The sequence below is a fragment of the Hydrogenophaga aquatica genome (assembly GCF_054780915.1).
This window is the reverse complement of the sequence record NZ_BAAGVK010000008.1, coordinates 54554-109593: the sequence shown is the minus strand read 5'-3', so window position 1 is coordinate 109593 and position 55040 is coordinate 54554. Positions and strand designations below refer to the sequence as shown.

Below are 55040 nucleotides of genomic sequence, written 5' to 3'. Positions count from 1 at the left end.
CCAGGGCGGGAAAGTCGTGCAGCCAGTTCATGGCAATCACAGTGCGGCCTTGATCTTTTCAGCCGCCGCAGGCGTGACCCACCGGCTCCAGATGCTTTCGTTGTGCTTCAGAAAATGGCGCGCGCCATCGTCTCCACTGGCCTGGTTGTCGCTCATCCAGGCGAGCAGTGTGTTGACGGTGTCGTTGTTCCAGCTGCGCTGGGTGAGGTAGTCGTATGCGGGGCCGCCTTCGTTCTTGAAGCGGTCGGTCACTACAGTGAGCACCTCGGCGCGTGCCCAGTCGGTCTTGACGGGGTTGTCGCATTCGGTCTTGGAGTTGCAGCTTTCAAAGGCGTCCTTGTCGTGCGGCACGCCAGCGTCCAGTTTCACCATCTCGTACTTGCCCAGGATCGACGTGGGAGCCCAGTAGTAGCCCAGCCAGCCTTGCTTGCGTTCGTAGGCCTTGGCGATGGAGCCGTCCAGCCCTGCGGCGGAGCCTGTGTCCACAAGCTCGAAGCCCTTCTGTGCCGCATTCCACGCTTTGAAGGCGTTGCCGGTGGTGATCTGGCAATTCCAGCCGGAAGGACAGTTGTGGACCGCGCCTTTGCCCTTGGCTTCCGGCGCGGGGAAAAGCTCCGGGTGATTCAGCGCGTCGTCAATGGTCTTGATGTCGGGGTGCGCATCTGCGATGTATTTGGGAATCCACCAGCCTTCGACGCCGCCATCTTCCAGCGCCCGGGCGGCGTAGTGCAGGCGGCCCTCCCGCACGGCGGCATCAAGGGGTTGGCGGATGGCATTGATCCACGCCTCGGGGGCGACATCCGGCTGGCTCTTTTCGATCATCGACGTCAGGGTGGGCATGGTGTCGCCTGGGACGACCTCGACCTCACAGCCATAACCCTGGGTGAGGATGATGTTGTCGATGCTGGCCAGGACTTCGGCAGATTGCCAGTTCATGCTGGCCACCGTGACCTTTCCGCATTCCTGGGCGGTTTCGGCCGTGGCGCTGGCCGGTGCATCGTCTTTCTTGCCGCAGGCGGCAAGTGCCAACGCTGCTGCAACGGCTGTGGTCAGGGTGAGGCGGGTGGTTGCGGTTTTCATGATCGTCCTCCAGAAGGCGTTGTGGTGAACCGCTGGCGCGGGGCACCAGGGGTGGCGAGTGACGCACCCAAAAGCCTGAGGCAAGAACGACGAAGGCCGCTCATCCAACAGGTCGTTGGGTGGAGCTGAGCCTTCAGAATATAACTTTTTATCTAATCCTCACCGAAATAGTGAGATTTTTATATATTGATACAGGTTCGACTGACGAGAAGCGGGCTCACTTGAAGAAGTGCCAGCCCCACCACAAGCGGGTGGCGGTGGTCAGGCCGCAGGCGGCGGCAAAGCCGTAGGCCAGCCACGGAAAGAGCGTGGGCCACAAGCACATGGCAGCAAAAACGGCGAGCGTTTCGGTGCCCTCCGTCAGGCCGCCTAGGAAATAGAGGGACTTGTTGGGGTAGGCCGCACTGCTGTGCATGCCCCGTTTGGCAGCCAAGGTGGCAAAGGCCAGAAAGCTGGTGCTGGTGCCAATGAATGCGGCAAGCAACACGGCCGCCGCCAGCGCGTTGTCGGCGGGCCGTGCAATGGCGAACGCCAGGGGAACGCTGGCATAGAACAGAAAGTCCAGCGCGATGTCGAGAAAGCCGCCCCGGTCGGTTGGGCTGGTGAGCCTGGCGACCGCGCCATCCAGGCCGTCGCAGACACGTGACAGCAACACCAGCAGCAGGCCGCCGAGGTAGTTCTCGAATGCGATCAGGGCCGCCGCGCACATGCCAAGCACGAACCCGGTGAGCGTGAGGGTGTCGGCGCGTATGCCCAGGCGCACGCAGGCTCTGGCGAGCCGGTGGAGTGTCGGGCTGAGCAATCGGGTGGCGGCGCGGTCCAGCATGGTTCAGTTGACCGAAGGTAGGCGGGTGACACGGGTGGGGTCGGCGATGTCGGCCTCGTCGTGGGTGACCAGCAGGCCGGGTATGCCGCGCTCCCGCAGGGTGGAGAACACCAGCTCGCGCATGCGCTGGCGCAGCGGCGCGTCCAGACGCGAGAATGGTTCGTCCAGCAACAAGGCGCGGGGTCTGGCCAGCAATGCCCGGGCCAGTGCCGCGCGGGCGCGTTCACCGCCAGACAACACATCAGGGAAGGTATGGGCGTGTTGCTCAAGGCCCATGTCCCGCAGGGCCTTGTCCACGGCGGCCTGGCGGTCTGCACGGTTGCCTGCGGGCGTGCCGAAGAGCAGGTTGTCATGCACGTTCATGTGGGGGAACAGCAGCGCATCCTGAAACAGCAGGCCGACGCGGCGCCTTTCGGTGCGCAGGTGGTCAATGCGCTGCCCGTCAAGCCACACCTGGCACACGGCGTGCAGGTTGGCGGGCAAGGTTCCCGCCACGGCCGCCAGAAGGCTGGATTTGCCGCAGCCACTGGGGCCCATGAGGGTATGGACTGCGCCATCCGGTATTTCAAGGGTCAGCTCACCGGTCAGTTCCCGCCTGGCGCCGGCTTTGCCGAGCACCTGCAGGGAGCGCATTTCAAGTCGAAGGGTCATTTGGCAGACTTGTGTTGCAGGGCGGGCAGACGCGCCGCCAGGAAGAAGACCAGCATGGGCAGCAGCCATTGCAGGCTGGCATGTGCGGCGGCAAGGCTGCGGTGGCCGCCCGTGACCAGGGCCACGGCTTCGGTGGTGACGGTGGGCGTGCGACCACCCCCGACGTAAAGCGTTGGCAGGTATTGGGCAACGCTCACGGCAAAGCCGACGGCGAAGGCACTGGCCAGTGCCGCCAGGAGCATGGGCCATTTCACCTGCACAAGGAAGCGCCAGTGCGGCTGGCCCAGGCTGGCGCACAGCTGCGCGTAACGGGCGTCAAAGCCGTGGTAAGCCGGTGTCAGGGCCACCAGCGTGTACGGAAGCACCATCAGGGTGTGCGCCAGCCAGACGCCGTGCAGGCTCAAGTCCCAGCCCAGATCCAGGCTGAGCCGGTGCAGACCGACGGCCCACAAGACGGCGGGCAGCGCCAGGCCCAGCAGCATGCCCTGGCGCACGCCTGCGCGCAGCCAGGCCCACCGGGCAGGCAGGGCGGGCGCCAGTTCCAGCCACGCCATGGCCCAGACCAGCGCCGTGGCGCTGCTCGCCACACCCAGCGCCACCGTGGTCAGGACCGTGCCGCTGCTCTGTGCCACCGACGCCCAGGCCCCCAGATTTGCTTGCCGGGGCAGGGCTTCCGGGAACGGCCAGTAGCCTGTGAAGCTGCCTGCCACCAGCACGGCGCCGATGCAGGCGTACAGTGCCAGCAGCGTTCCCCAGGACGCAAAAGCGTGGGTAGGGGCGCGCGCTTCCTGGGTTTGGCGTGCGGCAGGGCCGCGCGTCAGCCACCGCCGCCAGGCCTCTTGCAGCGCAGGCCATTTCAGCAGCAGCAACCAAGTCAGTGCCAGGCTGGCAACAATGGCCGCCAGCAGCCATGCCGCTGCCGCGCCTTGCGCTTGCGTGGCGGGGGACGGGTCCTGCAGCCATTGCCACGTCAGCGTTGCCAGCGTGGGCGGGTGGGTGGGGCCAATGACCAGGGCCACGTCCACCACCGTGAGGCCGTAGGCCAGCACTGCAAGCAGCGGGCCGCGCCAGCCACGCCAGACCAGTGGCGCGACGACACGCCACCAGGCGCTGCCAGCGCTGTGCCCCAGGCTGCAGGCGATCTGCCAGTGCTGTTGCCATTGTGCTGCCTGACCGGCCCGGTGCAGCTGGGTTGCACCGACCCAGAGCAGGAACGGCACCTCCTTGGCGACGAGCACGGCCACCAGCCCCAAGCCCCAAGGGTCGTTTGTGGTGCTCCAGGCGGGCGGTTCCGTCAAGCCCGTGGCCCAAGGGGAAAACAGCCTGAGCAACCACCCGCTGGGCGAGACCAGCAGAACCATGCCGATGGCGAAAGCGGCATGAGGGACGGCGAGCAGCGCGGGAAGTCTGGCGCTCCAACGCTGCCAGCCCGTGCCCGGGAACACTTGCCGCAGTAAAAAGAGTGCAAGCAGGCTGGCCAGCGCGGTGCTGGCCACTCCGATCCACAGGGTAAGAAGGAGAGCCTCAGGCAACTGGGGGTCTTGCCGTAGAGCATGCCAGCCGTCTGCGCCGGCCGCTGCGGCCAGTGCGCCCGCCAGCGACCAGCCCAGGGGCAGCAACACGCAGGCTGCGCAGATGCCAGCCCAGGTGGCGGGAAGTTTCAGCGCCCGTAGCGCCGCAGCCATTCCCGCTCCAGCGGTTCAACCCAGCTGCCATGGGGTTCGCGCCAGGCCGGTACAGCCTGCTCCACTTGCCCCGGCGAGGGGCGGGCAGCGAAGCGGGCCTTGTCGGCGGCGGGCAGCCGTTGCACATCAAGCACTGTGGGGTCGCCCCACACACCGATGTCGGCCTTGCGCGCCTGGGCCTCCGGTGAGAGCAGGAAGTTGATGAACACCTGCGCGCCCGCCGTGGCGGAACTGTTGAAGGGGATGGCGATGAAATGGGTGTTGCCAACCGACCCTGCCTGGGGTTGCCAGCTCACCACACTGGAGGGCAGGCGGCCAGCCGCAATTTCGTTGGCTGCTTCGTTGGGGTTGAAGGTCAGCGCGAGCAGCAGTTCGCCGTCTGCCATCATCTGGCGGATGGCCGATGCATTCTGCGGGAACTGCCGCCCAGCTCTCCACAGGTGCGGGTGCAGTGCGTCCAGGTAGGCCCAGAGCGCCGCAGTGGCCCGCTCGAACGCCTCGGGGGTGTAGGGGCGGTAGGTGGCGTCGTGGCCGGGCAGGGATTCAAGCCACGCCTGCTTGAGAAACGTGGTGCCGTGGAAATCGGGCGGGCGCGGGTAGGCGACACGGCCCGGGTGGGCACGGCTGAAGGCCAGCAGCTCGGCCATGCTGCGCGGAAGTTGCCCAACGCGCTTGCTGTCGGCAAACCAGGTGAACTGCGCCATGCCCCAAGGCGCCTCCATGCCGTCCACGGGTTCCGAAAAATCGATGCGCGTTGTGGGTTTGCCTTGTGTGTCCACCCAGCGGTAGTTGGGCAGGGTTTCGGCGAAGGGGCCATGGAGCAGCCCTTCGCGCTTCATCGCGAGGAAGTTCTCTCCGTTGATCCACACCGCGTCCACCGAACCGCCGTTGGCACGCCCAGCCTGTTTTTCACCGCGAACACGGCGCACCACATCAGCCGCGTCGGCCACCTTGACGTGCTGAACCGTCACTCCATGGCGGCGCTGCACTTCCTGTGCCGCCCATTGGATGTAGGCGTTGATGCGTTCGCTGCCTGCCCAGGCGTTGAAGTAGACCGTCTGGCCTCGGGCCTGCGCCTCTGTGGTTGGCCAGTCGCTGGCCTGGGGGGCGGACTGTGCCAGCACCACCCAAGGGGTGGCTGCCAGTCCGCCAGCTGCCAGCAGCAAGCTGCGGCGCCGTAACGGGGTGGTGGTGCGATGGAAGGGCGCGCTCATGCTGTCGATGATAGCGACGCGATGCCCCATCAATGGGCGGCAGGGTTGGCTCGCCCGGCAGCCACGCCCTGCAGGAATGCGATGAGTGTGTTGTCTGCCGCCAGGCCCTGCAAGAGCACCACGGCCTGTTGCAGGTCGCGTTCTGCGCCTATGCTCAGTTGCGCGTCGGACGCCTCACGCAGCCAGTGCCTGGCTTTGCCTCGGGGCAGCAGGCCCTGCAGCGCTTCGATGCTGTAACGGGTGCGTTTGGCCAGGAGCCGGGCGTCGTGTCCAAGCGCATCGCTGGCGCCGTGCTGGCGGGCCGCATCCAGCGCATGTTTGAGCCGCCGTTGCAGCTTGTCCATGCGCTCGCGTGCCCAGTCTGGCCGGGCTTTTGCGCTTGTTCGTCTGTCTGGCGTCTTTTCGCCCTTCAAGGCGTGCAGCCAGCGGGTCAGGGCCAGCAGGGCCAGACCCGTGGCGGGCGTTGCCAGTGCCCGGCGCGCCGCTTCGCGTTCCCCGGCACAGGCCTGGTCAAGCTGGGCCAAGCAGGTCTGGACAAGCTCTTGCCTTGCGGAATCGCCGTCCGCAAAGCTGGGCGCCCAGCTGGGCAAGGTTTCCGTGCGAGCCACATCCCGGTCTCGCAGGCGCCCCAGCGTGGTCAGAAGCGAGGCCAGACCGGAGCGGTCCGGCGTTGGCGGCAGCCAGGGGCGGAACAGCCGCGAGGCGCTGCGCCAGCGGCGCCAGGCGACCCGGGCCTGGTGCACCAGTTCCGGGGCATCGCTGTGAAGCAGGCCAGACAGGTTGCGAGTGAACTGTTCCAGCATTTCGCCCATCGTCAGGCGCGCGGCATCGACTGGCTGGATGCCGCCACTCAGCTGGCCAGGGCGCGCACGTGCGGGGGCGTGCTGGCTGCCAGCGGCCAGCGCGTACCCCCGTTCCGCCTTGCTGATGTCGCAGGGCAGGACCGCTACGTTGCGCGCCAGCGATTCGGCCAGATCGAACAGGGCATCCGGCTGGCCGGCCAGGAGTTCCAGTTCAAGTTCCAGCAGGGGCTCAGTGCGCCCGCCTGCCACGATTTCGCCCACGTCAAGCGCTACCTCCATGGCGGTGCCATCGCGGCGGCGTACGAGCCAGGTGGTGCGGTGGCAGCGGGTCTCGAAGCACGGGCTCAGCGCTGCAAGCAGTGAATGCTCGTCGCCCATGGCGGCCAGTGGCGTGGCAGCCAGCGCCTGAAAGTCCAGTGCCTTGCCTGTTACGGCCGTCTCCCATTCGCCGCGTTGGCTCAGCCCGCCCTGGGACACCCCGGCCGTCTTGAAGGTCTGCAACCACTGCCCACGCTGGGCTGCCCCAGGCTTTTGGGCGACGTGGCGCAGGCGCAGTGCGCAGCGTTGCTGGCGCAGGGTTTGCTGGGGGGTGTCGAAATAGACGTTGGTCAGCCACTGTTCCTGTCTTGGGCGCCGGGCCAGGCTGGGGTGGCGGGTCAGTGTCTGGACGATGGTTCTGGCATCTGCACCGGGCAGCAGCAGCTTGAGTTCGATTTCCGAAGGCATGGGAATGGGGTTGTTTGCAATCGGCTGGATTCCGCTTCGTGACGGGTGGCCAGAGTGTCGCATGCCCTGGGGCCGCGTTGCCACCATGGCCCAGCAGCGGGATCGCCTACAAGGAGGGGATTTCCGGCACAATTTGCAGGATCTGAAAACGCAAGCGATTCCACACCATGACGCACACCGCCCGCGACATCTCGCACATCCAGCCCCGCGACAAAGCCGAGATCCTGGCCCAGGCGCTGCCCTACATCCGCAAGTTCCATGGCAAGACCATGGTCATCAAGTACGGTGGCAACGCCATGACCGACCCCGAGCTGCAGGCCGCCTTCGCCGAAGACGTGGTGCTGCTCAAGCTGGTGGGCATCAACCCCGTGGTGGTGCACGGTGGCGGCCCACAGATCGAGGGTTTGCTCAAGCGCCTGGGCAAGAAGGGCGAGTTCGTCCAGGGCATGCGCGTGACCGACGCCGAAACCATGGAGGTGGTGGAGTGGGTGCTGGCCGGTGAGGTGCAGCAGGACATCGTGGGTCTCATCAACCGTGCGGGCGGAAAGGCCGTGGGCCTGACGGGACGCGACGGCGCCATGATCCACGCCCGCAAGCTGCGCATGGTGGACCAGTCAGACCCCAGCAAGGAGCACGACGTGGGCCAGGTCGGCGACATCGTCGGCATCGACCCCAGCGTGGTCAAATCCTTGCAGGACGACCAGTTCATCCCGGTGGTCAGCCCCATCGGGTTCGGCGAACACAACGAGAGCTACAACATCAACGCCGACGTGGTGGCCGCCAAGCTGGCCACCGTGCTGCAGGCCGAGAAGCTTCTGATGCTCACCAACATCCCGGGTGTGCTGGACAAGGACGGCAAGCTGCTGACCGAACTCACCATGAAGCGCATTGACGAGTTGGTGGCCGATGGCACGATCAGTGGCGGGATGATCCCCAAGATCGCCGGTGCGCTGGACGCAGCCAAGAGCGGTGTGAACGCCGTGCACATCATTGATGGCCGTGTGCCGCATGCCATGCTGCTGGAGATTCTGAGTGACCAGGCCTATGGCACGATGATCCGCTCGCACTGAGCGAAGAGCGGCAGAGGGGCCTGGCAGGCGCGGGTGGGCGCCGGACCGACAGGAGGAGGTGGAAGATGAACGATTCCCAGATGGCGGTGGCCGAGAGCCCGGCCGCCCTTCCTGACGAGGCGGCTGCGCCCGCACGGCGAGTGCGTCCCAAGCCCGGAGAGCGCCGTCTGCAGATACTGCAGGCTCTGGCCGAGATGCTGCAGCAGCCGGGTGGCGAGCGCGTCACCACGGCGGCCCTGGCCGCGCGTCTGGCGGTAAGCGAGGCTGCCCTCTACCGGCACTTCGCCAGCAAAGCCCAGATGTTCGAGGGCTTGATCGACTTCATCGAGCAGAGCGTGTTCGGGCTGATCCAGCAGATTGACGAACGCGAACCCACGCCCTGGCGTCAGGTGCGCCTGGTGATAGCCATGGTCTTGCAGTTTGCCGAGCGCAACCCGGGCATGGCCCGTGTCATGGCGGGTGACGCGCTGGTGCAGGAGAACGAGCGCCTGCAGGCGCGCATGAACCTGCTTTTCGACAAGCTGGAGTCCGCCTTCAAGCAGCGCCTGCGCGAGGCTGACCGGGTAGATGCCGTGGCGTTGGGGGCCGTGCTTACCGCGTTTGTCATGGGCCGTTTGCAGCGCTACGCCCGCAGCGGTTTTAAGCGAAGCCCAACGGAACAGCTGGACGCCTGTCTGCTGGCGCTGTTGCCCGACTGATCTGATTTTTTGAAAAAGATGTGCTCAGGTACTTGACGGAGACATGTTCGTCCATAAAATAGCACGACCGTTCGTTTTATTTTCTGGAAAACATGACCAACGTCCGCCGACTCCGCTCTGCCGATACGGCCGGGGCCACCCAGGCCTCAGGCAAACCCATGCACAAGGGGCAGCAGACCAAGGCTGCCATCGTTGACGCGGCCCTTGCCCTGGCGTCTCAAGTGGGCCTTGAAGGCTTGAGTATCGGGGCAATTGCCGAAATCATGCAAATGAGCAAGTCGGGCGTGTTCGCCCACTTCGGTTCCCGCGAGGAATTGCAGATTTCGGTGGTCAACGAATACCACCAGCGATTCGAGCGCGACGTGTTCATGCCCGCGCTCCAGCAGCCACGCGGTCTGCCGCGCCTGCGTACCCTGTTCGACAACTGGATGCGCCAGACCTCCACCGAGATCGATTCGGGCTGCATCTACATCAGTGGCGCGGTCGAATTCGACGACCGGCCGGGCCCGGTGCGCGACGTGCTCGTTTCCACCGTCAACACCTGGCAGGCGGCCATGCACCGCGCGGTGGAGCAGTCCGTCGCGGAAGGCCACCTGCATGCCGACGCCGACGCCGGCCAGATCGCCTTCGAGATTCATGGACTGATCCTGGCGCTGCACTACGAGGCGCGCTTCCTGCGCAATCCGCAGGGCCTGCAGCGCGCGCGCCAGGGCTTCGACAACATCATCGCCCGCAACGCTCCCTGAGCGTTTCGGCTCACCGTTTCCCCGTTTTTCCATTCCATTTCTGCCTTCAGGAGACAGCCATGCCCAGCTACAACCCGCCCCTGCGCGACATGCAATTCGTGCTGCACGAAGTGTTCAACGTTGTTGACGAACTCAAGGTCTGCCCGCCCCACGCCGAGGTGGACGCCGACACCATCAACGCCGTGCTGGAAGAGGGCGGCAAGTTTGCAGCCGAAGTGGCTTTCCCGCTGAACCTGAGCGGCGATGAAGAGGGTTGCGTACTCGACAAGACCACCCACGAGGTGAAGGCCCCCAAGGGTTTCAAGGAAGCCTACAAACAGTACGTGGAAGGTGGCTGGCCCGCGCTGAGCTGCGACCCCGAATATGGCGGCCAGGGTCTGCCCTTTGTGGTCAATGGCTGCTTTTACGAAATGCTCAACAGCGCCAACCAGGCCTGGACCATGTACCCCGGTCTGAGCCACGGTGCCTACGAGTGCCTGCACGCGCACGGTACGCCCGAGCAGAAGTCCGTCTACCTGCCCAAGATGACCAGCGGCGAGTGGACTGGCACCATGTGCCTGACCGAACCCCATTGCGGCACGGACCTGGGCCTGCTGCGCACCAAGGCCGAACCGCAGGCCGATGGCACCTACCGCATCACCGGCCAGAAGATCTTCATCAGCGCCGGTGAGCACGACCTGGCCGAGAACATCGTGCACCTGGTGCTTGCCCGCCTGCCCGACGCGCCGCAGGGCAGCAAGGGCATCAGCCTGTTCCTGGTGCCCAAGTTCCACGTCAACCCAGACGGTTCGCTGGGCGACCGCAACGCCATTTACTGCGGCGGCCTGGAGCACAAGATGGGCATTCACGGCAACGCCACCGCGCAGATGATTCTGGATGGCGCCGTGGGCACCATGGTGGGCCAGCCCAACAAGGGCTTGCAGGCCATGTTCGTGATGATGAACGCCGCCCGCCTGGGCGTGGGCAACCAGTCGGTGGGCCTGACCGAGGTGGCCTTCCAGAACGCGCTGGCCTATGCCAAAGACCGCATCCAGATGCGTTCGCTGTCTGGCCCCAAGGCCAAGGACAAGCCGGCCGACCCCATCATCGTGCACCCCGACGTGCGCAAGATGCTGCTGACGGCCAAGGCCTATGCCGAAGGCGGCCGTGCGCTGCTGACCTTCTGCGCCCTGCAACTGGACAAGGAACTGCACCACCCCGACGAAAAAGTGCGCAAGGACAGCGCCGAGCTGCTCGCGCTGCTCACCCCCATCGCCAAGGCCTTCCTCACTGACAACGGCTTTGACGCCACGGTGATGTGCCAGCAGGTCTTTGGCGGCCACGGCTACATCAAGGAATGGGGCATGGAACAGTACGTGCGCGATGCCCGCATCAACATGATCTACGAAGGCACGAACACCGTGCAGAGCCTGGACCTGCTGGGCCGCAAGGTGCTGGCCAACAACGGCGCCACGCTCAAGAAGTTCGCCAAGCTGGTGGGTGCGCTGGTGATGGAAGAGGGCGTCAACGAGAAGATGGCCGAGTTCATCAACCCGCTGGCCAACCTGGGTGAGCAGATGACCAAGTTCACCACCGAAATCGGCTTCAAGGGCTTCCAGAACCCCGACGAAGTGGGCGCTGCCGCCGTGGACTACCTGCGCGTGGCAGGCCACCTGGTGTTCGGTTACTTCTTCGCACGCATGGCGTCGGTGGCGCTCAAACAGATCGGCGCAGGCAGCACCGACCCGTTCTACACCGCCAAGCTGCAGACTGCGCGTTTCTACTTCGCCAAGCTCTTCCCAGAGACGGCCACCCTCATGCGCACCGCCCGTGCTGGCAGCCGCGCACTGATGGACACCGACGCCGCGCTGGCCTGATCAAGCGACTCACACACAGGAGACACGAGCCATGACAAAGCACTTCCGCCGCCACGCCTTGATCACGACACTGGCCTTGACCGCCCTGGCTTCCCAGGCGCTGGCGCAGAGCACGCCTGTGGGCCGCTGGCACAGCATCGATGACGACACCAAGGAGGTCAAGAGCGAGATCGTCATCACCGACAACGGTGGTGTGTTGACGGGGCGCATCGAGAAGCTGCTGCGCAAGGGCGCTGACCAGACGCGCCGCTGCACCGAATGCACCGACGACCGCAAGGACCAGCCCTTGATCGGCCTGGAGATCATCCGTGGCGCCAAGAAGGTGGATGGCAAGGATGTGTGGGAAGGCGGCCAGATTCTCGACCCCGAGAACGGCAAGTCCTACAACCTGCGCATGACACCGGTCGAAGGCGGCAAAAAGCTCGATGTCCGTGGTTCCGTGCTGTTCATTGGCCGTACCCAGACCTGGGTGCGCGTGCAATAAGCGCGCTGGCCACCCACAACCCAAGGAAAACCCATGTCCCGTTTCACCGTGAAACAAGTCGCCGTGCTGGGCGCTGGCGTGATGGGGGCGCAGATTGCCGCGCACCTCGTCAACTGCAAGGTGCCCGTCATTCTGTTCGACCTGCCCGACAGCAAGTCAAATGACAAGAACGGCATCGTCACCAGGGCTGTCGCCAACCTCAAGAAGCTCAAGCCCAGCCCCCTGGGCGTGGCCGATGATGCCGATCTGATCCAGGCTGCCAACTACGAAGAGCACCTGGAGCTGCTGCGCGGCTGTGATCTGGTCATCGAGGCCATTGCCGAGCGCATGGACTGGAAGCGTGACTTGTACGCCAAGATCGCCCCGTTCGTGGCCGACAACGCGCTGCTGGCCTCCAACACCTCGGGTTTGTCCATCGGTGCGCTGTCCGAGGCCCTGCCCGAAGCGCTGCGCCCGCGTTTCTGCGGCATCCATTTCTTCAACCCGCCGCGCTACATGCCGCTGGTGGAGTTGATCGCCACACCGTCCACCCAGCCGCATGTGCTGGACCAGCTTGAGGCTTTCGTCACCACCGGCCTGGGCAAGAGTGTGGTGCGCGCCAAGGACACGCCCAACTTCGTGGCCAACCGCATCGGCATTGCGGGCATGCTGTCCACCATGAAAGAGGCCGAACGCTTTGGCCTGACCTTCGACGTGGTGGACGACCTGACAGGCAAGCGCCTGGGCCGCGCCAGCAGCGGTACCTTCCGTACGGCCGACGTGGTGGGCCTGGACACCATGGCCCACGTCATCAAGACGCTGCAGGACACGCTGAGCGCCGAGACCGACCCCTTCTATGGCAGCTTTGGCACTCCCGAAGTGCTCAAGACCCTGATCGAACTGGGCAACCTGGGCCAGAAGACCAAGGCCGGCTTCTTCAAGAAGGTGGGGCGCGACATCATGCGCTTCGAGCTGGAGAGCAAGGACTACGTACCCGCAGGCCAGAAGGCCGACGAGGTGTACGGCCGCATGCTCAAGAAGCCCGCCGCCGAGCGCCTGAAGCTGCTGCGCAACGCAGAAGGGCCTCAGGGCCAGTTCCTGTGGGCCATTCTGCGCAACGGTTTCCACTATGCCACCGTGCACCTGTCCAACATTGCCGACACCGCGCGTGACGTGGACCAGGCCATGCGCTGGGGCTTTGGCATGCAGCAGGGCCCCTTCGAACTTTGGCAGGAAGCAGGCTGGCTGGAAGTGGCCAAGATGATCCAGGAGGACATCGATGCGGGCAAGGCGCTGTGCAACGCGCCCCTGCCCGAGTGGGTGTTCAAGGGCCCCGTGGCCGAGCGTGGTGGAGTGCACCAGCCGGAAGGCTCCTGGAACCCCACGACCGGCCAGTTCCAGCCCAAGCGCGACTTGCTGGTGTACCAGCGCCAGATCTTCCGCGAGCAACTGCTGGGTGAAAACGCCCCTGTGTTCGAGACCGCAGGCAAGACCCTGCACGAAGACGCCGACATCCGCCTGTGGACGCTGGACGATGAAGTGCTGATTGCTAGCATCAAGAGCAAGATGCACGCGATCGGCCCCGGCGTGACCGAAGGCCTGAGCCGCGCCGTTGACCTGGCCGAGGCGCAGTACCAGGGGCTGGTGGTGTGGTCTGGCGATGAGCCCTTCAGCGTGGGTGCCGACCTTCAGGCCGTGATGCCCGCGTTCATCGCGGCAGGTGTTGCTGCCATTGAGGACGTGGAAGCCGAGATGCAGCGCGTGATGCTCAAGCTGCGTTACGCCCAGGTTCCCACCGTGGCCGCCGTGCGTGGCATGGCGCTGGGCGGCGGCTGCGAGCTGGCCGTGCATTGCGCCCGCCGTGTGGCCCACATGGAAAGCTATATCGGCCTGGTGGAAGTGGGCGTGGGCCTGGTGCCGGGTGCGGGCGGCCTCACCTACATCGCCCGCCGCGCGGCCGAAAACGCCAAGACGTCCAACGGCAACGACCTGCTGCCCTTCCTGACCGAAGGCTTCAAGGCCGCCGCCATGGCCACCGTGGGCACCAGCGCGCTGGAAAGCCGCAAGCTGGGCTACCTGCTGGACAGTGACATCGTCGTGCCCCACAAAGATGAGTTGCTCTACGTGGCCATTGCAGAAGCCAAGGCCATGGCCAACGGCGGCTACCGTCCGCCGCTCAAGCGCCTGTTCCCTGCGGCAGGCCGGTCGGCCAAGGCCACCATCCTGGGGTCGCTTGTGAACATGCGCGATGGTGGCTACGTCAGCCAGCACGACTTCCACATCGCTGGCCTGATTGCCAACGTGCTGACTGGCGGTGACGTCGAAGCCGGCACCCTGGTGAGCGAGGAATACCTCATGAAGCTGGAGCGTCAGGCCTTCTGCAGCCTGATCGTGCACCCCAAGACGCAAGCGCGCATCCTGGGCATGCTGTCCACCGGCAAGCCCCTGCGCAACTGAAGCGGAGACCCGAGATGAAACAAGTTCAAGACGCCTACATCGTCGCGGCCACCCGCACGCCCATCGGCAAATCGCACCGCGGTTACTTCAAGAACACGCGGCCCGACGATCTCCTTGCACACGTGCTGCGTTCTGCTCTGGCGCAGGTGCCCAACCTGGACCCTGCGACCATTGAAGATGTGATCTGCGGTTGCGCCATTCCCGAGGCGCAGCAGGGTCTGAACGTGGCGCGCGTGGGCGCGGTGCTGGCTGGCCTGCCCAAGAGCGTGGGCGGTATCACCGTCAACCGCTTCTGCGCTTCTGGTCTGAGCGCGGTGCAGATGGCCGCCGACCGCATACGCGTGGGCGAGTCCGACGTGATGATCGCCGCTGGTGTGGAAAGCATGAGCATGGTGCCCATGATGGGCAACTCGCCCAGCCTGTCGCCCACCATCTTCGCCAACACCGACAACGTGGAAGACTACGGCATTGCCTACGGCATGGGCCTGACCGCCGAAAAGGTGGCACAGCAATGGAAGGTGACGCGCGAAGCACAGGACGCCTTCGCCCTGCAGTCGCACCAGCGCGCCCTCAAGGCGCAGGCCGCTGGCGAGTTCGCTGACGAAACCACGCCGGTCGAGATCACCGAGCGCCAGCTGGACCTGGCCAGCGGTGAAGTCCGCTACAGCCAGCGCACCGTGACGCAGGACGAAGGCGCGCGCCCCGACACCTCCCTGGAAGGGCTGGGCAAGCTCAAGCCCGCGTTCGCCATTCCGCGCAGGGCCGACGGCACGCCCACCGGCCTGGGTTCCGTCACCGCGGGCAACAGCTCGCAGACGTCCGACGGCGCCGGTGCGTTGATCCTGGCGAGCGAATCCGCCGTCAAGCGTTTCGGCCTGACGCCGCTGGCCCGCTTCGTCAGCTACGCCAGCCGTGGCGTGCCGCCGCACATCATGGGTATTGGCCCGGTCGAGGCCATTCCCGCGGCCCTCAAGGCTGGCGGCCTGAGCCAGAACGACCTAGACTGGATCGAGCTGAACGAGGCGTTCGCGGCGCAGTCCCTGGCGGTGATGAACTCGTTGGGGCTGGATCCGGCCAAGGTCAACCCCATTGGCGGTGCCATCGCGCTGGGCCACCCGCTAGGTGCCACGGGGGCTATCCGTTCCGCGACAGTGGTGCACGCGCTGCGACGGCACAATAAGCGCTACGGCATGGTGACCATGTGCGTGGGCATGGGGCAGGGCGCCGCAGGCATCTTCGAGCGGGTCTGACCGCCCGCCGCACTCCCTTTACGGGCCCGCTCGACCGGGCCCTTTTCACATCTGGTCGCCAGCCAGACGGATTCATAGAGTTTTTCAGGAGACACACCGCATGTCCGACATCCTCAGCCATGTTGAAAACGGCGTCATGACGCTGACCATCAACCGCCTGGCCCGCAAGAACTCCCTCACGGCAGCCATGTACGGCGCGCTGGCCGATGCCCTGGAGCAGGCGCAGGCCGATACCGCAGTGCGTGTCGTGGTGCTGCAGGGCGACGAGTCCATCTTCAGTGCCGGTAACGACATCGCTGATTTTTTGAACACCCCGCCTGCGGGTGAAGATGCGCCGGTGTTCCGCTTCCTGCGCAACATCGCCGCCTTCCCCAAGCCGCTGGTGGCGGCAGTGTGCGGCCCGGCTGTGGGCATCGGCACCACCATGCTGTTCCATTGCGACCTGGTCTATGCGGGTGACAACGCGGCGTTTTCCATGCCCTTCGTCAATTTGGGGCTGTGCGCCGAGGGGGCGTCCAGCCTGCTGGGGCCGCAGATGTTTGGCTATCACCGGGCTGCCGAGGCGTTGTTGCTGGGTGAGGCGTTCTATGCCGAGGCCGCGCTGGAGGTGGGGCTGGTCAACCGGGTGCTGCCGCCGTCCGAAGCCAACGCCTATGCCCAGAGCGTGGCACGCAAGCTGGCGGCCAAGCCCCTGAGTTCGCTGGTGGAAACCAAGCGCCTGATGAAGAAAGGCCAACAGGCACAGGTGCTGCAGACCATGTCGGAAGAAGGGGCGGTGTTCGGGCGCATGCTGCGCGAGCCAGCTGCGAAGGAGGCATTCGCCGCCTTCCTGGAAAAGCGCGCGCCGAACTTCAACTGAGCACCGCCTCATGAGCAAGTCCATCGTTCACCCGCCCGCGCAACCCATCGTCTTCGAGCCGGAATTCGTTGAAGGTGTGCGCGAGATCTTCGAGCAGAAGATCGTTTTCAACACCGTGCTCGGCCTCAAGATCACGTCGATCACCCCTGAGTTGGTGACCGCGCGCATAGACATGCGCAACGAACTGGTGGGCCACTACGCCTACAACCGCATCCATGGTGGCGTCATCAGCGCCGGGCTCGACGCCATGGGTGGGCTGGCGGTGATGGCTGCCATCGGTGCGCGGCACATGGACGAATCGCCCGAGCAGCGCCTGCACCGCTTCGCCAAGCTGGGTACCATTGACTTGCGCATCGATTACCTGCGCCCTGGCATTGGGGAGTTCTTCGAGTTGCGTGCCGAGGTGCTGCGCCTGGGTTCCCGCGTGGCATCCACGCGGATGGGCTTTCACGGGCCGGACGGCAAGTTGCTGTCCACCGGCTCCGGCGCCTACATCGTCTCCTGAAAAGAAAAACGGCCCCTCGGGGCCGTTCTTTCTGGTCAGTGGCCGTGGGCCACCACCTCGCCCGCCTTCAGGCGGTACACCGTGCCGCAGTAGGGGCAACGGGCTTCCCCGGTCTTGGCCACGTCCAGGTACACCTTGGGGTGGCTGCTCCACAGCTTCATGTCAGCCAGCGGGCTGGGGCAGAAAACACCGCCGTGAGCATTGAGGTCCTTGGCGGCCAGTTCGATGACAGCTTGGCTCATGTTCACACCTTGGTCAGCCAGTGGGCGTACTTGGGGTTGCGGCCGTTGACGATGTCAAAGAACGCGCTCTGGATCTTTTCGGTGATCGGGCCGCGGCTGCCCGCACCGATTTCGATGCGGTCCAGTTCGCGGATCGGGGTCACTTCAGCGGCGGTGCCGGTGAAGAAGGCCTCGTCTGCGATGTACACCTCGTCGCGGGTGATACGCTTTTGCACGATCTCCAGGCCCAGGTCCTTGGCGATGTGGAACACCGTGTTGCGGGTGATGCCGTTGAGCGCGCCGGCCGACAGGTCGGGCGTGTAGATCACGCCGTTCTTGATGACGAAGATGTTCTCGCCCGCGCCTTCGGACACGAAGCCCGAACTGTCGAGCAGCAGGGCCTCGTCATAGCCTTCGTCGGTGGCTTCCATGTTGGCCAGGATGGAGTTGGTGTAGTTGCTCACCGCCTTGGCTTGCGTCATGGTGATGTTGACGTGGTGGCGGGTGTAGCTGCTGGTTTTCACGCGGATGCCGCGCTTCATGCCTTCTTCGCCCAGGTAGGCGCCCCAGGCCCATGCGGCGACCATCAGGTGAATGGTGTTGCCCTTGGGCGACACGCCCAGCTTTTTGTCACCGATCCAGGTCAGCGGACGGATGTAGCCGCTTTCCAGCTTGTTCTCGCGGATCACGGCCTTTTGCGCCTCGTTCACCTGTTCCTGGGTGAAGGGAATGTTCATGCGCAGGATCTTGGCGCTGTTGAACAGGCGCTGGGTGTGTTCCTCCAGGCGGAAGATGGCCGTGCCGTTGACCGTGTTGTAGGCACGCACGCCCTCAAAGGCGCCGCAGCCATAGTGCAGCGTGTGGGTGAGCACGTGGATTTTGGCGTCGCGCCAGTCGACCATCTGGCCGTCCATCCAGATTTTGCCGTCGCGGTCGGCCATGGAGGGGATCACGGACATGTTGAAACCTTGTGAATGTTGGAATTGTCGGTCCTGGTAGGCATGGACCGTGTCTGCCATCGCACATTTTACGGTTTCTGATTTCTTGAAAAAGTATCGAAACACCCCTAAAGTTTTGCTTTAGAAAGTCGATAGCTGGGGAGAACGGGGGGAATCCCTCCCCGTTTTTGAAACTCTGATGGGGGAGTTCACGATGTTGACCATTTCTTCGATTGGGGTCATGCCTTGGCCACAGCAGGCTCCCACGACCAAAGTGCAACCGGTCACGGCCACCAAGACCAGTGATGCGGTGTCGTCTGACAACGCCAAGGCGGTTGCGGCTGCGGGAGCCTCGGGAGACCCCGGGCGGGTTCAGGCCGCCTATGTGCCCAGTGCCATGCCGCCGGTCGAGCCGACAGCCGAGGCCATGCGCCCGGACATGCCGAACAACGCGCAAGCGCCGGAGCGCAGCGGGCTCGGCCAGCCCGCGCCTGCCGTGGCGCAAGAGCCTCCTGCCGCTGCCCGGCAGGGGCGGGCGGCCCGTCAGGCAGCGCAAGCCGAGGCGTCTTCGGATGCAGCGGACAAGGCGGAAGCTCGCAAGAACAGCGATTTGCAACGCTACAAGGGCGAGCTGCCTGAGGCGTACCGGAGCCCCGTGCAGGAAGCGATGGACACACAGATCAAGGAGCTGCTGCCGAACATGTGGGCGGCCAGCCGCGCCGCGGTTGACGTGCTGATTGGAGAGGAAGCGCGCGCCGCCGCCGCGGCGCGTGTGGCCGGTTACGCCGAGAAGACCGTGGAGCAGGCGCCCTCTACCCAGGACAAGGGCTCAGGTCTGACGGACACCTACGTGGCGACCCAGAGCGTGGCCGAGGGCGGCCGCCCGCCCGGTCAGGTGGTGAATACCCAGGCTTGATGCGTCAGATGCGGTGGCGCACGCCACCCGTGCTGTTGATGCGGTCCATCAAAGCCTGGGCGATACGGTTCAACGGCAATACCTCGTCAGCCGCGCCGGCCTGTATGGCCATCTTGGGCATCCCGAACACGATGCAGCTGGCCTCGTCCTGAACGAAGTTGTAGCTGCCGGCATCGCGCATCTCGCGCATGGCCGTGGCACCGTCGCCCCCCATACCCGTGAGCATGACGCCGATGGCGTTGGGGCCAAGCACCCGCGCACAGGACTTGAACAGCACTTCCACCGACGGCTTGTGCCGATTGACTGGCGCGGCGTCGTCAACCACGGCGACGTAGTTGGCACCGCTGCGCTCGATGTGGAACTGTTTGCCCCCGGGCGCGATGTAGGCGTGACCCGGCAGAATGCGCTCCCCGTCACGGGCTTCCGACACCCGGATCTTGCACAGCGAGTCCAGCCGCGCCGCGAAACTGGAGGTAAACCCCGCCGGCATGTGCTGCGTGATCACTATGGCGGGCGAGTCCGAGGGGAGGTGTACCAGAATTTCCTTGATGGCCTCGGTGCCACCGGTTGACGCGCCAATACAGATGACCTTCTCGGTCGAAGACAGGCGGTGCATCACCCGCAGGGGCGGGGCAGCACCTTCTTCCTTGACCGAGCCCGCCGGGGCGGGCGATGCCACATGGCGGCTCACGCGGGCCTTGCTCGCGATCCGTATTTTCTCGACGATTTCATCGCCCAGTTCACGCAAGCCGCTCGACACGCCAATGCGCGGCTTGGCCACGAAATCCACCGCCCCCATCTCCAGTGCGCGCATCGTGATGTCGGCGCCCTGTTCGGTCAGCGTCGACACCATGACGACCGGCATCGGGCGCAGACGCATCAGGCGGGAGAGGAATTCGAGCCCGTCCATCTTGGGCATTTCCACGTCCAGCGTGATGACATCGGGGTTGAGTTCGCGGATCATCTCGCGTGCTGCGAGAGGGTCGTTGGCTGCGCCGATGCAGACCATGTCTGCTTGCTTGTTGATGATTTCGGTGAGAAGACTGCGCACCAGCGCGGAGTCATCAACCACCACCACTTTGATCTTGCTCATGCAGGAGAACAGGGAGAATGAGGTCAGAAGAGGTCGACAGAACCACCAGCCGTGGATTGCACCACCTTGGCCGCGTTGCCTTGGCGCTCCTGGGTTTCGAGGGTGTCGGGGTGTGCATGGGCCAGCCGCTTCACCATGGCCTTGCCGGACACCGGGAAGAAAACCACCTTGCGTGGGTAAATGTCCAGGACGTCCTTGGACACCACCGGTATGCGCTCGGTGGCCAGGTAGTCCAGGACGAACTTCGTGTTGCGTTCCCCGACGTTCATGGTGGTGAAACCCGATATGACAGCGCCGCCGCCGAATACCTTGGCTTGCATGTACTCGCGGGATGAGCCCATTTTGATCAGCTCGTTGATCAGCAGTTCCATGGCGTAGGAACCGTAGCGGCCAGAGGTATCGCCTCCGCCCTCCGGCAGCATGAAGTGGTTCATGCCACCGATGCGCAGGCGGGAGTCCCACACGCAGGCGGCAATGCACGAGCCCAGCACCGTCATGATGACGATGTCTTCCTTCGACACGAAGTACTCCCCGGGCAATACCTTGGCCGCGTTGTAGCGGAAATGCTGGTCGTGGAAGAAGAAGGACGCCTCACCCGGCTTTCTGGGCTGCGACTTCAGGGTCTGCAGGTGTGCGACGCTGTTGTGCATGGGATTCACACTTTTTCGTAGACGGTTTTGCCACGCAGCGCAAACAGGTTGCGCACGTCGCTGAAGTTTTCGGCATGGCCGACAAACAGCGTTCCCTTGGGTTTCATCAAACGGTGGATGCGTGCAAGGACCTGACGTTGTGTCACGTTGTCGAAGTAGATCATCACATTGCGGCAGAACACCACGTCGAACTGTTCCTTCAGGCTCCAGTTTTCCTCGATCAGGTTGAGGGTGAAGAACTGGATGTGTTTCTGCAAGTCCGGCTTGACCCTTGCCAAGCCCTGGTTGCCGCCCTTGCCCTTGAGGAAATACTTTTGCAACTGGCTGGACGACACGTTCTTCATGTTTTCCAGCTTGTAGATACCCTGGGCGCCCTTGTCGAGGACTTTGGTGTCGATGTCACTGGCCCAGATGCGGAAATTGCCGTTGATGCCCAGCGCGTCTGCCAGCGTGATGGCGATGGAGTAGGGTTCTTCGCCAGTGGAGGCCGCGCTGCACCAGATCTTCCATTCGTGGCCAGCAGGGCCCGACCGGATGACGCGGTCAAGCTCGGCGAAGTGGTGGTTTTCGCGAAAGAAGGAAGTCAGGTTCGTCGTCAGCGCATTGACGAATTCCTGCCACTCGTCGCCACCGTTGCTCTCAAGCCAGTCCAGGTAGCTTTTGAAGCTGCTGTGGCCGGTCTCGCGCAGGCGGCGCGAGATGCGGCTGTACACCATGGCGTGCTTGCCATCGTGCAGGCTGATGCCAGCGTGCCTGTAGATCAGATCCTTGATGCGCCCGAAGTCAGCGTTCGTCCAGGCGAACTCGCGGTTCTGTGTATCGACTTCGGCCACAGCCATGGTTGAGCGTTCTCCTCAGAGGTCATTGTTTGGCACGGCGCACCAGGGCAGACGTATCCAGGATCAGCGAAACACTGCCGTCACCAAGAATCGTCGCACCTGACACGTTGGGCACCTTCTTGTAGTTGGCTTCCAGGTTCTTGATCACCACCTGTTGCTGGCCCAGCAGTTCGTCGACCATCAGGGCGACCCGCGAGCCGTCGGATTCGATCACCACCATGATGCTGTTGGCGCTGGTGTCGCCTTCCTTGCGAGGCACCTGGAAGGTCCTGTCGATCTCGATGACCGGCATGTACTCTTCGCGCACCTTCACCAGCTGGGCGTTCTGTGCCACGGTGTTGATGGAGCGGGCTTCGACCTGGAAGGACTCGACGACCGACGACAGCGGCAGGATGTAGACCTCGTCGGCCACGCGCACCGTCATGCCGTCCATGATGGCCAGCGTGAGCGGCAGGCGCACCTTGACGCTCATGCCGAAGCCTTCGGAGGAGTCGAGTTCCACCGAGCCGCCCAGCGAGGCGATGTTCTTCTTGACAACGTCCATGCCGACACCGCGGCCGGACACATCGGTGACAACTTCCGCCGTGGAGAAGCCCGGTGCAAAGATGAGCTGCCAGACGTCCTGGTCGGGCATGTCGTCCCACACGTCTATGCCCTTGGAGCGCGCCTTGTCGATCAGCTTCTGGCGGTTGAGACCCTTGCCGTCGTCACGCACTTCGATCAGGATGGAGCCCCCCTGGTGAGCAGCCGACAGCGTGATGGTGCCGGTTTCGGGCTTGCCCGCCGCCACGCGAACCTCGGGCAATTCGATGCCGTGGTCGCAGCTGTTGCGGATCAGGTGGGTGAGGGGGTCGGTGATCTTCTCGATCAGGCCCTTGTCCAGTTCCGTGGCCTCGCCGTGGGTGATCAGTTCCACCTTCTTGCCAAGCTTGCCGGCCAGGTCGCGCAGCATGCGCGGGAAGCGGCTGAAAACCACCGACATCGGGATCATGCGGATCGACATGACCGATTCCTGCAGATCGCGGGTGTTGCGTTCAAGGTCAGCCAGACCGGAAAGCAGTTGCTGGTTCAGCGTGGCGTCCAGCGTACGGCTGTACTGGGCCAGCATGGCTTGCGTGATCACCAGCTCGCCCACCTGGTTGATCAGCTGGTCGATCTTGCTGACCGACACACGCAAGGTCGTGGTTTCCAGCTGGGTGGTTGTGGCGGCGCGGGCCGCCTTGGCACCTTCACGGGCCTTGGATTCCGGGGTGCTGACAGCGGCGCCACCTGACTGCATGCCCGACTGGGCGTGCACGATCTCGGCGTGTGCCTGGGGAGTGAGCGGGTTGCCGGGGGCGCCAGGAAACAGGCCGTAACCTTGAACCAGGTCTTCGGCGGGAATCTGGGTGCCGGATTCCGACAGGGTGGTGGATGCGATCGGGCTGCCCGGGGCGCCGGCAAACAGGCCAAAGCCTTGTTCGATGATGTCGTGGCTGTGGTCGCTGCCGTGGTTGGCCGCAGGTAGTTCAGGGCTGGCCGCCGGGGCGGGGGCAGCCAGGGCTGCGGCATCCTGCAAGACGATCTGGTCCTTCGACACATGGAAGGCAAAGAGATCGAGCAGGTCGTCGTCCGTGCTGGTGGTGTCGATTTCAAACACCTTGCGGCCGTTGTCGTCCTGTTCCGACAGGATCGTGCCAAGGCCCGCGATGTCGCGGAACAGTTCCTTGATCGCGTCGGCCAGCTCCGGTTTCTCCAGCGGGCCAATGATGGCCTTGAGGCGACGGGGCGAACCGGGGGGCGCAGCGGCAGGCATGCCGCCGGGCGTGGCAGGCGCGGGGGCAGGTGCCGGCGGTGGCGGAGCCGTCACGGGGGCCGCCACTGGTGCTGCAGGGGCGGCCGTGCCACCGCTGGCCAGGACGCGAATACGCTGAACCAGGCCGGAGGTTTCGGGCGGTTCACCGCCCAGGCCCTGGTGGCGTGCCAGCAGGCCCTTCAAGGCGTCGGAGGCCTCAAGCAGCACGTCGACCATCGGCATGGTGGGCGTGAGTTCGTGCCGCCGCAGCTTGTCCAGCAGCGACTCCATCTGGTGTGTCAATTCGGCAACATCTTCGAAGCCGAAAGTGGCGGCACCGCCTTTGATGGAGTGGGCGCAACGGAAGATCGCGTTGAGCTCCTCGTCGTCGACCGTTTCCAGATCCAGATTGAGCAGTTGTTGCTCCATCTGCTCCAGGTTTTCTCCCGCCTCCTCGAAGAAGATTTGATAAAACTGGGTCAGGTCAAAGCCGTCGTTCTTGTCGTCTGCCATGAGGAGTTCTCGGTGAAGGCGGGGCGGATCGGGTGATGGGGGGCGGTGCGCTTATCGGATCACCTTGTTGATTACCTCGATCAGGCGGGTGGGGTCGAAAGGCTTCACCAGCCAGCCCGTGGCACCGGCAGCACGGCCCGCCTGTTTCATCTGATCACTGGATTCGGTGGTGAGGATCAGGATGGGCGTGGTCTTGAAGTTCGGGTGCTCACGCAACTTGCGGGTCAAACCGATGCCATCAAGCCTGGGCATGTTCTGGTCGGTGAGGATGAGGTCGAACTTCTGCTTCTGGGCTTTTTCGAACGCGTCGATGCCATCCACGGCCTCCACCACGTTGAAGCCAGCACCCACCAGGGTGAAGGACACCATCTTGCGCATGGATGCCGAATCGTCAACAGCGAGAATCGAGTGCATTTGAATACCTTGTGTATATCTGAATGAAGCTGGTGGCTGGTACTGACGTCAGAACAGTTCGATCGATCCGGCGTCCATTTCGCTCTGGGTCACCGGGTTGGGTTTGCTCGGCATATAAGTGACGACCACGCCCATTTCCTCTTCTTCAGGCTCCATCGCCTGCTCGGCCATGTTGTAGGCGCAGCCTTTGAGTACCTTGCCGGTGTGCACGAGCAGCTGGGAAGCCATGTCGTGGAACTGCAACTCGGTCACGGCCTGGTGCAGGGCTTGACGGATGGTGTTGAGCTGGGCGTCGTCGGGCAGACCTTCCAGGGCTTGCATGGCGGCATTGAACCGGTCAAGCAGGTTCCCCGTGGCATGGTCCAGGAGACCCTCCAGACGTTTCAGGTCGTTCATTGCCACCAGCAGCGAGTCCTGCAGGTCTGCTACGGCGGACACGCTCATCTGAACCGACGGCTCGTCCGAGCGGTCGGGGATGGGCTCAACCTTCGTCACTTCCTCTCGGGGCCAGCGACGGTGTTCGGCTGATGGCTTGGGTGTCGGTTCCATATGCTGACGCACGCTTCCCTTCTGCGGAACTGGGCTGCCTCCAAATATAAGTGCCAAGTGCAGTCTAGACTAGAGTGACTCCCTGAGTTGGCCCAAAATATTGGGAAGATGTCCTGTTTATGGTTGCTTTTTTGAACACGCAGGTGATATTTTGACAGTATTGAGTATCCTCCATCTGGAGGACAATCTCGCCGATCACGAACTGGTGCGGCATACATTACGTCGCAGTGATCTGGAGTGCGAGTGGATCCACGTGGAAACACTGGAGGATTTCGAACAGGCGCTCTCCGGCCAGGGCGTGGATGCCATTCTGGCCGACTATCACCTGGGCGGTTTCTCCGGCATGGACGCCTGGACCTTGCTGCAGGGCAGCGGCAGGGATTTGCCCTTCATCATTGTTTCGGGTGCCATCGGCGAGGCCACCGTGGCCGACGCCATGGTGCGGGGCGTCAGCGACTATGTCGACAAGAACCGCCTGGGGCGTCTGCCCATGGTGTTGCAGCGCGCCCTCGATTTTGTGCAGACGCGCCGCGCGCAGGCTGACGCGGCCCGCGAGCTGGCCGAGTCGCGCCAGAGGCTGCTGCACCTCACGGAGCACCTGCAGGCGAGCATTGACCGTGAGCGCGCCGATATCGCGCGTGAAATTCACGATGACATCGGGGGGTCGCTGGCGGCAGTGAAGCTGGACCTGGCCTGGATCGGGCGTCATGTGACGGACGCCGAAACCCGCTCGCATGTGGATGCCGCGCTGGCCATGGCGGAGCACGCGCTGGGGGCGAGCCAGCGCATCATGCGGAATCTGAGGCCTTCTGTGCTGGACCAGGGACTGGTGCCGGCGCTGCAGTGGCTGGTGCAGACGTTCGCCGACCGGACGGGCATTTCCGTCCGCTGGCAGGGGAGGATGCCTGAAGGAAGGTGGGCCAAGGATGTGGAGATGGTGGCCTACCGAACCGCGCAGGAGGCGTTGACCAACGTGCTCAAGCATGCCCAGGCCACCGAGGTGAAACTGGAGCTGAGCGATCTTGAGGGGTACCTGACGCTGGAGATTGCCGACAATGGACGCGGTGCCGGGCCTGCGGATCTGGCGAAGCTGCAGTCGTTTGGCCTGATGGGGCTGAGGGAGCGGGCGCAGACCGTGGGCGGATGGCTGGATGTGGTCACGGGCGAGGGGGAGGGCATGACGCTGATCCTTTCCATACCCTTGACCGGTGGCGAGGCGGCGGGGTCCGATTTTGAGGCTGGTGGGGATTTGCAGGGAACGGAGAACAAATCATGATCAAGGTGGTGCTGTGCGACGACCACGCCGTGGTGCGGCGGGGCATCAAGGACACGTTGATGGAGGCCACTGACGTTCAGGTGGTGGCCGAGGCGGACGGGTACGCCACGCTGCGCGAGGCCTTGCGTACCCACAAGCCAGACGTGCTGCTGCTGGACGTGGATCTGCCCGGCCGCAGCGGGCTGGAGATCCTGGCCGTGCTGCAGGAAGAGGCGTCCCCGGTGAAGACGGTGATGGTCTCGATGTACCCGGAAGACCAGTACGCCATCCGTTGCCTGAAGGCCGGGGCGGTGGGCTACCTGAACAAGGGCGGCGATCCGGCAGCCCTGCTGGCGGCGGTGCGCACGGTCGCGCAGGGGCGAAAGTACATCACCCCTGAAATTGCCGAGATGCTGGCGAACCACCTGAGTTCACCGGAGGGTGGCGAGCTGCACGAGAGCCTGTCCGAGCGCGAACTGCAGACATTGCGCAAGATCGCCTCCGGCAAGAAGCTGTCCCAGATCGCGGAGGAGTTGATGATCAGCCCCAAGACGGTCAGCGTTTACCGTGCGCGCGTGCTGGAGAAGCTGGGCCTGAGCAACAACGCCGAGTTGACGGTCTACGCCATCCGCAACGAGCTGGTCTGACCGGGCGGCGTCAACCGCCCAGGAACAGTTCGCTGACGACGCGGACCAGCGCCATCACCGGGCGGTCCATCATGGGCAGGGTGGCGGCGATGCCTATCAGCCCCACCGACAGCGTGAGCGGAAAGCCGATGGCGAACACGTTCATCTGCGGCGCGATGCGGGAGATGATGCCCATCACCACGTTGACGAACAGCAGCATCCCGATCATGGGCAAGGCGATCCACAGGCCGTACTGGAATATGACCGCGCCCAGTTCGTGCAGGCGCAGGGTGCGTACGGCGTCGAGCGCCCCTTCGCCAATGGGGAAGGTGTGGAAGCTCGCCGCCACCGCCTGTATGAGCAGCAGGTGGCCGTTCAGGATGACGAAGAGCAGCATCGAGATGTTGCCGAAGAAGCGCCCCACTGTACTGGCCTGGGAGTTGGTGGTGGGGTCGAAAAAGCCGGCGAAGTTCAGACCCATCTGCAGGCCCACGATCTCACCAGCCATCTCCACGGCTGCGAATACGATGCGCACGGCCAGCCCGATCGAGATGCCGATGATCAATTGCTGCACCACGGTGCCGAGGGCCAGCGGCCCCGTCAGCGAGACCACAGGCTGGTCTGGCAAAGCCGGCTGGATGCACAGCGCGATGACGAAGGCCAGCCCGATCTTCGTGCGGGTGGGCACCGAGCGGGACGAGAAGATGGGAGCACTGGCGAACACAGCCAGCACGCGCAGAAACGGCCACAGCAATGGCGACACCCAGGCCATGAGCTGGGCCTCGCTGAAGGTAACCATGGGACCGTCCATGGAGGGCTTCAGACCGCGTAATCAGGGATAGCCAGGAGGATGCGCCGGATGAATTCGACCAGCGTGGTGAGCATCCACGGCCCGGCAATGGCGAACACCGCGACCGCAGCCAGCAGCTTGGGGACGAAGGAAAGCGTGGCTTCGTTGATCTGCGTCAGGGCCTGGAACAGGCTGATGACGAGACCGACCACCAGCACCGTTCCCAGCACTGGTGCCGCCACGGTCAGCAGCATGAACAGCGCGTTCTGGCCGATGGTCAGCGCATCTTGAGCGTTCATCGTGGTTCCTCGTGGACTAGGTCGAGAAGCTCGACGCGAGCGAGCCGATCAGGAGATTCCAACCGTCTGCCAGCACGAACAGCATCAGCTTGAAGGGCAGTGCCACCAGCACCGGCGACAGCATCATCATGCCCAGCGACATGAGCACGCTGGCCACGACCATGTCGATCACGAGGAAGGGAATGAAGATCATGAAGCCGATCTGGAAGGCAGTCTTCAGTTCGCTGATCACGAAGGCCGGGACGAGTACCCGCATGGGGGCCGTTTCGGCGGTGACTTCGGGTGGCAGCTTGGCCAGGTTGGCAAAGAGCTGGAAGTCGGACTGGCGTGTCTGCTTGAGCATGAACGCACGCATGGGGACTTCGCCACGTTCAAGCGCCTGCTCGAAACTGATGGCGTTTTCGCTGTAAGGTTTGTAGGCGTCCTGGTAGACGCGGTCCAGGGTGGGGCCCATGACGAACATGGTCAGGAACAGCGACAGACCAACGATGACCTGGTTGGGCGGCGCCTGCTGGGTGCCGAGCGCCTGGCGCATCAGCGACAGCACGATGACGATGCGCGTGAACGACGTCATCATCAGCAGTATTGCCGGGAGGAAGGACAGTGCCGTGAAGAACAGCAGTGTCTGGATGGGGACCGAGTAACTGGCTCCTCCGGGCCCTTGCCCGATGATGAGCGGCAACTGGGCGCCGCCACCGGTTGCTGTCTGTGCCCAGGCTGTCGTGCCGAGCAAAGCGCCCAGCACAAGGCCCGCTGACCAGCGGGAGATTCTCATTCGACGCGCTCCGCAGGGAGGGTGTCTATCCTGGCTGCCACGCTCTTGTAGGATGCGGCCGATGCCGCTGCAGCGGCTTCGCGGGGCAGGTTGGCGGTGTGCAGGGTTCGTATGTGCTGGGGGGTGACGCCCAGGGTCAGCTGCACGGGGCCATTCGGGCCGTTGACTTCCACCACCACCACACGTTGCTGCGGGCCCAGCATCAACTGCGAGACCAGGCGCATCTCAGCTCCCAGTCCCGTGCCCGTGGGCGCGACACGGCGCTTGATCCACTGCACGCCCCAGGCGAGCAGCACCAGAAGCACGAGCAGCCCCAGAACCGGGGCGTAAGCCATGTAAGAGTCAGTCATGGGTGAATCTGCCCTGGTCAGTGCTTGCTGAGCCGGCGCAGGCGCTCCGACGGGGTGACGATGTCGGTCAGGCGGATACCGAACTTCTCGTTGACCACCACCACCTCACCCTGTGCAATGAGGTAGCCGTTGACGAGCACGTCCATCGGTTCGCCTGCCAGGGCGTCGAGTTCCACGATGGAGCCCTGGGCCAGTTGCAGGATGTATTTGATCGGCACCTTGGTGCGGCCCAGTTCCACGGACAGCTGCACGGGGATGTCCAGCACCATGCTGATGTCGTTGTTGCCCGAAGGCGGAGGAACGTCGCCATCGAAGTGCGGGGCACCGGCCGCGAAGTCCTGTGCCTTGTCGGTGGACGCCTGTTCCTGCAGCGCCTGGGCCCAATCGTCGGCCAGGGCTTCGTTGTCGGGGGAATCGTTTTCACTTGTCATATTGGGCTCCATGCCAGGACTTGTCCTGGCTGCGCAGGGTTTGCACGACCTTGAGGGCGTACTTGCCATTGTGAGTGCCGTACTCGCATTCGAGGAGGGGCACGCCATCGACCTTTGCCTGGATCACGCGCTCGCGTTCCAGCTCGATGAAGTCGCCCACCTTCAGTGCCAGCAGCTGCTCGATGGTGGCGTCGGACTGGGCCAGCTCCGCGACCAGTTCCACCTCGGCGGCCTGGATTTCGTGGCTCAGCAGCTTGACCCAGCGCCTGTCCACTTCGATCGAGTCGCCCTGCAGCGTGGAGTAGAGCACGTCGCGAATGGGTTCCAGCGTGGAGTAGGGAATGCACAGGTGCAGCGAACCGGTGATGTCGCCGATCTCCAGCGTGAAGCTGGTGCTGACGATGATTTCGCTGGGCGTGGCAATGTTGGCGAATTGCGGCTGCATTTCGGAGCGCTGGTAAGCCAGCTCCAGCGGGTACACGCCCTTCCAAGCCTTCTTGTACTCTTCCGAAACCACTTCCACCATGCGGTTGATGACGCGCTGTTCGGTGGGGGAGAAGTCGCGGCCCTCGATGCGGGTGTGGAATTTGCCGGTGCCGCCGAACAGGCTGTCGATGACGCCGAACAGCAAGGTGGGTTCGCAGACGATCAGGCCGCTGCCACGCAGCGGACGCACTGCCATGATGTTGAAGTTGGTCGGAACGACCAACTCGCGCAGGAACATGCTGTACTTCTGCACCTGCACCGGGCCTACCGAGATCTCGGGGCTGCGCCGTATGAAGTTGAACAGGCCCACGCGCAGGTTGCGCGCGAACCGCTCGTTGATGACTTCCATGGTGGGCATGCGCCCACGGACGATGCGCTCCTGGCTGGCGAGGTCGTAGTTGCGGATACCTCCGCTGGGCAGCTCGTCCTTGGCCAGCTTCTGGCTTTCACCGGTCACACCCTCGAGCAGGGCATCGATCTCGTCCTGGGAGAGAAAGGCGTCGCTCATGGTCGTCTCTTGGCGGTTGGTGTCGTGTTATTGCACGATCAGGCTGGAGAACAGCACCGCTTCAACGGGGCTTTCGCCGCGCGTCACGGCTGTACCTGTGGTTTCGCGGACCAGCTGGAGGATGTCGCTGGCAAGTTTTTCCTTGCCTTCGTGGCGCAGCAGTTCCTCGGCCTTGCGAGACGACACCAACATCAGCACGCCGCTGCGCACCGATGGCATGAACGCCTTGATGCGGTCAACGGTGACCTGGTCTGCAACCTGCAGGGTGACACCTACCTGAGCGTAGCGGATGCCGCCTTCGTCGGCCAGGTTGACCACCAGGTTCTCGAGAGGCATGAACTGCGGCGGTGCCTTGACCTTGCTGCTCTTGACGGGTTTCTGCACCTCGGCGCCATCTTCCTCGTCTTCAGGGTGCCCTTTGAGAAGGAAGAAGGCCGCGCCTGCCCCGGCCAGGGCGAGCACCAGCACACCAATGATGATGATCAGGAGTTTCTTGCTCTTCGGTTTGGCGTTTTCAGCGCCTGCTGGGGGCTTGGCGGCCATGGATGATGCCTTTGCTTCGGTGTGGAACGTTGTCTGGTCGGTGCCAGGATGCCAGGAACGTTATTCTGTCATGGGGATTATGGACACGGGCCGGGGCGCCTAAAGTGCAAAAAGCCGGGGCATGCCCGGCTTTTTTGGCGGTTGGGCAAGGTCATCAGGCGTAGATGTCCAGCGCACGTTGGCTTCCTGGCCTGATTTCCACCGCCTGGGCACTGCCGCCCATGTCTTGAACCCGGTCCAGCGCCCGGTGCAGGCCGCGCCAGCCGGGGGGCGATTCCTGCTGACCTGCGGAGCGTCCGTCACCATGCCCACCCTGGGCACTCACCGAAACACCCCCCAGGTCCATGCCCTGGCGTGCGAGAAGGTCGGCAAGAATGCCCTGGGCCTGGGCGCGAATGGCTTCGCGGGCTTGAGCATCGTCGGTGCGGAAGTGGATGTGTGCCCGGCCGTCCTTGAGCGTGATGTCCACATCCAGAGCCTCGCGGAGTCCGGCGTCCAGGCGCATGGCGGCACGCTTCGTGTTCTGGGACGCCCACACACTGACCTGTGCTCCCAATGTCTCGAAGGCGTCCTGCATGGCCTGGTCCATGTGTTCGGCGAACGACTGCGTGGCCGTGGCGTCGGTTTCCGTGCTGGCAGGTGCGCCGCTGTCTTGGGATGAAAGCGGGCCGGCGCCCAGGTCGGGTCCGCCACTGCCGCCCGTGGTGCCGGCATCGGTGCGCACCGATGCGCTGGCAGGTGCGGCGGCCAAGGCCGTTGGTGTAGAGGCGGCATCGCCCTGCGCGGGGCTTTGGCCGCCGCGTGGCGCAATGGCTTGCCCGTGACCGGCCTGCCACTGCAGCGTGGTTTGCCAGCCGGTGGAGCCATTGTCGGCCGGTACGGCTGGTGTGGCCGCAATGGCCTTGCCCGCCAGATTGCCTTCTGCCGACGCGGCCACCGCAGGAGTGGCCGGTTGAGCCGCTTTGGCGTTGCCCGGCCGAGCGTTCCGTGCAACGGTGCTCGGCGGCTCGCTTCCGGGGCGGGCTGGAGCGTTGTCCTGCGCCCGTGCCGCGGCAGAGTTGAGTGCGTCCTCCTCATTCGTCAAGACCTCGGATGCCGCTGTTGCGGGCAGCAACGTGGCGAGGGTGGGGGCGGCCTGCTCTGCAGGCGTGGGCTCTTGGGCCTTGGGCGGCACCAGGCCCGCCAGTGCCGGGTCTTCCAGCAGGGGCTCGTTGCCATTGCTTTCGCCATCACCGGGCAGGGCGGCGCTGTCCTCTGCTGGCGTGTTCTGGACGGGGGCCAGGTTTTCTTGCAGCAACTGCGCGAACAGATCCGCTTCCGGTGCCTGGGCCTGTGCGCTGCCTTGTGACTGACTGCGTTGCGCGGCTGCGTTGCGCTGGATGACCTGCTGTTCCTGGCGCGCGGTGGTGGCGTGTTCTGCTTTCATGGCGTGTGTTTCCAAGTGGTGGTCGACTGATGCCCCTGCCGGTGCAGGTTTGCCGCCATCTCGTCGTTGCTCTTCTGTTCCTGCCGCTGCAGCACGTGTTGCCAGGCTTTCTCGCGCCGTTCGGCGAACTTCTGCATGCTGGCCAGATCGCGTTCGGCCTGAACGACCTGCTGCTGGCAGTGCTCGATGTGCAGCTGCAGGCGCTGCAGCACGCCGTTCTGAAAGGCCACGGCGTGATCGAGCTTGGCCAGAAACTGCTGCTGGGTTTGCAGCAGGGACGCGCTGACCCCTTGGGCGGCACGCTGCGACCAGCGTTGCAAGGATTCGGCCGTATAGCCTTGCAGCTGCAGCATCTGTTGTTGGGCCTGCTGCCATTCGCGCTGCGCTTCGCCAAGCGCACGCAGGGCTTCGTCGCGGCGCTGGGTGCACACGTCAAGCACGGTGGTGAGTTGCGCGGGTTTTTTCATCGCCGGTTACCTCCTGCGCCTGCCGCGCTTCTTCCCGTGGCCCGGTTTGCGGCCGTGCCGGGCTCGGCGTCTTCGCCCAGGGCGTTGGCCAGCCGGGACACGCTGTCTTCGAAGGGGGCTTCCTCACGCATGTCCTGCATCAGAAACTTCTGCATGCCAGGAAACAGGGCGATCGCCCGGTCGGTTTCCGGATCGCTGCCCGGAACGTAGGCGCCCAGTTGGATCAGGTCGCGGCTCTTCTGGTAGCGCGAGTAGGCCTGCCGGTAGCGGCGCGACAAGTCGTAGTGCCAGGGTGTCACCACGTTGTGCATGACGCGCGAAGCGGACGCTTCGACGTCAATGGCGGGGTACACGCCCGACTCCGCCATCGAGCGGGAGAGCACGATGTGGCCGTCAAGGATCGCGCGGGCGGCATCGGCAATCGGGTCCTGCTGGTCGTCACCTTCGGACAGGACCGTGTAGAACGCAGTGATCGAGCCTTTTCCCTCAGGGCCGTTGCCACTGCGCTCCACCAGCTGGGGCAGTTTGGCAAAGCAGCTAGGGGGGTAGCCCTTGGTGGCTGGCGGCTCGCCAATGGCCAGCGCAATCTCCCGCTGTGCCATGGCGTAGCGGCTGAGGGAATCCATCAGCAGCAGCACATCCAGGCCATCGTCGCGGAAATGCTCGGCAATGGCAGTGGCGTAGTGGGCACCTTGCATGCGCACGAGTGGCGGCGAGTCGGCAGGGGCAGCGACCACCGTGGCGCGCTGCAGGCCGTCGGCCCCCAGGATGTCTTCGATGAATTCCTTCACTTCACGCCCACGTTCGCCAATGAGCCCCACGACGATGACGTCGGCCTTGGTGAAGCGTGCCATCATCCCCAGCAAGACGCTCTTGCCAACGCCCGAGCCTGCGAACAGGCCTATCCGCTGGCCTCGCCCCACGGTGAGCAGGGCATTGATGGCGCGAACGCCCGTGTCCAGCGGCTGACGTACCGGGGCCCGGTCCATGGAGTTGATGGGTGCACGTTCCAGCGGTTCGACGTCGACCTGTTGCAGCGGGCCCTGATGGTCGAGCGGGTTCCCGTAAGCGTCGACCACCCGCCCGAGCAGCCCGGCCCCCAGGGGCAGGCGAAGCACGCCGCGGTCGTTCGGCTGTATGGGCTTGGGCGCCTGGCCCAGCCTGGGCTGGGGCCGGTAGGGGGCGAGCGGCCGCACGCGGGCGCCGCTTGACAGGCCCTGAACGTCGCCAGCAGGCATGAGAAAGGCACGCTCATTGGCGAATCCCACGACTTCTGCCAGCACGGCGGTGTCGGGGTCCTGTGGCTGATCGATCACGCACTGGGAACCCACGGGAGCCTTCACGCCACGGGCTTCAAGCACCAGTCCCGCCAGGCGGGTGAGTTTGCCGCTGCTCTCCAGGGGCGTGTGCTGACTGGCGGCCTGGCGGCTCACGGTCAGGAACTGTTCCCAGCGGTTCGACGCGTCAGACATCGGCTTGCTCCCCTGGGTTCCAGGGCCGGTCCATGCCTATGTTGGCGATGGCACGCGTCCAGCGGCGCTCCACAGTGCCATCCACAGTGCCTTGGGCGCTTTCAACCACGCAGCCGCCTGGTGTGAGCGCCGCGTCGGACAAAAGGCGCACGTTCTGGGCGGCCAGAGCGGGTCCCATGTCGGCTTGCAAGAGCTCCATGTCGCTGGGATGCAGGCGCAAGGTGGCTGGTTGTCCGTCTTCAACGGCTAGGGCCAGCGCTTCCTGGACGACCGGGCGGATCGCCTCCAGGGGCGTGGAGAGTTCCCTCCGCACCACCTGCCTGGCAATGTCGCAAGCCAGCTCCAGCAATTGGGCGGCCAGCGCGTCTTCCAGGTGCGAAAGCGATGAACGGGTGCTGTTGACCAACTTTTCCAGGTGGGCAGCCTGCTCCCGGATGAGCTGCTGCATGGGCTGGGTCAGCGCGTCCTGTGTTTCTTTGGCGCCAACCTGCCGTCCATGCTCGAAACCTTCGTTGTAGGCCTGCTGGCGGGCTTCCTCCAACTGCTCCCCTGTGGGGGCGGGGGGCGCCTCCTGCTGCACTTCATCGGGCTTGGCGGCGTTCGCGTCCATCGACTCGAATTGCCAGGCCGAGACCTCCTGCACTTCTTCCCGTGGAATGAAGCGCTGGTAGGGGTTGCTCCGGTTAGACGAAGGCGTCATCTCCGCCTCCACCCAGAACGATCTGTCCTTCGTCGGACAAGCGGCGCACGATCTTCAGGATGTCCTTCTGCTGGGCTTCCACCTCGGACAGGCGCACCGGCCCGCGGGACTCCAGGTCTTCCCGGAGCGCTTCGGCCGCACGGCTGGACATGTTCGCAAGAATCTTTTCCTTGAGTTCCGAACTGGAGCCCTTGAGGGCAATGACCAGCGCGTCGGAGGCAACCTCCTTGAGAACCATCTGGATGGCCTTGTTGTCCAGCTTGAGCAGGTCCTCGAAGGTGAACATCTTGTCCATGATCCGCTGCGCCAGGTCGGGGTCGCTCTCGCGGATGGAGTCCACGACGCTGGTCTCAAGGCTGGTGCCCAGCAGGTTGATGATCTCCGCGGCCGTTTGCACGCCACCCAGCGAACTTTTGCGGATTTTGTCGCCGCCCGCAAGCACCTGGTACAGCGCTTCGTTCAGGTCTTTCAGCGCGGTAGGCTGGATGCCCTCAAGAGTGGCTATGCGCAGCATTACCTCGTTGCGGGTGCGCTCCGTGAAGTTCTTGAGGATGTTGGCCGCGTGGTCCTGGTCAAGGTGCACGAGTATGGCTGCGAGGATCTGTGGGTGCTCGTTGCGCAGCAGTTCTGCAATGGAGATCGGGTCCATCCATTTCAGACTTTCGATGCCCGAGACGTCCCCGCCCTGGAGGATGCGGTCGATCAGCAGCGATGCCTTGTCGTCACCCAGCGCGCGGCGCAGCACGGCACGGACGTAGTTGTCGGTGTCCGACACCAGCAAACTCTGCGAGGCGGCTTCGCTGGTGAAGCGCTCCAGCACGCTGTCGACCTTTTCCTTGGACACAGCGCGCATGCGCGCAATGGTTTCGCCCAGGCGCTGCACTTCCTTGGGGGAAAGGTGCTTGAACACCTCTGCCGCCTCTTCCTCGCCCAGCGACATCAGAAAGATGGCTGCGTCCTGAACACCGTCGTTGTCACTCATGCCTGTTTACCCAGTGTGGTCACGTGGCGTCGCCATTGACCCAGCCTTTGATGATGTTGGCCACGGCGACCGGGTTTTCCCGGGCCAGCCGCTTGGCGTCTTCAAGCCGCAGCATCTCGGCCGTCACCTCATTTTGCACCGGTACGGGCAGAGCGGGGCGTTGAGGCTGGTCGTCAACCACGGCATCAAGCTGGGGCGTGTCGGCTTTGCCGGTTTCTGCTGGCGTCTTCATCAACTTCAGCGTTGGGCGCACCATTCCCAGGAAGAGGATGAGGCCCAGCAATAGCATGCCGGCCGGCCAGGCGAGGCTGCGTGCCAGCTCCTGGGTGTCGGGCTGCTTCCACCATGGGATGTCTGCCGTCTCGGAAGAGGTCTTGGTGAAGGCTGTGTTCAAGACATTGACCGAGTCGCCACGGTTGGCGTTGAATCCGATGGCCTCACGGACGAGGGCTGTGATCTGTTCAAGCTGCTCAGCGGGAATGGGTTCGGTGGTCGGCTCTCCACGGCGGTCGGTTCCGGCTTTGTGGTTCAGGACGACGGCTGCTGTGAGGCGCCGGACCGTGCCCGTGGCGTTTCGGGTCACCATCACGGTCTTGTCGACTTCGTAGTTGATGACCTGCTCGCGGCGCATGTTGGGGTCGGTGCTGCCAGCTTGCACGTTCGCGCCGGGCACCACGCCTACCGCAGCTGCATCGCCGTTGACCGGTGCTGTGGTGGCGCCCGGTGCCTGGTTGGCTACCGCACCCGGAACGCCCGCAGGCAGCTGGCCCACCGCCGCGCCTGCTTCAATCAGCTGCTGGCTGCGCACGGTGCTGGGTTCGCCGTTCTGGTTGGGCCGGTGCTGCTCGCTGGTCTGCTCGGTCAGGGAAAAATCGACATCGGCTGTGACCTGGGCGCGCACGTTGTCGCGGCCCAGCACGGGCTCCAGCAGGTCCAGAATGCGCTGGGTGTACATCTTTTCGATGGTCCGCGTGTATTCCAGCTGCTTGGAGTCCGGGCCGCCTGATTCGCCGTCGGGCGACTGGGACAGCAGGTTGCCGTTCTGGTCCACCACGCTCACGGCTTTGGGGTTCATCTCGGGCACGCTGCTGGCCACCAGGTGGACGATCCCTGCAATCTGGGTGCGATCCAGTGTGCGCCCGGGGTAAAGCGTCAGCAGCACGCTGGCGGAAGGCTTTTGCTGCTCGCGGAAGAAACCGTTCTGGTTGGGCAATGCCAAGTGGATGCGGGCATCCGATACGGAGCTGAGCGCGGTGATGGAGCGGGTCAGTTCCCCTTCCAGCCCTCGCTGGAAGGTCAGGCGTTCCTGGAACTGCGTCATGCCCAGCCGGGTGGTGTCAAGCAGTTCAAAGCCAACGGTCGATCCGCGCGGCAGGCCCTGCGAGGCCAGACGCAATCTGGTGTCATGCACCTTGTCTGCCGGCACGAGGATGGCGCTGCCGCCATCGGCATGCTTGTAGGGAATGTTCAACTGCGACAGTTGCGCGAGCACCGCGCCGCCGTCCTTGTCAGACAGGTTGGCATAGAGGACGCGGTAATCCGGGCGGTTGGCCATGTAGAAACCGGATGCCAGCACCCCCACCATCGCCAGGACGCCAACGCCCAGCAAGAGCTTGCGTGCGCTGCTCAGGCGAGAGAATCCAGCCACCAGCGGATTGGACGGTGTGGCGGGCAGCGGGCTTTCAATCTCGGCGACGGCTGTGTTCATGTTGTGGCTGGCTCGGTAATCCCGGCCCGGTTTGAGGTTCCCAGGCCCTGTCTGGCGAGATTATGGGAGCCATGTGGCCGCGCTAAAGCAAAAATAGGCCGGTTTTCTGCCCGCTGTTCGCCTTTAAGTTTGACGGGCACCGCCCGTAGCATAGGACCCATCTGAAAGTACTGCTCCAAGGAGCCACACCATGGACCTGCGCCTTACACCTTTGACGAATGCGAACCTGTCAGCCTTGCGCCAGACAAAGGCGGCGGGTGCAGGAGCGGCTGCGGGCGTTCAGGGGGGCTTCGGTGACGCCTTCAAGACGGCGTTGCAGAATGTGAGTGCGGCTCAGAACAAATCGTCGGAGCTGCAGACCCAGGTACAGCTGGGCAATCCGAATGTGAGTCTGGAAGAAACCATGCTGGCCATGCAGAAGGCCCAGATCGGCTTCCAGGCCGCGCTCCATGTGCGCAACCGGATGATGCAGGCTTATACCGATGTGATGAACATGCAGGTGTAAAAAAAGCGGCCCGAGTGGGCCGTTTTTTGTCAGTGCAGTTGCACGGGATGCTGCACATGCATCATCCGTCCAAGATCGTCAATCCAGGGTTCGGCCAGTTCCCTTATCTGCGCATCGTGGCGCAGGATGGTCATCATGATGCGGTGTTTCTCCGCTCGATCTTCAGCCGACAGATCCAGGGCGCCTGACCGCTCGCGCAGTTGCTCGATCAGCACCGCGCACGCGCCTTCCAAGCGCACCACTTCGTCCCAGTCTTCGGCTTCAGCAGCCTTCAGCATGAGTGAACTGGTGGTTTCGATGGCCTGGTAGTAGTCCAGCAGCGTCTGCATGATGCGTTCCTTGCGCGGTGTTTTTGTGTTCCTGCAATTCTTATCGGCGTAGGCTGGCAGAACTTGACGAAGATGTAAGGATGTCAGTGACGCATGGCGTCGGTCCCAGGGCAAAGAATGTGGCTGAGGCCCGACATCCATGGCTCGGCCAGGGAGCGGATCTGCGCTTCATGGCGCAGGATAGAGAGCATGATGCGTTGCTTGCTGGCTTTCTCGGCAGGGGACAGTGTGGCAGATCGTGCCAGTTCGCGGGCGCGCTGCACCTGTTCACCGCACACCTCTTCCAGTCGGCTGACTTCATGCCAGTTGCTTTGACGAGCTGCCAGAAGCATGCGCTCGCTGGTGCGTTCGATGGTTTGGTACTGGGTCAAGAGGGATGTGGTCATCAGCTGTTCTGTTCGGCAGTTTTGTTCTTGTAATTCATATCGACATGCCGCGCACGGTGTTGAGCTGGAATAGCGCTGGATAAACCGGGTTTATCGGCACGTCGTGCCCCTCAGGTCTTGGGCGTACCAGGTTCTGGTGATGCGTTGTTCTGGCGAATCTGGACCCAAGCCTCGGCTATGGGCTTGATCATCCCGATGACCTCCTGAATCTTGGCCGTGTCGTTCTTGAGGTTGGCTTGTGTTAAGGCCATGATGGCGTAGTCATACACCGCCGCGAGGTTGGCGCTGATCTCTCCGCCTCGCTCAAGGTCCAGGTTGGCGTAAAGGCCTTCCTGGAGTATGCGTATGGCCTTGTTGATGTGCTTGATCTTGGCGGAGATGTCCTGTTGCGCCATGGCACCCATGGCGGCATTCAATGTTTCCAGCAGCGATTCGTACATGAGTGCGACGAGCTGGTGCTGGTCATGTCCCACAGCTCGAGTCTCGATGCCGATGCTGCGGTAGGCGGACGCGGCGCGGCGGTGGCTAGTGGTCATGCGCGGTCCTTGATAAGGGTTTGGTGGGAGGTCTCTGCATATGTCGTCTCAGGCTGCGATGACTCAAGTCGATATTCTGCCTCTGAACGGCGATGGCTCTTACCCGGTCTCGCGGCCGGTTTTCACTGGCCTCTTGGCTGCAGTGTTCATACTGGATGGTGTTGACGTAAATCAGCGAAGATGCATGGGCCAGTGACTGTAGAAAGCCACGTTCAATAGAGTCCCCGTGGTCTGAATCCCGTCCCGGACAGGAGCTGGCAAACCAGCAGGTTACTCGCCTTGGTGTCCAAGGGTCCAAGGGATTTCCAGGTGTACTTGATTTGAACCCATGGTTTATATGTCTCGAAGTAGAGGCAAGGTCAGTCCTGGATCAGAATTTTCATGATCTGGCCAGAGGCTACGAAACCATTCGCTGCGTAGAACGGTTGAGCTGCCGCTGCGCTCTCAAGGGATACCTTGAAACAGCCGAGCTTGCGCGCTTCGTCCAGAAGGGCACTCAGGATCAGCCTACCAATCCCTTTGCCGCGCATATCTTTTGCCACAACCATATCTTCGACGATTCCGGAGCGTCCGCCACGCACGCGGCTAATGACAAAAACCGAGCCAAAGCCGACCAACCTGTTGTTCCAAACGGCAACACAAGCATGGCAGTCTGGTTGAGTGGCGAAAGCTTCGGCGAGGGAAAGAATGGCTTCTGCATTTGGTCGGTAGTCGCTGACATCCTGGAGCAGGTTAATGACGGTGCCGATGTCTGCGGGCTCGAATTTGCGAATGGTGACGTGTGCGTTCATCAGATTGAAGGCTCTTTGTGGACTATGGCGTGATGTTCTGATGCTATGGGTGCTTCAAGATCGGGGGGCTTGAATCGGATAACTCAATGGCCGATTTGAGAGACTCAATGACGCGAGTCTGCTCCGATTCGCTCATGCCAATCCAGATGGGTAGGCGGATGATGCGTTCCGATAGTTGCTCAGTATTCGTCAGTTCGCCGTGAGTTCTGCAAAAGCGGCGGCCTGCTGGAGATGAGTGTAAAGGTATGTAGTGAAACAGGGCATGGATTTCATCCTGCTTCATCCTGTTCAGGACCAAATTGCGATCTGTATCTGTGTTTAGTAGTGCATAAAATATATGCCCGTTGTGCTCGCAATGGGCTGGGACTATGGGGCGACGTAAAAGGCCATCTCGCTCAAGTGGTTCAATGAGTGAGTTGTATCGATTCCATATTTTGAGACGTTGATCGGTGATATATTCTGACTGCTCTAATTGTGCCCAGAGAAATGCTGATATCAATTCGCCTGGCAAGAAAGAGGAGCCAATACTTTGCCAAGTATATTTGTCCACCTCGCCGCGAAAAAAGCGACTCCGGTCGGTGCCTTTTTCGCGAATTATCTCTGCTTGTTTGATGTAGTTGGGTTGATTGATGAGCAGCGCTCCGCCTTCGCCGCTTATGATGTTCTTTGTTTCATGAAAGCTGTATGCACCTAAATTCCCGATTCCGCCAAGAGGTAATCCCTTGTATTTTGCCATCACGCCCTGTGCAGAATCCTCGATTACGCTGATGGAGTGTCTTTCGGCTATATCCATGATGGCGTCCATTTCGCACCCAACGCCGGCGTAATGAACGGGAACTATTGCTTTGGTTCGGCTTGTAATGGCTGATTCAATTTTTGTCTCATCTATGTTCAGGGTGTCGGGGCGGATATCGACGAAAACCGGTACTCCGCCACGCAAGACAAAGGCGTTCGCAGTGGAGACAAAAGTGTAGGAGGGCATGATGATCTCATCGCCGGGCCGGACGTCGATGAGCAGCGCTGCCATTTCAAGCGCGGCTGTGCAAGAGTGAGTTAATAAGGCCTTGTGCGAACCCGTATTGGACTCTAGCCATTGATGGCATTGTTTGGTGAACCACCCATCGCCCGCCAGCATATTCCGCTGTTTGGCATCTTGGATGTACTCAATCTCAGTGCCTGTCATATAAGGGCGGTTGTAAGGTATTTGAGTCATCTAAGCCATCCGGTTGGGTAGTTAGGGTTGTCCTGGGTTGAATGTTATGATGCGGAATTGCTGGTTTTGTGAATGTGGGGTCTGTAATGTCAAAATTCTTTGTGTGCGACTTGGGTGTCAGGGCTTATTCTTTACTTCTTGAATCCATATATTTACCTCGCTTTTTAATTCGTTTGTCCAATTTGACTTTCTCTGGAGGTGTGTTCTTGTGACCTCTGGTAATGATTCGGTTGCAGATTGTACACTTTCTTCGGTGAATCCCCATGCCGACCCGTAATCAAAATGTGGTCCACTGTGGAGGCCTGGATGTAGAATTGGAGACTCCAAGAATATCACGGGAACCCCGCAGAGCTGGGCGATGATGGCCGTCCCGGTCCATTCGCTTGTGAGAAATATCTTTGTTCTCCAGAATAAACTCCTTAGTTCTTTGTAATTTAGTCTAGATGCGGGTGTCAGTATTTTTGTGGCAGGAATGTCTGGGGGGGTGTATCCCTTTGTATTTGTTATTCTGTTTGCGTAGTAAATAATTTCTGTTTTCTCTACATTTCTGTTGGGATGAAAGAAGTCCGGATCGTAGAGTGGGTAGGTTAGGATGCTGTTGTATTGGATGTCTTTTCCGAGTTCTTCGGTAAAGCAGCATACTCTGTCGGCCCAGGTGCTATTTCCGTCCCATGTTTTGTTTATGAATCCGGGGTAGTTCAGGAGCCACCACACTGAATAGTCTGCCTCCAGTGTGTTCTTGTGGATGATTTCTGGATAGATCGAGACTACCATCATTCCAGAATTTACAATCTTATTGTAAAATTCGAGATCTATTACCCTTGCGTGTGATCCGGGCCTTGTTTCTGTGGTCAGGATGCCTGCGTTGCATCCAAGCATTGTGATGTCTTCTGCTAGCGCGTGAAGTGCGTAAATTCCGCCGCTATTTCTGTTGAATGGAGGAGCGCAGACAACAAAAAAGATGTCTTTTTCGTTGATTGTATTGAATTCACTCATGTTGTGGTTTTGTTTTTTTCAGGGCGCTTGCCCATTTGTTGACTTGCTTTGATAGGAAGAAATTGTCCTTTACCCATTGATGCATTTTGGTGCCAATTTCATCTCTGAGCTGGTCGTCATGTATCAAGCTGTTCAGCGCCTTGATCCATTCTTGTGATGAGTTCTTCACCTTCAGCGCCGGTGGTGATTCTGTCCGGAAAGGATAGACGTCTGAGCACACGACCGGCCACCCCATAGCTCCGTACTCCAGCAGGCGCAGGTTGCTCTTGGACTCGTTAAAGAGGTTGTCCTGCAATGGGGCAATGGCAATATCCAGATCCAGCGTGGCCAGCTTGGCTGGGTAGTCTGCGTACGAAACAAATGGGTGGAATTCCTTCACGTATGGACGCAGGACGTCGGGGCACATGCCCATGAAGATCCAGTCCACCTCGCCAGCGAGTGCCCGGACCACGTCGGCGATCATTTCCAGATCGTCCAAGTGCTGCATGGCACCCGCCCAGCCAACGCGCAGACGTTGACGCGTGGTCTGGCCAGGCTTCTTGCGCAGGCCATCCCATGCGTTTTCATCCAGGCAGTTTGGCATCACCCGAACGTCCGGGCAGTATTTCCCATAGGCGTCTGCCAGTGGTTGCGTGCTCACCACCAATCGGTCGCACAGGCTCAAGGCCTTGCGCATCCGCATTTCCCCCTCACGCCGGTGTATGTGGTGCAGATGGTGTTTCGCGGGGAGGTCGCGGAACAGATCGTCAACCATCTGCACGATGAAGAGATCGGGGCAGGCCTGGCGGTACTGGCGCAACTGGCTGAAATGGTGGTCGCCAATGCTGTGCTGCACGATAAGTGTGTCGGCTTGGGTGCGTGCGACTTCCAGTGGCGTCGGCGTGCGATAGGAGCGATCTGTGCGAGGCATCACCACGGCTGTGCGAGCGAGTCCTGCGTATTGCAACGCTTGAAGCGGTTCGATGACTCGGTATTGACCGGATCCACTCGATATGGGTAGTCCGAGCACGGTTGGCCGCTCGTGTCTGGCGCGGGGCCAGTCTATGACAATCTCGGTCTCGATCTCGTAGGGTTTGTGCAACGACAGGTGGCGGTTGTAGCTGCCATCTTTGGCCAGGTGTTGCACCCAACGCGCAGTCCATTGTTCCTTTTCAAGCACCGCTCTTTCACGCAGTTCCAAGACGGTATTGGCGTCCTGCTGGATGAAGCCAAGGGTCTTGCCGCCATGGTGCAGCACATTGCTGACAGGCGTCCACACATTGCGTCCGCCTTGTTGACGTGCCCGCAGGCAGTAGTCTGCAACGGTGTTGAACAGGTTGAAGGTATGTTCGTCAAAGCCCTCCAGCGCTTCCCACAGTTTCTTGCGGGTAACGAAGCAGTGGCCAGCCACCGCCGGCACGTCCTGCGATGTCTGAAGGCGGGAGAACATGCCTTTTTCGTCCAGCAACTGCCGTTCGCCAAGGTAGGATCGGAACAGACCATCCGCTCCAACCCACAGGGGGCCACCCTGGAGGGTCGCATCCTTTTGGTGCTGGAGCACCAGACGCGGAGCGACGCAGGCGATGTCGGGTTGCTCGAAGTAAGAGCACAGTGTTTGCAGCCAGTGGTCTTGCAGGCATTCGGTGTCGTCATCCATGAACAGGATGAGCTCGCCAGTGGCCTCCTTTGCACCAGCGTTGAGCGCAGCTGCATGGTTGTACCCGCTGGTGTGGGATGTGTACTCCACAACCCTAAGGGGCATGTCGACATCCGTGCGGGCCACAACCTGTTCCACCTCCCCGCGCCGAGAGGGGTCCGTGACCAGGATGATTTCTGCCAACTCCGGCGCGCGGAACTGGCGGAAGGATTCGAGCAGACAAGTGAGGTAGCCCAGCTGAATACCCGTTGGAACCACCATGGAGACGGTGTGGCGGCGCGAGGGGATGTATTCGAGCAGCCAATTCCCCCATGTCTTGCCGGGCTCGATATTGGCCTTCTGTCCAAGCTCGCCCAGAAACGCTTGCAGCTGCCTGATTTCGTCGGCTTCACGCTGCTGGGGGAGGTATGTGGATTCGGCAGGCTGGTGTACCAAGACCGTGTCAATGTGACCGATCGGCTGCGAACCAGCGTTAGATGAAAGACGAAGAGCCAGCCCATAGGCGTTGATGAGGCGGCTGTTGCCTGCGTAGCTGCTCCACAATGCTGTTTCTACCCCGATGGCGCTGCCCAGGTAGTTGAAACAGCGCAGCCACTCGGTGTTCAGGTCGGGTTTGAAGTGAGGAACCGCTCCGTCAGGCGATGGGGCGTCGTCGTCGCAATAGACCAGCTGAACGCTTGGTGCTTGTGTGGCCAGCGAGAACTCGACCAGTGCCTGCGGTTCCAGCGTGGTTCCCGCTTCGATCAATAAGCTCCAGGGGGGCATTCCCTCAGGCTTCAGCCAGTCTTGTGGGACATCGCCATCTGTCTGCTCCACCCAGAGGAAGTTGCTACCCAGTTCGTCTGCGGGGACGGGTGATGAAAACGGCGCAACCACGGTCAGGTGCGCCGGCTGCAAGAAGCCCTGGCCCAGGCTGTCAAGGGTCTGGGCGACATCTTCCATGGTGTGGCCTTCCGCGTAGATGACGACCCCTATGGCGGTAAGGTTGCCGCTGGCCACGTGTTCAGCGTATATCTGACCATCGACTTCTCTCAGCGAACTGAGTTTTTTCCATTTCTGGTACTGGGATTGAAGCCTGAGGTATTTGGAACGGTCTGCCCGTTCAGCACGGTCCTCCTTCTTGGTAATCCACTTGTCCAGTGAATCCAGCAATTCTGGCGGCCAGCCCTTGGGGCCTTCAACGCTGTTTTGGGTGCTCCAATCGTTGGCCAATGCCTGGGCCTGGTTGGCAAACAGTTTGATCGTCTCTGCACTGCGCTCGCACAAGGACTGGTACTTCTGTTGAAAAGCCAGAAGCTCTGTCTCAATGGCGTCACCCTCAGTCGAATCCAGTTCCGTGTTCCAGCGCGTTGCAAGCGCGTTCCACATCCCTTCCGGGGCGGTTTTCAGTGCATGGTCGTTAGGAATGTAGATCACCGGGCAGCCACACAGCCGTGCCTCGGTGACGATGCTGCCGGTCTCGTACGCATACAGGCACTGCGCCTGTTGCAATAGGGCGGCGCGTGTCCGTGGCTCGAGCGGGCCGCCGGCAGAAGGGGAGATGTCTTGCAGGTGTCGATGTTCTGCGCGCACCTTCGCGTGTTGCAGGTGCAACTGTTCGGCGAAAACGAGGCGCACTTTGCGCTGACCGGTAGCTGGTCTGAATGCCTGAGGGTCTACCCATGGCACGTAAAGATCAAGATCGACTGACTCACCAGTCTGGCCGCCACTTAAGGTGATTTGGCCTGAGGATTTTTCGCTTTTGTCGTCGAGCAGTGTTTCGGGTAAATACTTTGCTCGGATGCCTACCGAAGAGGACGTGCCCGGCTTCAGGGATACCGTGATGGGAACCTTGCCTGCGAGGTAATGAGCCGCCTGCAGCTGCGGGGTGAGCTGAGGGGTCCAGAGTGTTCCGTCCAGTCGCGCGCACGATGACTGAATGTAGGCTGCAAAGCCTAGCCGGTTGAGCAGATCGCACAGTGTGTGCAGCTGGACAACCGGGGGAAGGTTGCTGTCGAATTCGGGCGCGTCGATGTAGAACGGTTGAGTCTTCATTAGCCTTGCAGAAGTCGGAGGACGTTTTGGGGTACCTGGTTCGCCTGTGCAATCATGGCGGTGCCTGCTTGCTGGAGAATCTGAGCGCGGCTGAGGTTGGCGGTTTCTGCCGCAAAGTCAGCGTCCATGATACGGCCGCGAGCTGCCGCCTGGTTCTCAACGGCCGTCTGCAGGTAGGCGATGGTGTTTTCAAAGCGGCTTTGCACGGAGCCGAACACAGCGCGGGTTTCGTTCAGGGTCTGGATGGCGGTGTCTAGCGCGGTCAAGATCGCAGAGTTGTCGGCGTTTGCGGTGCTGAGCGCACTGGCTCCGCCGGTCGTCACTTCCGTGATGTCAGTGGCTGTGCTGAGGTTGAGGTCCGTTGCCGAAATACTGATTGTCTGGCCAGCGTTCGCGCCAACCTGGAAGAGATAGTCGGCCGTGGTTTGGAAGATCGGTGCCCCATTGAACTCGACGGAGCTGAGCGTCCGGGCCACCTCCGCCACAAGCTGCGTGTATTCCTGGTTCAGCGCTTCAATGTCGCCAGACTGGTTGGTGGAGTTGATGGCCTGAACCGCCAGCTCACGCATGCGCTGGAACATGTTGCCCAAGGTAGACAACCCGCCTTCAGCGACCTGCGACAGAGAGATGCCGTCATTCGCATTGCGAATGGCCACATTCATGCCGCGAATCTGTGTGTTCATGCGCTCTGCGATCGCGAGACCGGCTGCATCGTCTTTCGAGCTGTTGACTCGCAAGCCGGAAGACAGGCGCTGCATGGTCGTGGCCATGGTGCCCTGGGTCGCGGACGTGTTGCGCTGAGCATTCAGCGACATGATGTTGGTGTTGATGCTCATGGCCATGATGGGCTCCTTCAAAAATTCAATTGAATTCAGCCACTCAGGCCAGAACTCGAATCTGGCCGGGTGTTAGGAGCATTGTTGCTGGCCGCCACAAAAACAAAGCCCCGATAAACGGGGCTTTTGGTGGTTATATCGCGTTTGGAAGTCAGGACGACTTGTTCCAGGTGGTGACCTGTTGCGCCACGTACTGGCTGAGGGAGTTCAGCGAAGCCATCTTGCTGTCGAGTGACGTGTACATTTTGTAGAGGCGCGCCTCGTTTCGCTCCAGGCGGTCGTTGAAGCGGTTGATGTCGTCTTTGTTGCGCTTGATGGCTTTTTGCAAGGCGTTGTTGCGTTCGGTCACCACACCGCTGGTCGCGTTCGCCCCGAAGGCGAAGTCGTAGAAGCGGCGGGCCAGCCCTGTGCTGGTTGCGTCGCCACTTGTGGCAGAGAAGAACTTTTGCAAATCTGCAGGGTTGGCAAGCGCAGCGGTGAGTTTCTTGTTGTTGACCAGAAGGGTGCCGTCTTGCTGGAGTTCCAGCCCAACGTCACTCATGCGGGCGTAAGACGTCCCGGATGGGCCCAATGCACCGACCATCCGCTTGAGCGTGTTCAGTATGCCTATCGCCGTGCCATCGCCTTGCAGCGGGCCTGCAGCGCCTGAGGCTTGATCGTACCTGGTGGCATTTGCCAGGGTCTTGGTCAGCGTGTTGTAGGCGTCGACGAAGCCCTGAATGGCCGAGCGCGTGGCTTCCGTGTCCTGGCCTATGGTCACCGTCACCGGGGCGGACGTGGTCTCCGTCAGGTTGAGCGTCAACCCAGGCACTGCCCCTGAAATGGTGTTGGTTGCAGAGGTCACCACGATGCCATCGATGGTGGCAGATGCGTCTTGCCCGGCCAGGATGGTGGCCAGACCATACATCGCGCCAGAGTTGCTTGCATAGGCCAAAGAGCCCAGTCCTGTTCCCGTGGTGATGACGCTGCCTGTGGCGTCACTGCCGTCAAAGGCGCGGATCTGGAAGCCTTGAGCGGCGCCTGTGTCCTTGCTGCGGATGACAAGGTTGTCCTTGCCGTCGGCGGTGACCACGGTGGCGGTCACGCCAGCGTTGCCGGCATTGATCTTGGTGGCGATGGCACCGAGGTTGTCGGCTGCATCGATGTTGACGGTTACCGCACTGCCTGCTGGGCTGAAGCTGCTGCCGGACCAGCTGCCCAGCGTGATTTCCAGGCTGCCGGACTGTCCGATTGCGCTGTCCGCGGTCACCCCTGTGGCAGAGCGTACCGCTTGAGCCTTGGCCAGCTGGGTGACATTCACACTGTAGGAGCCTGCCGTTGCCGAGGACGTGGCGGAACCCGTCAGTGCGCTGGTGTTGCTTGAGCTGAAGGTTCGACCGGTCCAGCTGGTCAGCCCCATCAGCTTCTGAGCGGCATCTTGCAGAGCAGCAAGCTGCGACTTGACCGTTCCCCAGGAGGAGACCTTGCTGGAAAGCGTGGTGCCACGCGTCTGGAGCTGTTTGAGGGGCTGTTTCTCAACCTCCAGCAGCTTGGAGACCAAGGACTGAACGTCGAGTCCGCTACCTATGCCGGTTGACGAGATGGCCATGGTGAACTCCTGTGTGGACGCTGTACTGCTGACTGGCACACTCTAGCACCGACCGCCCATCTGTAAAAGCCGAATATCCAATGACTAACCCCGGCAATACCGGGGTTAGTCATTCTTGCGCCAGTGAGAGGCCGTTCAGCGCAGCAGGGCCAGCACGCCTTGCGGCAGCTGGTTGGCCTGGGCAATCATTGCCGTGCCTGCTTGCTGGAGGATCTGAGAACGGCTCAGGTTGGCGGTTTCAGAGGCGAAATCGGCATCCATGATGCGGCCGCGGGCGGCAGATTGGTTCTCCACCGCGCCTTGCAGGAAGGAGATGGTGTTTTCGAACCGGCTCTGCACGGCACCCAGGGTGGCGCGTATGGTGTTCACCGCGGTGATGGCCTCATCCAGTGCGCTCAGCACGGCGGCGTTGCCTGAATTGTTTGTTGTGTCGAGGCCGGAGGCTGCACCGCCGCCATATGCTGCCGACACGTTGGTTGCAGAGACATCAAGTGCAGTAGAAGCTACAGTGATCGTCTGATCTGCGTTTGCGCCAACCTGGAAGGTGTAGTCGGTAGCCGGTTCAAAAATCTTGGCGCCGTTGAATTCGATAGAACTCAAGGTGCGACCGATCTCTGCGGCCAACTGTGTGTACTCCTCGTTCAGCGCTGCCAGGTCGCCAGACAGGTTGGTCGAGTTGATGGATTGCACGGCCAATTCACGCATGCGCTGCATCATGTTGCCCACGGTGCTCAGGCCACCTTCGGCCACCTGTGCCAGAGAGATACCATCGTTCGCATTGCGGATGGCTACCGTCATGCCGCGAACCTGGGTGTTCATGCGCTCGGCAATGGCCAGGCCGGCTGCGTCGTCTTTGGCGCTGTTCACGCGCAGGCCGGAAGACAGGCGCTGCATAGACGTCGCCAGCGAGTTTTGCGTGGCGCTGGTGTTGCGTTGTGCATTCAGCGACATCACGTTGGTGTTGATCGTCATCGCCATTTTTAAGCTCCTTCATGAGAAAACCGGCGGAACCGGTGTCAAGACCAACCCCATGCTGGCTTGACAACGAAGCTGTCTTTAAGCCCGTTGTTGTGGTTTTCGGCGATCTGGCGCCGGACTTTAGGCCCGCGTAGCATTCGATTTCAAAGAGTTTGCCCAGAAGGTGTTGCGGCGTTCATATTTTCGGATCATCCTGAGAAAAACTGAAATGTGGTGGGTAAAGTGTCATTTTTGGCTGCTTTCAAGATTCCTGAGTCGGTCCTGGTTGTCATCCACACCCCTGCCTTGAAGGTGCTGTTGCTGGAACGGGCCGATGCGCCAGGCTTCTGGCAGTCCGTGACGGGTTCCAAGGACAGCCTGGCGGAGCCCTGGGAGGAGACCGCACGCCGGGAGGTATGGGAGGAGACCGGGATCGACGCCCGGGCCCCAGGCGCACGCCTGACCGACTGGCGCCTGGAGAACGTCTACGAGATCTACCCGCAGTGGCTGCACCGCTACGCGCCGGGCGTGACCACCAACACCGAGCGTGTGTTCGGGCTGTGTGTGGCCGAGGCGGGGGGCGTGAAACTGAGCCCTCGGGAACACACCGCATTCGTCTGGCTGCCCTGGCAGGAGGCGGCGCAGCAGTGTTATTCACCGTCGAACGCCGAGGCAATACTTTGGCTGCCCCGCCTGGGCTTGGCTTGATAAATTGATCCCAGGACTTGACCTGGGGCAAGGTTTGCAGGACAAACACCTGTCAGGATGCGCAAATGCACCTTGGCAAGGAGACGACAATGACGGCAGGCCAGGCGACCCACAAGGCGGCATGCGCGTCGCGCAAGCTCTGGGTGCGATTGCGCGCCGTGCTGTTGGTGTTGCTGATGACGGGGGGCTGGTGGCTGGCTGCTGGTGCCAATGCAGCTCCCGTCCGGGTGCTGACGGTCCGGGACGCAATTGGCCCGGCGAGCGCGGATTACGTGGTTCGTGGCTTGGAGCGCGCGCAGAGCCAGGGGGCAGAGCTGGTGGTTCTGGAGCTGGACACGCCAGGCGGTCTGGACACCTCAATGCGGCAGATCGTGCAGGCGCTCCTCGCGTCCCAGGTGCCCGTGGCAACCTACGTCAGCCCTCAGGGGGCACGTGCCGCAAGCGCAGGCACATATATCCTGTACGCCAGCCATGTGGCTGCGATGGCCCCAGCGGCCAATCTGGGCGCGGCCACGCCCGTGGCCATTGGCTTGCCCGGGGGAGCCAGCAAGGGCGAAAACGAGCCGGATGTGATGGCCAGCAAGCAGGTGAACGACGCGGCGGCGTTCATTCGCGGGTTGGCCCAGTGGCACGGACGCAATGCCGACTGGGCCGAACTGGCGGTGCGCGAGGCGGTCAGCCTGACAGCGCCAGAAGCACTGCGTGACGGCGTGGTGGATGTCGTGGCGGTTGACCTGGACGACCTGCTTGCACAAATTGACGGCCGCAAGGTGCGGTTGCCTGCGGGTGAGCGGGTTCTTGCCACCAAGGGGCAGCCGGTTGTGGCCGAGCCGCCGGACTGGCGCCATCGCGTGCTGGGGGTCATCGCCAACCCAAGTTTTGCCCTTGTCCTGCTGATGATTGGCATCTACGGGCTCATTTTCGAGTTCACGTCGCCAGGGTTCGGTGTGCCGGGCACGGTTGGCGCGATCTGCCTGCTGCTGGCCATGTTTGCCTTGCAGATGCTGCCCGTCAACTACGCGGCACTGGCCTTGATTCTGCTGGGTTTTGCCTTGATTGCGGCAGAACTGTTGACGCCAGCGTTCGGTGTGCTGGGGGTGGGGGGTGTGGTGGCCTTCATCGCGGGCGGCTTGCTGCTGTTTGACCGTGACGTGCCCGGCATGGGGGTTCCCTTGCCCTTGATCTTTGGTTTGGCCGTGACGGCTGGCTTTGCCGTGTTTGCGGGCGGCGGCATGGCCTTGCGCGCCAGGCGGGCTCGTGTCGTCAGTGGCCGTGACGAGATGATTGGCGCCAGAGGGCGGATCACCGATGTGCGAGAGGGGATCACCTGGTGCCAGGTGCATGGGGAGCGCTGGCGCGTTCGGGCGGACGAGCCGCTGGCCGTGGGGCAGGAGGTGCAGGTGGAAGGTCTGGACGGGCTGGTCTTGCGCGTTCGTCGCGTGGCAGCCACGGGTGCCGACAACGGCCAGACAGACGCGAAAGAGCGTTGAACTGCTCGGCATAACACTTCAGAAAGAGGGGTTCGCCATGTTTTTTGAATTCAATTTGGGCCTGGGTGGCGTGCTGGTGCCACTGCTGTTGCTGTTCCTGGTGACTTCGCTGCGGGTGCTGCGCGAGTACCAGCGCGGTGTGGTGTTCCAGCTGGGCCGGTTCTGGAAGGTCAAGGGGCCTGGCCTGATCCTGGTGATTCCAGGTCTGCAGCAGATGGTGCGCGTCGATCTGCGCGTGGTCACCATGGACGTGGAGCCACAGGACGTCATTTCACGTGACAACGTATCCGTGAAGGTCAACGCGGTGGTTTTCTTCCGGGTCATTGACCCGGAAAAAGCCATCATCCAGGTGGAGAACTACCTCATGGCCACGAGCCAGCTGGCGCAAACGACCTTGCGCGTGGTCCTGGGCAAACACGAACTGGACGAAATGCTGGCCGAGCGCGAGCGCCTGAACCTCGACGTGCAGCAGATTCTTGACGCGCAGACCGACGCATGGGGGGTGAAGGTCACCAACGTCGAGATCAAGCACATCGACCTGAATGAATCGATGGTGCGCGCCATTGCCAGGCAGGCCGAGGCAGAGCGCGAGCGCCGGGCCAAGGTCATCCACGCGGAGGGCGAGAAACAGGCGGCGGCGGCATTGCTGGACGCGGCGGGCACACTCGCCCAGCGCCCTGAGGCGATGCAGCTGCGTTACCTGCAGACCTTGACGCAGGTGGCGGGTGACCGGGCAAGCACGGTGGTGCTGCCCCTGCCGATAGACGTGCTTGGCGGGCTGCTCAACAAGACGCCCCCGGGGCGTGTGCCTGGCGGCGACAAGAGCTGATGCCTGCACGGACCTTGGCTCGGCTCTTTGGCTTGGTGTGCCTGTGGCTGGCCCCGGCCTGGGTGGCCGCGCAGACTTGGTTCCAGCAAGGCTTGCCTACGCCTGCGGCGCAAGTGGCGCTCGACTGGTTTCAGCAAGCCGAGGAACATGGCCTGGTGCCAGATGACTACGCCGCGACCCAGTTGGCGGACGCGCTGGGCCGTGCCCGGCAGGCGCCGTTGGCGGCGCCCGTCGCCGCTTTGTGGGAGGCAACCCTGGAGCAGGCTGTGCGCCAGTACCTGAACGATCTGCATGGTGGCCGGGTGGACCCGCGCGGCATACACCACAACTACCGCGTTGGCCGCCGCGCAACCTTCGATGCAGACGCGGTACTGCGCGCCGCGCTGGATGCGGGCCGTCTGGCGCTTGCACAGGAGGCCGCCCAACCTCAAACCCCGATGTACGGCTGGTTGCGCCAGACCCTGGCGCAATACCGTGCCCTGGCAGGTCACGAAGCCTGGCGCCAGGCGATGCCACCGCTGCCGAGGCAGCCGGGCGCCAGAACTGGCAAGTTGGAGGTGGGGCAGCACTATGCAGGCATGCGCCTGCTGGCCCTGCGCCTGAATGCGCTCGGTGACTGGCCGCGCTTGCCCGATGTCATACCGGACCTCTACGGTGAGGATGCCGCCGAGGCGGTCAGGCGTTTCCAGTCGCGCCACGGTCTGTTGGCCGACGGCGTGGTTGGGCGTGCGACACAGGCGCAACTTGATGTGCCGCCGGAGTCTCGCGCGCGGCAGATCGCGCTTTCCATGGAGCGGCTGCGCTGGACGCCCTTGTGGCAAAGCCGGCGCATGGTTGTCGTCAACTTGCCGGAATTCGTGCTCAGGGCCTACGAAGTGCAGGACGGCCGCGTGCGCGTGTTGGCAGAGATGAAGGTCGTGGTGGGGCGTGCCCTTGACACGCGCACTCCGGTGTTTGACGAGGACATGCGCTTCATCGAGTTCAGTCCCTATTGGAATGTACCGCCCTCCATCGCCGTCAAGGAGCTGCTTCCCCGCCTGCACCGGGACCCCTCGTATTTCGACAAGCAGGGCTTCGAGTTCGTTCTGGCCAGCGGTCAGGTGTCAACCACGCTGAGCGCCGAGCACCTGGGCGCCGTGGCGGCGGGCAGGGCCCGCCTGCGCCAGCGGCCCGGCCCCCTCAACGCGCTGGGAGACATCAAGTTCGTGTTTCCCAATCACGAGAGCATCTACCTGCACCACACGCCCGCCACGGCCCTCTTCGGGCGGGAGCGCCGGGATTTCAGCCATGGTTGCATCCGCGTGGAGGATCCCGTGGCGCTGGCACGATTCGTTCTGCAGGACACGCCCGGCTGGGATGAGGCGCGCATACGCCAGGCCATGGAGGCAGGCGTGTCGAGCACGCTCAGGCTCGGTGAGCCGCTGCCGGTGCTCATCGCCTACGGAACTGCGCTGGTCAAACAGGGTCAGGTATATTTCTTCGATGACATCTATGGCCACGACCGTGTGCTGGACGCAGCCTTGCGCAAGCGTGCCCACCCTGTGCGTGTGCCAGCGGGAGCACCATGAAACGCACTTCACCCCTTACGCACCGGCGTCTTTTTCTCAAAGGGCTGGGCTTGGCCGCAGCCGTGGGGTCGCCTGTGCTTGCGAGGGCGGTGGAGGGGGCGCAGCGGGTGCTGGCGCTGGACCACACCCACACACACGAGAAGATCAACCAGATTTACGCCGTGGGTGACCGCTATCTGCCGCAAGGCCTGGATGTGCTGAACCATTTCCTTCGCGACCACTACAGCGGCGAGGTGGGGCATATGGACCCGCAACTCTTCGATCAGTTGCACCGCGTGCGCCTGTTGCTGGGCGCAAGCATGCCCTACCAGGTGATATCGGGTTACCGCAGCCCACGTACCAACGAACACCTGCGCCAGACCCGGGGTGGCGGGGTGGCCACCCGCAGCCTGCACATGGATGGCCGGGCCATTGACGTGCGGCTGCCGGGCGTACCGCTGGCTGAGCTCAGAGACGCGGCACTATCGTTGCAGGCCGGTGGCGTGGGCTACTACCCAGGCGAGCAGTTTGTTCACCTGGATACCGGCCGCGTTCGCCGCTGGTGAACCAGCGGTCAGGCTTTACTTGATGCGGCCGTAGCTGGTGCGCAGCGGGTCGATACCGCCGCCACCGCCCTGTTTGCCGCCCTGGCCGTTGCGGTTGCCGCGGTGACGATTGCGGCCGCCACGGTCACCCAGTGCGTCGATGCCGGTGCGCAGCGGGTCGGGCTGGCGCTGGCCGCCGCCCTGGCCGTTACCACCACCACCGCTGCCACGGCGTCCGTCGGCGCGCGGCTGGTCCTGGCGCTGGCGGTTGCCACCCCGGTTCTGGCCTTGACCCTGGCCCTGGCCGCCATGGCGCGGGCCGTTGTTGTGCTGGCGGCGCGGTGAGTCCTGGCGCGGCGGCTGGCTGTCGTCTTCCTCGTCATCACGCGGCTGCTGGGCACGCTGCTGCTGGCCCTGGCCTTTGCCCGGCTTGCCAGACTTCTCGTTGCCTTTCTTCTCGCGGATGCGCTCCATCATTTCCTGGCGCGCGGCCTTGGCGG

Annotated in this window: 57 protein-coding genes (2 of these 57 running past the window's edge); 18 read left to right on the top strand and 39 right to left on the bottom strand. The window is 62.7% G+C overall.

Annotation, left to right across the window (positions count from 1 at the left end; translation table 11 throughout):
* From ACYVHH_RS06545 to ACYVHH_RS06515, 7 genes are all read right to left on the bottom strand, one after another.
* Nucleotides 1-31, bottom strand: the start of a protein-coding gene (locus tag ACYVHH_RS06545) for an ABC transporter permease (RefSeq protein WP_460564324.1). 857 nt of this gene lie to the left of the window's left edge; only the first 31 of its 888 coding nucleotides appear in the window; it begins with the start codon at nt 29-31; its stop codon lies off the left edge, out of view.
* A 5-nt stretch (nt 32-36) separates the two neighbouring features.
* Nucleotides 37-1080, bottom strand: coding sequence for an ABC transporter substrate-binding protein (locus ACYVHH_RS06540; protein WP_460564323.1), 1044 nt, complete (start codon nt 1078-1080; stop codon nt 37-39).
* 217 nt (nt 1081-1297) lie between these two features.
* Nucleotides 1298-1906, bottom strand: a complete 609-nt coding sequence (locus ACYVHH_RS06535; RefSeq protein WP_460564322.1) for a CDP-alcohol phosphatidyltransferase family protein — start codon at nt 1904-1906, stop codon at nt 1298-1300.
* A gap of 3 nt (nt 1907-1909) precedes the next feature.
* A complete protein-coding gene (locus ACYVHH_RS06530; protein ID WP_460564321.1) occupies nt 1910-2557 on the bottom strand; it encodes an ATP-binding cassette domain-containing protein in 648 nt (215 codons plus the stop codon).
* Nucleotides 2554-4242 (bottom strand): ABC transporter permease family protein, encoded by a 1689-nt coding sequence (locus ACYVHH_RS06525; RefSeq protein WP_460564320.1) that lies wholly within the window; start codon nt 4240-4242, stop codon nt 2554-2556. Before ACYVHH_RS06525 ends, ACYVHH_RS06530 begins: the two co-directional genes overlap by 4 nt.
* The gene (locus ACYVHH_RS06520) at nt 4218-5456 is read right to left on the bottom strand and encodes an ABC transporter substrate-binding protein (RefSeq protein ID WP_460564319.1); all 1239 of its coding nucleotides are present in this window, start codon (nt 5454-5456) and stop codon (nt 4218-4220) included. The genes ACYVHH_RS06525 and ACYVHH_RS06520 overlap by 25 nt, the downstream gene beginning before the upstream one ends.
* 29 nt (nt 5457-5485) lie before the next feature.
* Nucleotides 5486-6985, bottom strand: coding sequence for a CYTH and CHAD domain-containing protein (locus ACYVHH_RS06515; protein WP_460564318.1), 1500 nt, complete (start codon nt 6983-6985; stop codon nt 5486-5488).
* A 167-nt stretch (nt 6986-7152) separates the two neighbouring features.
* On the opposite strand from ACYVHH_RS06515, the gene argB reads away from it, so the two are divergent.
* From argB to ACYVHH_RS06470, 9 genes are all read left to right on the top strand, one after another.
* On the top strand, nt 7153-8055 hold the full coding sequence (gene argB, locus ACYVHH_RS06510) for an acetylglutamate kinase (RefSeq protein WP_460564317.1): 903 nt from the start codon (nt 7153-7155) through the stop codon (nt 8053-8055).
* A gap of 65 nt (nt 8056-8120) precedes the next feature.
* Nucleotides 8121-8753: a nucleoid occlusion factor SlmA gene (gene slmA / locus ACYVHH_RS06505; protein ID WP_460564316.1), complete on the top strand. Its 633-nt coding sequence runs from the start codon at nt 8121-8123 to the stop codon at nt 8751-8753.
* A gap of 158 nt (nt 8754-8911) precedes the next feature.
* Nucleotides 8912-9499 carry a TetR/AcrR family transcriptional regulator gene (locus ACYVHH_RS06500; RefSeq protein ID WP_460564337.1) on the top strand — a complete coding sequence of 196 codons (588 nt, stop codon included), beginning with the start codon at nt 8912-8914 and terminating at the stop codon, nt 9497-9499.
* 59 nt (nt 9500-9558) lie between these two features.
* Complete coding sequence (locus tag ACYVHH_RS06495) at nt 9559-11355, top strand: acyl-CoA dehydrogenase C-terminal domain-containing protein (protein WP_460564315.1); 1797 nt, start codon at nt 9559-9561, stop codon at nt 11353-11355.
* Between the two features lie 31 nt (nt 11356-11386).
* Entirely contained in the window at nt 11387-11839 is a 453-nt protein-coding gene (locus tag ACYVHH_RS06490) for a DUF2147 domain-containing protein (protein ID WP_460564314.1), read from the top strand.
* A 33-nt stretch (nt 11840-11872) separates the two neighbouring features.
* Nucleotides 11873-14275: a 3-hydroxyacyl-CoA dehydrogenase/enoyl-CoA hydratase family protein gene (locus ACYVHH_RS06485; RefSeq protein WP_460564313.1), complete on the top strand. Its 2403-nt coding sequence runs from the start codon at nt 11873-11875 to the stop codon at nt 14273-14275.
* A 14-nt stretch (nt 14276-14289) separates the two neighbouring features.
* Nucleotides 14290-15525 carry an acetyl-CoA C-acyltransferase gene (locus ACYVHH_RS06480; RefSeq protein ID WP_460564312.1) on the top strand — a complete coding sequence of 412 codons (1236 nt, stop codon included), beginning with the start codon at nt 14290-14292 and terminating at the stop codon, nt 15523-15525.
* 100 nt (nt 15526-15625) lie between these two features.
* Complete coding sequence (locus ACYVHH_RS06475) at nt 15626-16384, top strand: enoyl-CoA hydratase (RefSeq protein WP_460564311.1); 759 nt, start codon at nt 15626-15628, stop codon at nt 16382-16384.
* A gap of 10 nt (nt 16385-16394) precedes the next feature.
* Entirely contained in the window at nt 16395-16889 is a 495-nt protein-coding gene (locus ACYVHH_RS06470; RefSeq protein WP_460564310.1) for a thioesterase family protein, read from the top strand.
* A 35-nt stretch (nt 16890-16924) separates the two neighbouring features.
* Here ACYVHH_RS06470 and ACYVHH_RS06465 read toward each other — a convergent pair whose 3' ends face one another.
* Nucleotides 16925-17131, bottom strand: a complete 207-nt coding sequence (locus ACYVHH_RS06465) for a zinc-finger domain-containing protein (RefSeq protein ID WP_460564309.1) — start codon at nt 17129-17131, stop codon at nt 16925-16927.
* A 2-nt stretch (nt 17132-17133) separates the two neighbouring features.
* The gene (locus ACYVHH_RS06460; protein ID WP_460564308.1) at nt 17134-18069 is read right to left on the bottom strand and encodes a branched-chain amino acid transaminase; all 936 of its coding nucleotides are present in this window, start codon (nt 18067-18069) and stop codon (nt 17134-17136) included.
* 220 nt (nt 18070-18289) lie between these two features.
* On the opposite strand from ACYVHH_RS06460, the gene ACYVHH_RS06455 reads away from it, so the two are divergent.
* Complete coding sequence (locus ACYVHH_RS06455) at nt 18290-18964, top strand: hypothetical protein (RefSeq protein WP_460564307.1); 675 nt, start codon at nt 18290-18292, stop codon at nt 18962-18964.
* Between the two features lie 4 nt (nt 18965-18968).
* Here ACYVHH_RS06455 and ACYVHH_RS06450 read toward each other — a convergent pair whose 3' ends face one another.
* The 6 genes from ACYVHH_RS06450 to ACYVHH_RS06425 are packed head-to-tail and all read right to left on the bottom strand — an operon-like array spanning nt 18969 to nt 24691.
* Nucleotides 18969-20057, bottom strand: coding sequence for a protein-glutamate methylesterase/protein-glutamine glutaminase (locus ACYVHH_RS06450; protein ID WP_460564306.1), 1089 nt, complete (start codon nt 20055-20057; stop codon nt 18969-18971).
* Nucleotides 20058-20080: 23 nt separating this feature from the next.
* A complete protein-coding gene (gene cheD / locus ACYVHH_RS06445) occupies nt 20081-20707 on the bottom strand; it encodes a chemoreceptor glutamine deamidase CheD (RefSeq protein ID WP_460564305.1) in 627 nt (208 codons plus the stop codon).
* Between the two features lie 5 nt (nt 20708-20712).
* Nucleotides 20713-21546, bottom strand: a complete 834-nt coding sequence (locus ACYVHH_RS06440) for a CheR family methyltransferase (protein WP_460564304.1) — start codon at nt 21544-21546, stop codon at nt 20713-20715.
* A gap of 22 nt (nt 21547-21568) precedes the next feature.
* Nucleotides 21569-23833 carry a chemotaxis protein CheW gene (locus tag ACYVHH_RS06435; protein WP_460564303.1) on the bottom strand — a complete coding sequence of 755 codons (2265 nt, stop codon included), beginning with the start codon at nt 23831-23833 and terminating at the stop codon, nt 21569-21571.
* Between the two features lie 51 nt (nt 23834-23884).
* Nucleotides 23885-24247, bottom strand: a complete 363-nt coding sequence (locus tag ACYVHH_RS06430; RefSeq protein WP_460564302.1) for a response regulator — start codon at nt 24245-24247, stop codon at nt 23885-23887.
* 48 nt (nt 24248-24295) lie between these two features.
* The gene (locus ACYVHH_RS06425) at nt 24296-24691 is read right to left on the bottom strand and encodes a hypothetical protein (protein ID WP_460564336.1); all 396 of its coding nucleotides are present in this window, start codon (nt 24689-24691) and stop codon (nt 24296-24298) included.
* Between the two features lie 265 nt (nt 24692-24956).
* Between ACYVHH_RS06425 and ACYVHH_RS06420 the strand changes: the two genes are divergently transcribed.
* Nucleotides 24957-26072 (top strand): hybrid sensor histidine kinase/response regulator, encoded by a 1116-nt coding sequence (locus ACYVHH_RS06420; RefSeq protein WP_460564301.1) that lies wholly within the window; start codon nt 24957-24959, stop codon nt 26070-26072.
* On the top strand, nt 26069-26698 hold the full coding sequence (locus ACYVHH_RS06415; RefSeq protein WP_460564300.1) for a response regulator: 630 nt from the start codon (nt 26069-26071) through the stop codon (nt 26696-26698). The genes ACYVHH_RS06420 and ACYVHH_RS06415 overlap by 4 nt, the downstream gene beginning before the upstream one ends.
* A gap of 10 nt (nt 26699-26708) precedes the next feature.
* On the opposite strand, the gene fliR is transcribed toward ACYVHH_RS06415, so the two are convergent.
* The 13 genes from fliR to fliF form a co-directional block, all read right to left on the bottom strand.
* Complete coding sequence (gene fliR, locus ACYVHH_RS06410) at nt 26709-27476, bottom strand: flagellar biosynthetic protein FliR (protein ID WP_460564335.1); 768 nt, start codon at nt 27474-27476, stop codon at nt 26709-26711.
* Nucleotides 27477-27496: 20 nt separating this feature from the next.
* Complete coding sequence (gene fliQ, locus ACYVHH_RS06405; RefSeq protein ID WP_460564299.1) at nt 27497-27766, bottom strand: flagellar biosynthesis protein FliQ; 270 nt, start codon at nt 27764-27766, stop codon at nt 27497-27499.
* A 16-nt stretch (nt 27767-27782) separates the two neighbouring features.
* Entirely contained in the window at nt 27783-28541 is a 759-nt protein-coding gene (fliP, locus tag ACYVHH_RS06400; RefSeq protein ID WP_460564298.1) for a flagellar type III secretion system pore protein FliP, read from the bottom strand.
* On the bottom strand, nt 28538-28891 hold the full coding sequence (locus ACYVHH_RS06395; protein WP_460564297.1) for a FliO/MopB family protein: 354 nt from the start codon (nt 28889-28891) through the stop codon (nt 28538-28540). Before ACYVHH_RS06395 ends, fliP begins: the two co-directional genes overlap by 4 nt.
* 17 nt (nt 28892-28908) lie before the next feature.
* Nucleotides 28909-29322, bottom strand: a complete 414-nt coding sequence (gene fliN / locus ACYVHH_RS06390; protein WP_460564296.1) for a flagellar motor switch protein FliN — start codon at nt 29320-29322, stop codon at nt 28909-28911.
* Complete coding sequence (gene fliM, locus ACYVHH_RS06385) at nt 29312-30316, bottom strand: flagellar motor switch protein FliM (protein ID WP_460564295.1); 1005 nt, start codon at nt 30314-30316, stop codon at nt 29312-29314. The genes fliN and fliM overlap by 11 nt, the downstream gene beginning before the upstream one ends.
* 27 nt (nt 30317-30343) lie before the next feature.
* On the bottom strand, nt 30344-30859 hold the full coding sequence (locus ACYVHH_RS06380; RefSeq protein ID WP_460564294.1) for a flagellar basal body-associated FliL family protein: 516 nt from the start codon (nt 30857-30859) through the stop codon (nt 30344-30346).
* Between the two features lie 154 nt (nt 30860-31013).
* On the bottom strand, nt 31014-32285 hold the full coding sequence (locus tag ACYVHH_RS06375; RefSeq protein WP_460564293.1) for a flagellar hook-length control protein FliK: 1272 nt from the start codon (nt 32283-32285) through the stop codon (nt 31014-31016).
* On the bottom strand, nt 32282-32752 hold the full coding sequence (gene fliJ, locus ACYVHH_RS06370) for a flagellar export protein FliJ (protein WP_460564292.1): 471 nt from the start codon (nt 32750-32752) through the stop codon (nt 32282-32284). Before fliJ ends, ACYVHH_RS06375 begins: the two co-directional genes overlap by 4 nt.
* Nucleotides 32749-34224 (bottom strand): flagellar protein export ATPase FliI, encoded by a 1476-nt coding sequence (fliI, locus tag ACYVHH_RS06365; RefSeq protein ID WP_460564291.1) that lies wholly within the window; start codon nt 34222-34224, stop codon nt 32749-32751. Before fliI ends, fliJ begins: the two co-directional genes overlap by 4 nt.
* Nucleotides 34217-34924, bottom strand: coding sequence for a FliH/SctL family protein (locus ACYVHH_RS06360; protein ID WP_460564290.1), 708 nt, complete (start codon nt 34922-34924; stop codon nt 34217-34219). Before ACYVHH_RS06360 ends, fliI begins: the two co-directional genes overlap by 8 nt.
* On the bottom strand, nt 34908-35906 hold the full coding sequence (gene fliG / locus ACYVHH_RS06355) for a flagellar motor switch protein FliG (RefSeq protein WP_460564289.1): 999 nt from the start codon (nt 35904-35906) through the stop codon (nt 34908-34910). The genes ACYVHH_RS06360 and fliG overlap by 17 nt, the downstream gene beginning before the upstream one ends.
* 19 nt (nt 35907-35925) lie before the next feature.
* The gene (gene fliF, locus ACYVHH_RS06350; protein WP_460564288.1) at nt 35926-37614 is read right to left on the bottom strand and encodes a flagellar basal-body MS-ring/collar protein FliF; all 1689 of its coding nucleotides are present in this window, start codon (nt 37612-37614) and stop codon (nt 35926-35928) included.
* Nucleotides 37615-37804: 190 nt separating this feature from the next.
* On the opposite strand from fliF, the gene fliE reads away from it, so the two are divergent.
* Nucleotides 37805-38119: a flagellar hook-basal body complex protein FliE gene (gene fliE / locus ACYVHH_RS06345; RefSeq protein WP_460564287.1), complete on the top strand. Its 315-nt coding sequence runs from the start codon at nt 37805-37807 to the stop codon at nt 38117-38119.
* Between the two features lie 29 nt (nt 38120-38148).
* On the opposite strand, the gene ACYVHH_RS06340 is transcribed toward fliE, so the two are convergent.
* The 10 genes from ACYVHH_RS06340 to ACYVHH_RS06295 all read right to left on the bottom strand — a co-directional run bounded on the left by ACYVHH_RS06340 (nt 38149) and on the right by ACYVHH_RS06295 (nt 49442).
* On the bottom strand, nt 38149-38451 hold the full coding sequence (locus ACYVHH_RS06340; RefSeq protein WP_460564334.1) for a flagellar protein FliT: 303 nt from the start codon (nt 38449-38451) through the stop codon (nt 38149-38151).
* A gap of 80 nt (nt 38452-38531) precedes the next feature.
* Nucleotides 38532-38834 (bottom strand): flagellar protein FliT, encoded by a 303-nt coding sequence (locus ACYVHH_RS06335; protein WP_460564286.1) that lies wholly within the window; start codon nt 38832-38834, stop codon nt 38532-38534.
* A gap of 110 nt (nt 38835-38944) precedes the next feature.
* Nucleotides 38945-39370 carry a flagellar export chaperone FliS gene (gene fliS / locus ACYVHH_RS06330; RefSeq protein WP_460564285.1) on the bottom strand — a complete coding sequence of 142 codons (426 nt, stop codon included), beginning with the start codon at nt 39368-39370 and terminating at the stop codon, nt 38945-38947.
* A gap of 359 nt (nt 39371-39729) precedes the next feature.
* Nucleotides 39730-40161 (bottom strand): GNAT family N-acetyltransferase, encoded by a 432-nt coding sequence (locus tag ACYVHH_RS06325; protein WP_460564284.1) that lies wholly within the window; start codon nt 40159-40161, stop codon nt 39730-39732.
* Between the two features lie 43 nt (nt 40162-40204).
* On the bottom strand, nt 40205-41374 hold the full coding sequence (gene rffA, locus ACYVHH_RS06320) for a dTDP-4-amino-4,6-dideoxygalactose transaminase (protein ID WP_460564283.1): 1170 nt from the start codon (nt 41372-41374) through the stop codon (nt 40205-40207).
* A 117-nt stretch (nt 41375-41491) separates the two neighbouring features.
* The gene (locus ACYVHH_RS06315) at nt 41492-42370 is read right to left on the bottom strand and encodes a hypothetical protein (protein ID WP_460564282.1); all 879 of its coding nucleotides are present in this window, start codon (nt 42368-42370) and stop codon (nt 41492-41494) included.
* Nucleotides 42363-46040: a glycosyltransferase gene (locus ACYVHH_RS06310; protein ID WP_460564281.1), complete on the bottom strand. Its 3678-nt coding sequence runs from the start codon at nt 46038-46040 to the stop codon at nt 42363-42365. The genes ACYVHH_RS06315 and ACYVHH_RS06310 overlap by 8 nt, the downstream gene beginning before the upstream one ends.
* Nucleotides 46040-46882 (bottom strand): flagellin N-terminal helical domain-containing protein, encoded by an 843-nt coding sequence (locus ACYVHH_RS06305; RefSeq protein WP_460564280.1) that lies wholly within the window; start codon nt 46880-46882, stop codon nt 46040-46042. Before ACYVHH_RS06305 ends, ACYVHH_RS06310 begins: the two co-directional genes overlap by 1 nt.
* Nucleotides 46883-47027: 145 nt before the next feature.
* A complete protein-coding gene (gene fliD / locus ACYVHH_RS06300) occupies nt 47028-48464 on the bottom strand; it encodes a flagellar filament capping protein FliD (RefSeq protein ID WP_460564279.1) in 1437 nt (478 codons plus the stop codon).
* A 135-nt stretch (nt 48465-48599) separates the two neighbouring features.
* Nucleotides 48600-49442, bottom strand: a complete 843-nt coding sequence (locus ACYVHH_RS06295) for a flagellin N-terminal helical domain-containing protein (RefSeq protein WP_460564278.1) — start codon at nt 49440-49442, stop codon at nt 48600-48602.
* A 231-nt stretch (nt 49443-49673) separates the two neighbouring features.
* Between ACYVHH_RS06295 and nudB the strand changes: the two genes are divergently transcribed.
* The 5 genes from nudB (at nt 49674) to ACYVHH_RS06270 (ending at nt 54561) form a co-directional block, all read left to right on the top strand.
* Nucleotides 49674-50129: a dihydroneopterin triphosphate diphosphatase gene (nudB, locus tag ACYVHH_RS06290; protein WP_460564277.1), complete on the top strand. Its 456-nt coding sequence runs from the start codon at nt 49674-49676 to the stop codon at nt 50127-50129.
* Between the two features lie 89 nt (nt 50130-50218).
* A complete protein-coding gene (locus tag ACYVHH_RS06285; protein ID WP_460564276.1) occupies nt 50219-51619 on the top strand; it encodes an NfeD family protein in 1401 nt (466 codons plus the stop codon).
* Nucleotides 51620-51656: 37 nt separating this feature from the next.
* A complete protein-coding gene (locus tag ACYVHH_RS06280; RefSeq protein ID WP_460564275.1) occupies nt 51657-52448 on the top strand; it encodes a slipin family protein in 792 nt (263 codons plus the stop codon).
* Nucleotides 52448-54016, top strand: a complete 1569-nt coding sequence (locus ACYVHH_RS06275) for a L,D-transpeptidase family protein (RefSeq protein WP_460564274.1) — start codon at nt 52448-52450, stop codon at nt 54014-54016. Before ACYVHH_RS06280 ends, ACYVHH_RS06275 begins: the two co-directional genes overlap by 1 nt.
* On the top strand, nt 54013-54561 hold the full coding sequence (locus tag ACYVHH_RS06270; protein ID WP_460564273.1) for a YcbK family protein: 549 nt from the start codon (nt 54013-54015) through the stop codon (nt 54559-54561). Before ACYVHH_RS06275 ends, ACYVHH_RS06270 begins: the two co-directional genes overlap by 4 nt.
* A 15-nt stretch (nt 54562-54576) precedes the next feature.
* Here the strand turns inward: ACYVHH_RS06270 and ACYVHH_RS06265 are convergent, their stop codons facing one another.
* Nucleotides 54577-55040 carry the 3' end of a DEAD/DEAH box helicase gene (locus tag ACYVHH_RS06265; protein WP_460564272.1) on the bottom strand. Its footprint extends 1234 nt past the window's final position, so the window shows 464 of its 1698 coding nt (coding positions 1235-1698); its start codon lies off the right edge, out of view — the gene reads right to left on this strand; it ends in the stop codon at nt 54577-54579.

Coding starts and splice junctions, on each gene's coding strand:
- ACYVHH_RS06395 (WP_460564297.1), bottom strand. CDS start 28,891: ATGACTGACTCTTACATGGCTTACGCCCCGGTTCTGGGGCTGCTCGTG.
- ACYVHH_RS06305 (WP_460564280.1), bottom strand. CDS start 46,882: ATGGCCATGAGCATCAACACCAACATCATGTCGCTGAATGCTCAGCGC.
- ACYVHH_RS06540 (WP_460564323.1), bottom strand. CDS start 1,080: ATGAAAACCGCAACCACCCGCCTCACCCTGACCACAGCCGTTGCAGCA.
- fliN (WP_460564296.1), bottom strand. CDS start 29,322: ATGACAAGTGAAAACGATTCCCCCGACAACGAAGCCCTGGCCGACGAT.
- ACYVHH_RS06295 (WP_460564278.1), bottom strand. CDS start 49,442: ATGGCGATGACGATCAACACCAACGTGATGTCGCTGAATGCACAACGC.
- slmA (WP_460564316.1), top strand. CDS start 8,121: ATGAACGATTCCCAGATGGCGGTGGCCGAGAGCCCGGCCGCCCTTCCT.
- ACYVHH_RS06490 (WP_460564314.1), top strand. CDS start 11,387: ATGACAAAGCACTTCCGCCGCCACGCCTTGATCACGACACTGGCCTTG.
- fliD (WP_460564279.1), bottom strand. CDS start 48,464: ATGGCCATCTCGTCAACCGGCATAGGTAGCGGACTCGACGTTCAGTCC.
- ACYVHH_RS06530 (WP_460564321.1), bottom strand. CDS start 2,557: ATGACCCTTCGACTTGAAATGCGCTCCCTGCAGGTGCTCGGCAAAGCC.
- ACYVHH_RS06450 (WP_460564306.1), bottom strand. CDS start 20,057: ATGAGCAAGATCAAAGTGGTGGTGGTTGATGACTCCGCGCTGGTGCGC.
- fliR (WP_460564335.1), bottom strand. CDS start 27,476: ATGGTTACCTTCAGCGAGGCCCAGCTCATGGCCTGGGTGTCGCCATTG.
- ACYVHH_RS06465 (WP_460564309.1), bottom strand. CDS start 17,131: ATGAGCCAAGCTGTCATCGAACTGGCCGCCAAGGACCTCAATGCTCAC.
- fliP (WP_460564298.1), bottom strand. CDS start 28,541: ATGAGAATCTCCCGCTGGTCAGCGGGCCTTGTGCTGGGCGCTTTGCTC.
- fliS (WP_460564285.1), bottom strand. CDS start 39,370: ATGACCACTAGCCACCGCCGCGCCGCGTCCGCCTACCGCAGCATCGGC.
- ACYVHH_RS06435 (WP_460564303.1), bottom strand. CDS start 23,833: ATGGCAGACGACAAGAACGACGGCTTTGACCTGACCCAGTTTTATCAA.
- ACYVHH_RS06500 (WP_460564337.1), top strand. CDS start 8,912: ATGCACAAGGGGCAGCAGACCAAGGCTGCCATCGTTGACGCGGCCCTT.
- ACYVHH_RS06460 (WP_460564308.1), bottom strand. CDS start 18,069: ATGTCCGTGATCCCCTCCATGGCCGACCGCGACGGCAAAATCTGGATG.
- ACYVHH_RS06495 (WP_460564315.1), top strand. CDS start 9,559: ATGCCCAGCTACAACCCGCCCCTGCGCGACATGCAATTCGTGCTGCAC.
- ACYVHH_RS06485 (WP_460564313.1), top strand. CDS start 11,873: ATGTCCCGTTTCACCGTGAAACAAGTCGCCGTGCTGGGCGCTGGCGTG.
- ACYVHH_RS06520 (WP_460564319.1), bottom strand. CDS start 5,456: ATGAGCGCGCCCTTCCATCGCACCACCACCCCGTTACGGCGCCGCAGC.
- fliI (WP_460564291.1), bottom strand. CDS start 34,224: ATGTCTGACGCGTCGAACCGCTGGGAACAGTTCCTGACCGTGAGCCGC.
- fliF (WP_460564288.1), bottom strand. CDS start 37,614: ATGAACACAGCCGTCGCCGAGATTGAAAGCCCGCTGCCCGCCACACCG.
- ACYVHH_RS06325 (WP_460564284.1), bottom strand. CDS start 40,161: ATGAACGCACACGTCACCATTCGCAAATTCGAGCCCGCAGACATCGGC.
- ACYVHH_RS06375 (WP_460564293.1), bottom strand. CDS start 32,285: ATGAAAGCAGAACACGCCACCACCGCGCGCCAGGAACAGCAGGTCATC.
- ACYVHH_RS06380 (WP_460564294.1), bottom strand. CDS start 30,859: ATGGCCGCCAAGCCCCCAGCAGGCGCTGAAAACGCCAAACCGAAGAGC.
- ACYVHH_RS06515 (WP_460564318.1), bottom strand. CDS start 6,985: ATGCCTTCGGAAATCGAACTCAAGCTGCTGCTGCCCGGTGCAGATGCC.
- ACYVHH_RS06270 (WP_460564273.1), top strand. CDS start 54,013: ATGAAACGCACTTCACCCCTTACGCACCGGCGTCTTTTTCTCAAAGGG.
- ACYVHH_RS06335 (WP_460564286.1), bottom strand. CDS start 38,834: ATGACCACATCCCTCTTGACCCAGTACCAAACCATCGAACGCACCAGC.
- argB (WP_460564317.1), top strand. CDS start 7,153: ATGACGCACACCGCCCGCGACATCTCGCACATCCAGCCCCGCGACAAA.
- ACYVHH_RS06455 (WP_460564307.1), top strand. CDS start 18,290: ATGCCTTGGCCACAGCAGGCTCCCACGACCAAAGTGCAACCGGTCACG.
- ACYVHH_RS06315 (WP_460564282.1), bottom strand. CDS start 42,370: ATGAGTGAATTCAATACAATCAACGAAAAAGACATCTTTTTTGTTGTC.
- ACYVHH_RS06310 (WP_460564281.1), bottom strand. CDS start 46,040: ATGAAGACTCAACCGTTCTACATCGACGCGCCCGAATTCGACAGCAAC.
- fliE (WP_460564287.1), top strand. CDS start 37,805: ATGGACCTGCGCCTTACACCTTTGACGAATGCGAACCTGTCAGCCTTG.
- ACYVHH_RS06285 (WP_460564276.1), top strand. CDS start 50,219: ATGACGGCAGGCCAGGCGACCCACAAGGCGGCATGCGCGTCGCGCAAG.
- ACYVHH_RS06440 (WP_460564304.1), bottom strand. CDS start 21,546: ATGGCTGTGGCCGAAGTCGATACACAGAACCGCGAGTTCGCCTGGACG.
- fliG (WP_460564289.1), bottom strand. CDS start 35,906: ATGAGTGACAACGACGGTGTTCAGGACGCAGCCATCTTTCTGATGTCG.
- ACYVHH_RS06280 (WP_460564275.1), top strand. CDS start 51,657: ATGTTTTTTGAATTCAATTTGGGCCTGGGTGGCGTGCTGGTGCCACTG.
- rffA (WP_460564283.1), bottom strand. CDS start 41,374: ATGACTCAAATACCTTACAACCGCCCTTATATGACAGGCACTGAGATT.
- fliJ (WP_460564292.1), bottom strand. CDS start 32,752: ATGAAAAAACCCGCGCAACTCACCACCGTGCTTGACGTGTGCACCCAG.
- ACYVHH_RS06425 (WP_460564336.1), bottom strand. CDS start 24,691: ATGAGCGTGTCCGCCGTAGCAGACCTGCAGGACTCGCTGCTGGTGGCA.
- ACYVHH_RS06360 (WP_460564290.1), bottom strand. CDS start 34,924: ATGACGCCTTCGTCTAACCGGAGCAACCCCTACCAGCGCTTCATTCCA.
- fliM (WP_460564295.1), bottom strand. CDS start 30,316: ATGAGCGACGCCTTTCTCTCCCAGGACGAGATCGATGCCCTGCTCGAG.
- ACYVHH_RS06475 (WP_460564311.1), top strand. CDS start 15,626: ATGTCCGACATCCTCAGCCATGTTGAAAACGGCGTCATGACGCTGACC.
- ACYVHH_RS06535 (WP_460564322.1), bottom strand. CDS start 1,906: ATGCTGGACCGCGCCGCCACCCGATTGCTCAGCCCGACACTCCACCGG.
- cheD (WP_460564305.1), bottom strand. CDS start 20,707: ATGCACAACAGCGTCGCACACCTGCAGACCCTGAAGTCGCAGCCCAGA.
- ACYVHH_RS06480 (WP_460564312.1), top strand. CDS start 14,290: ATGAAACAAGTTCAAGACGCCTACATCGTCGCGGCCACCCGCACGCCC.
- ACYVHH_RS06525 (WP_460564320.1), bottom strand. CDS start 4,242: ATGGCTGCGGCGCTACGGGCGCTGAAACTTCCCGCCACCTGGGCTGGC.
- ACYVHH_RS06415 (WP_460564300.1), top strand. CDS start 26,069: ATGATCAAGGTGGTGCTGTGCGACGACCACGCCGTGGTGCGGCGGGGC.
- fliQ (WP_460564299.1), bottom strand. CDS start 27,766: ATGAACGCTCAAGATGCGCTGACCATCGGCCAGAACGCGCTGTTCATG.
- ACYVHH_RS06430 (WP_460564302.1), bottom strand. CDS start 24,247: ATGCACTCGATTCTCGCTGTTGACGATTCGGCATCCATGCGCAAGATG.
- ACYVHH_RS06470 (WP_460564310.1), top strand. CDS start 16,395: ATGAGCAAGTCCATCGTTCACCCGCCCGCGCAACCCATCGTCTTCGAG.
- ACYVHH_RS06275 (WP_460564274.1), top strand. CDS start 52,448: ATGCCTGCACGGACCTTGGCTCGGCTCTTTGGCTTGGTGTGCCTGTGG.